Here is a 56,605-nt window from a genome sequence, read left to right on the forward strand (position 1 = left end):
TTGCTCTGGCACCGCAGCGCGAATCTCACCCCGCAACCGGTGGTCTGGCGCGAGGCGTTGGCAGCGGTGGCCAAGCTTAACCAGGCAGGCGAGGGCAGTGCCTGGCGGCTGCCCACCATCAACGAACTGGAATCGCTGGTGGATTGTGCCGCCCACAGCCCGGCCTTGCCGGCCGGGCATCCCTTCGCCGACGTGCTGGACATTTACTGGTCGTCCAGCACCAGCCTGTTCGAACCCGATTGGGCCTGGGCCCTGTACCTGGAAAAAGGCGCGACGGGCGTCGGACAAAAGCGGTTCGCCGAATTTTCGGTATGGGCCGTGGCAACGGTCGATTGAATGATGCCCATGCCAAGGACGAAAAACGGCGGGTGACTACCCACCCAAGCCACCACCCGGAAAGTATCCAAGGCGTTGCCGATCTTCTTCAGTACAAGCGTCATTCAGACACAGAAATTTTGTTCCATTGTCTTCAAGTGATGCGAGATTCGTATCGGGTTCGTCGAAGCACTCAGCGTCTGTAAAGATGAAGTGAAACGCATCGGCGACCTGCAGTTCCAGCATTCCTTCATTGCTTTCTCCATAAACATGCCAACGGTCCGCCGTCCCTCCAGGAATTGCGGGAGCGAACTTGCCAGTCCTGTCATCCTTCCAGGCGACGATCACGGGCTTCTTCAGTATCTCGTCGGCTTTCCCCACAGCCGTTAGGCGCGCCTGCGTAAAGTTCATAGGGGTATCTTGATCAGGTAATTTGATGGTCTGCATTTTTAGGCCTCTATAGATAAAGTAAATTTATGTTGCATGGCATTCACATGCTTTCACCCAACGCTCGTCACAAATACATTAGTACGCTGAAACTCCGACGAGTTCTGTGCGGCAGCATACGTGGCTATCGGGGTATGCCGTCAAGCGGAGTCCGCTGCCTTATGGATACGTACAAGGTCCCGCCGCTGGCGAACCTGCCGGCACGCCTGACGCGCTGCTGCTCTTTGCCAGCGCGCGCTTGGCGGCTGGCGCCGGCATTAGCGGCCGTACCTGCAACGGCATCGCGTGGAAGAGGTTCCCGGGCTTTGCGGATATCGTCTTAGAAGGCCTGTTGATTGGGAGAAATGGTGTGAACGTCGGGGTCGAAATCCAGTGTGCAGATCCAGTCGGCGCCTTGGCCGCAGGCGTTCGCCAGTGCCCCGCAAAGGCACTTGGGTTCCGGTGGCACCTGTTCGATAGGGGTTCCGGCTTTTCCATCGCGCATCGCTTCGACGTGATCGGGGGCGCCGACGGCGGCTGTGTTTATGCGCATCGTCAAACACTGTGCCTTCCTGGGCGCTGTGGGCCCCTCGCAAACAGCCGGTACCCTCCCGCCAGTGCAACGCCGAATACGAGATGGGTTATCAGGGTCACCCAGTCGCGAACCCCTGCGAACCAGGGGAACAGCAGCGTTAATCCATACAGATTGACTACGTATATGGCCAGACCGTATAGCGCGCCGGCAAACAGAGCCGACCCGTTGCGCAGACGACTGGCCAAGGGCGCCGCGATCAGGGCATAAACGACGGACAGAAGAAAGTGGATCAGCGTGGCGACCAGCAGGATATTCCATTGCGGCGTCGACGGCGGGGGGAGGACATCAATACCCATGACCAGTGCGGCGGTCAGGCGTGCATCGCGGAAAAGGGTTTCGGGGAGCGGCATTCCCGCCAGCCACCACAGGGCAATCTGTGCCAGTGTGGCAACCACACCGGCGCCGAGGCCGGCAACAAGTGCCATCACCGGATCAATACGTTCGTGCGCTGTTCTTGGCGGGACGGTTTCCGCCGTCATGCTTCTGCCATCAAGTCGATGCTTTCCTGGCTCAGCAGCGGCGCGTCGAGCAGGCCCGCGAGGCCTTCCGCGCCCTGCCGCATGAGGATCCCGTGGTTACGGATAAACATCGAGCGGGCAAACGGGGCGATCATATTCATCCACCACCGGGTGCTGCGGACATGCCACGCGTAATGGACGATGCTGACCGTGCCCTCGTTGCTGAAATGCCAGCAGCCGACCCCTTCGAGGTCGCCCTGGACGGCGCCTTCCATGGCCACCTGCTTTTCGATGCGGGTGGCGCGCACATCGAACACCATCCGGTAAGGCAATCGCCCCTGCCAGACATAGCGCAGGACGCTGTCGATCCCATCGGCATCACCGACCGCAACCTGCTCCACTTTCTGTATGCCCGGCCACCAGTCCGGCCAGTGCGGGGAATTGTGGATGGCTGCGTACACCGCCTCCAGCGGCGCTTCGATGCGCCAAATTGTCAGCAAGCGATATTCCGCCACGGTGTCTCCAAAGAAGGACTAAAGTGAATCAGCAGCCGCCGCCGCGAAGCAAACTGGTGATGAGGGCCGCCGCAGGCCATGGCGCAAGTTTGCCCAAGTTCAGTGTGCGCTGTCGTACAGACGCGTGTTTCCCCTTGAGTAAGCTTGCAAGCAAGGACATGCCAATGACACCTTGCCGGCATTCCCGGAAAGACACGCTGATCCTGACTTTGGCCGGAGGTTTGTCGCTGCCTGCCCGAGTTTGAGTAAACAAATTGAATAGGAGAATGATCATGAACGATGCAACTCAGGATTTTGAACGCCCCGGCTACGAAACCCGGCCCATTCCGGACTTCCCCCATGCCCCCTTCGACTGGTCCCGCGAGCAGGCCGAGGAAGTCGCCAAAACGGAAGGCCTGACGCTGACTGAAACGCGCTGGGAGGTCGTGCGTGCGTTGCAAGGGCTGTGTGCGCACCATGCGGAACCTGCCCTGAACGCGCGCGACCTGCACGATGCGCTCGATGAGCATTTCCATGGCGAAGGCGGCATCAAGTATCTCTACGAACTGTTCCCCGAGGGCCCCCTGGCCCAAGGCTGCCGGCTCGCCGGCCTGAAACCGCCGGCAGGCGCTCAGGACAAGGGCATGGGCAGCGCGGTCTAAGCACTCAGCATCCGGCAACAGGCGTCTCCGCCGCGCAAACCCTCCGTGGGCCTGCGCGGCGCGGTCACGTATTGCTCAGCGGTCCCGCGCCGGTCCGGCCGATCATCGCCAGAAACTCGCGCCGGGTCGAGCCATCCGAGCGGAAGACGCCCAGCATGCGGCTGGTCACCATGGCCGCGCCCGGCTTGTGCACGCCGCGCGTGGTCATGCACTGATGGGCCCCCTCGATCACCACCGCGACCCCTTTTGGCTGCAGCACGTCGTTCAGCGTATCGGCAATCTGCACCGTCATTCTTTCCTGGATCTGCAGGCGTTTGGCATAGATGTCGACCAGGCGCGCAAGCTTGGAAATGCCCACCACCCGGCGGTCGGGCAGGTAGGCGACGTGCGCCTTGCCGATGATGGGCACCATGTGGTGCTCGCAATGGCTTTCGAAGCGGATGTCGGTCATGACGATCATCTCGTCGTAGCCATCCACCTCGGAAAACGTGCGCGACAGGGTCTGCACCGGATCCTCGAGGTAGCCGGCGAAGAATTCCTCGTAGGCCCGCACCACGCGCGCCGGGGTGTCGAGCAGACCCTCGCGGGTCGGGTCGTCGCCTGCCCAGCGGATCAGGGTGCGTACCGCGTTTTCGGCATCGCTGCGGTCGGGGCGGGGCGACGGTTCGGATGATTGGGCGGGCGTGTCATGCGGTTCGGAAGCCATGCGGACGATCCTTTCGTATTCAAAAAAGAGGGTGTGAACGCGGCGGCGAGCCGAGCCCCCTTGAAGCCCATGTCGTCGTTGACGGACAGCCAACCATCCCGAACATGGACGTTCCTTTAATTTGTAGACTGTTCCTCGCCAGTCATCCTGTCTGTACGACAACGCACACCTATCAATAAGCGGACGCCTGGCACTGGCGTACAGACGGTTGTCGTCCTATGGTCTAGTTTTACAAGAAGGACATGGCGATGACTGCCGAAATAGGCGCTGGTCGCCGTTTAGCCTGGCAATGGGCCGCTTCCGCATGGGAGCAGCTGGTATCTGGTTGGAAGAAGGGTGCGGGCGCGCCGAGAGATGCGGCTTTGACGCGTTGCGAGCATGTGCTTGAACGCTGTGCCGCTACAACTCACTTTTGGGAGACATGACATGTCAATAGGAACAATTCTGCTGATCATTGTGGTTCTGCTTCTGATCGGCGCGATTCCTGCCTGGCCCCACAGCCGGGGATGGGGCTACGGCCCCAGCGGAGGTCTCGGGCTGGTGTTGCTGATCCTGCTTATTCTGTTTTTATTGGGCAAGATTTAGCGCGCGCATTAGCCGTGTTGGCACGAAAAGGCTGCAAGCACGGATCGCCTACCCCCAGGTGAAGCTGAAAATCAGCTCAGCTTGGGTTACCGATTGCGATCCCGATCCCGTCGCTGATCTTGATCCCGCCCCCGATCCCGCTGATCACGCCGTTGATCCTGATCTTGCCGCTGGTAGCGCTCCTGATAGTGCTCCCGCACGACGGGATCACGCGGCTGGTAACGGTAACGCTCCTGTTGAAGCTGACGCTGCTGCTCCACCTGCCGGGGATACTGACCCCTTGAATACTGCCGCTGGTAGGTGGGCAGCGGAGCAGGGGCGGGGGCGGCACGGCGGTCCCATTTATCCCAGCCGCTTCGATGCTGTTCCCAGTCACGGCCCCAGTGATTGCCCCAGCGTGGCGGCGCATCCGGCCGCCACCCACGGAAATAGGAAGGTGGCTGGCGGTAGTAGCGCACCGGAACACGCAGAACGTACACCGGGACGGCATATGGCTCCACAAACCACCACGGTCCGTTGTACCAGGAGCTGGCGTACCAGTTGTCACCCTGGAAAACCCAGTACATGCCGTCATAAAAGAAGTAGTTCGCCTGCATGCGTGGCGCGTAGTAGACCGGGTAGCCAGGCACGACAACGAGCTGCGGGTAGGCCGGCAGGTTGATCCCGATGCTGACGTGCGGCACCCCGATGCCGATGCTCACCTGAGCGGCAGAAGCCGCCAGTGGGGACATCAGCACCCCCAGCACAAAGATTACGTTGCGAATTTTCAGCATTATAACGTATCCCCGTTTACACAAAATTCAGGACATCCTCAGCCATAGCCATGGAAATGCGACACAAACGCTTGCTTTTCACATCGACTGTTCTTGCTCAGGCCTTTCATTGTGTATAGCACAGCAGGCGATCAGCTCCGCATGGGTTACCTGTTGTGATCCCGATCCCGCCGCTGATCTTGATCCCGATTGTGATCTCGATCCCGCGCTTGATCCCGTCTTTGCTCGTGGGTGGCGTCACTGCCTTGCGTTCTTTCATCCCGGTCCTGCAATCGGGGTGTCTGCTGCCTACGCGGATCCAATCCCGGCTGCGGCGGCCGGCTGCTATCTCGAACGTTCATGCCGCCCTCTCGTGGCGAGGCAGGGCCAGACCGCTGAACGTTTTCGCCGCCTCTTTGCGGTGACTGCGAGCGCGGGGCGCTTGGCCCCTCCTGCTGGCGTGGCGCAGGGCGCTGGATATCCTGCTGCCTGGAACTGCGATCTTCAGGCGCGCCCTGTCTACCCTGCTGGACCGGAGCGCTTTGCACGGCCCGCTCCTGGTAGCGCTCCTGATAGTGCTCCTGATAGTGCTTCCGCACGACGGGATCACGCGGCTGGTAACGGTAACGCTGTTGTTGAAGCTCACGCTGCTCCTCAACATGCCGGGGATAGCGATCCCCTGAATACTGCCGCTGGTAGGCGGGCAGCGGGGCAGGTGCAGGGACGGCGCGGCGGTCCCATTTGTCCCAGCCGCTTCGATGCTGTTCCCAGTCACGGCCCCAGTGATTGCTCCAGCGTGGCGGCGTATCCGGTCGCCACCCGCGGAAATAGGAAGGCGGCTGGCGGTAGTAGCGCACCGGAACACGCAGAACGTACACCGGGACGGCATACGGCTCCACAAACCACCAGGGTCCGTTGTACCAGGAACTCGCGTACCAGTTGTCACCCTGGAAAACCCAGTACATGCCGTCATAAAAGAAGTAGTTCGCCTGCATCCGTGGCGCGTAGTAGACCGGGTAGCCAGGCACGTGGACGAGTTGCGGGTAGGCCGGCAGGTTGATCCCGATGCTCACCTGAACAGCAGCAGACGCCATCGGGGACATCAGCATTCCCAGCACAATGAGTGCGTTGCGAATTTTCAGCATTTTGTGAACTCCAGTTCTAAGCAAAGCTGCTGTCATGATTGACAGCGGAATGCGACATCCATTCCATTTTTCACATACAGGCCGCCCTTAGCCCAGGTCCACCTCGACGTGGTGCTCCCGGCGGTCGTCGACCAGCGGAATGCGTGTGTCTGGACGTTCGGCGCCGTCCACCGTCACGCGGGTGACCTGCCCCGGTTGTTCGCCAATGCGCCTGACGGTGATGTGGTAGACCGTCTCGCGATAGCGGTAGTGGATTTTGTAGGAATCCCAATCGGCCGGGACACATGGCGCAATGCGCAGATGGTCCACTTCCAGTTGCAGGCCGAGCAAGGTTTCCACGGACAGCTGGTACATCCAGCCCGCCGCGCCGGTGTACCAGGTCCAGCCGCCGCGGCCGGTGTGCGGCGACACGCCATAGATGTCCGCGCACATGACGTAGGGCTCGACCTTGTAGCGCTCGATCGCCTCCGGCGTGCTGCCGTGATGGATGGGATTGAGCATGGCGAAAAATTCCCATGCGCGTTCGGTGTCGCCCATCATGGCAAACGCCATCGTGGTCCAGATCGCGGCATGGGTATATTGGCCGCCGTTCTCGCGCACGCCGGGGATGTAGCCCTTGATGTAGCCGGGCTCCAGGTCTGACTTGTCGAAGGGCGGGTCGAGCAGCTGGATGATCTGCTTGTCGCGTCGCACCAGGCGCTGGTCGACCGCCGTCATCGCCTGGCGGGCCCGCACCGGATCGCCGCCGTTGGAGATGACCGCCCAGCTCTGGCTGATCGAATCGATCTGGCATTCGTCGTTGGTGGACGAGCCCAGCGGGGTGCCATCGTCGAAATAGGCGCGCCGGTACCAGGCACCGTCCCAGGCCTGGGCCTCGATGTTGCTGCGCAGCAGCGATGCCTGAGCGCTGCACACGTCGGCAAAGGCCGCGTCGTCCCGGCCACGCGCCAGGCCGGCAAACAACTCAAGGTTCTCGACCAGGAACCACGCCAGCCAGACGCTCTCGCCCTTGCCATCCTTGCCGACCAGATTCATGCCGTCGTTCCAGTCGCCGCAGCCCATCAGCGGCAAATGATGGGCGCCAAAACGCAGGCCGTGCTTGAGGGCGCGCACGCAGTGCTCGTAGAGGCTGGCCGCTTCGGACGAGCGTTGCGGCTGGTCGTAGTAGGCCTCCTCTTCCGCATACAGCTCGCGCCCTTCCAGAAAATGGATGGTCTCGTCGAGCACGCCCGTGTCGCCGGTTGTCCGCACATAACGACAGGCCGCATAGGGCAGCCACAGATAGTCGTCGGAGAAATGGGTGCGCACGCCTTGTCCATGGGGCGGGTGCCACCAGTGCTGCACGTCGCCCTTGATGAACTGGCGCTCGGCGCAGCGGATCAACTGCTCGCGGGCGAGCCACGGCGTCGCATGGATCAGCGCCATGGTGTCCTGCAATTGATCGCGGAAGCCGTAGGCGCCGCCGGACTGGTAATAGCCGCTGCGGCCCCACAGCCTGCACGATATCGTTTGATAAACCAGCCAGCCGTTGGCCAGCACGTTGAGCGCAGGGTCGGGCGTGTCCACATTCACCGCGCCGAGGGTGCGGTTCCAGTGTTCCCACACCGTTTCCAGCGCCTGCCGCGCGCCTGCGCGTCCGCCGAATCGCTGGATGAAATGCCGCGCCTCGCCGGCGTCTCGGGCCGCGCCGAAGACGAACACGATCTCGCGTTCCTGCCCTGCGGCCAGTTCGATCCGGCTCTGGATCGCGGCGCACGGATCGAGGCCGGCGCCGGTCCTGCCCGACAGGCGCTTGCGGCGCATCGCCGCCGGGCTGGCCAGCGAGCCGTTGCGGCCGATGAACTCGGTGCGGTTTCCGCTCACCGACCGCTCGCGCTCGCTGACCTGGGCAAATACCACCCGATTGGCGCATTCGCGACCGTAGGCATTGCGGGCAAACAGCGCGCCGGTGTGCGGATCCGTTTCGGTGACGATGTGCATCAGATTGGCATGTCGCCACTCGCCGAGCACCAGCTCCCAATACCCGGTCAAGGACAGGCTGCGCGCGCGCTTCGAGTCATTGCGCAGCTTGACCACCACGAACTTCACCGGTGCGTCCATGGCGACGTAAGTGAACAGTTCTGAGGCGATGCCGGCTTCGTAATGCTCGAACACGCTGTAGCCAAACCCGTGCCGGCACACGTAGCCGGATTTTCCGCGGGCGGGCAACGGCGTCGGCGACCAGAACGCACCCGTTTCCTCGTCACGGAGGTAGAGCGCCTCGCCGCTGCTGTCGCAGAGCGGGTCGTTGTGCCACGTGGTCAGCCTGAACTCGTGCGCGTTTTCCGCCCAGGTATAGGCGCTGCCACTCTCGCTGACGACCGTGCCGATGTGCGGGCTGGCAATCACGTTGGCCCACGGCGCCGGCGTGGTCTGACCCGGTTCGAGGGTGACGACGTATTCGTGGCCGTCGGGCGTGAAGCCGCCGAGGCCGTTGCTGAAAATGCGCTCGCGCGCCGCCAGCGGATAAACCGGTTCGGTGGCCCCTTGCTGTACGGGCTCCAGCAGATCTGATGCACGCTCCGCCGACACGCGGCGTTCCACCTGCTCGATCAAGGTCTCGGCGGTATCGCTGAAGACGATGCGGGCGACCGTCTGCAGCAGAACGCGTTCGTCCTCGGAAAGCTCTTCGGCACGTCGCACGAAGACCCCGCCCGGTTTGTCGAGCACCTGCGCTTCGGGCCCTGCGTTGATCAGCCCCATGATCAGGTCTTGCAGCACCGCCCGGTAGCCCGAGAAATCCTCGTTCACGATCACCAGGTCGGCAATCAGACCCTTCATTCGCCAATAGGCATGCGCTTGCAGCACCTGCTTGACCCGGTCGATGCGGTTGAGGTCGCCGATGTGCAGCAGGACGATCGGCAGATCGCCCGAGATAGCAAAGCGCCACAGTCCGGACTGTCCCAGCTGGTTGCGGGCAATGACGCCGGGCGCGGCGCGGCGCAGGGCATTGCCGTAGATCACGGAGTTGGCCAGGCGACCATAGATCTGGGCATCGGCTTCGGTGACGTTGAGGTGGCGCAGCACCTCCTGGCTCTGGAACCAGGCCATCTCGAACGCGCGCTCGACGAAGTGGCGGTCGCAATATTTTTCAACCAGGGCCAATGCGGCCTCGCGCGTGTCCGCGACGCCGGAGATGATCTGCACGGTCGCCGATTCGTCGGGTGACAGGGTCAGGGTGCGGCGGATCGCCACGATGGGGTCGAGCACCGAGCCCTCGGTGTTCGACAAGGCAGGCGGGCTGTCGCCGCTGTCGAGCACCAGCGGGTTGGCCGCCGTGCGACCGCGTCCGATGAAGCGGGCGCGGTCGGTCTCAAAGGACGGTTCGTCAGCCGTGGCTCCCGGTGCTGCCAGTAGGTGAAACATCCAGGGCACCTGCTCACCCGGCGTGCGGGGACGCCGGGTACAGAGGATCGCCTGGCGCTCGGGCAGGATTTCGGTCTGCACGAACAGGTTGCTGAAGGAGCGGTGCGCCAGGTCAGCATTCAACGGCGCCAGCACCACTTCCGCGTAGCTCGTCACCTCGATGCGACGGCGCCGCGACGACTGGTTGGTGAGCGTGACCAGACGGATCTCGACGTCGTCTTCGGGGGACACGCTGATCTCGGTGTGCGCTTCGATCGCCTGATCGCGCCGCCGGTATTCGGCGCGCGCCTGCACGAAAATCGCCTCGTAGTGATCGGCACGGCGCAGGGTCGGTTGATGCGCAGTCGACCAATACTTTCCGTTGTCGCGGTCACGCAGGTAGATGAAGGTGCCCCAGCCATCGGCGGTGGCGTCTTCGCGCCAGCGGGTGACGGCGAGATCGCGCCAGCGGCTGTAACTGCCGCCGGCATGGGTCGCCATGACGTGGTAGCGACCGTTCGACAACAGGTGAACTTCAGGGATCGGCGTGTTCGGGTTGGTAAACACGCGCATGATCGTGCCGACGTCCGCGCTGGGGGGGCGGGCGGCGGCGCTCACTTCGGCGGCATGCGGGTGCAGGGTGGCGCCCTTCTTCGGCACCCGCTCCTGCAGCAACAATTCCGTCGCCCGCGCGAGCGGGTCGGACATGAAGCGGCGCTGCATCGGCTGGTCGAGCAAGACATGCGCAAAGGCCAGCAGGCTCATGCCCTGGTGATGCGCCATGAACGACCGCACGACGGCGTGAGGCTTGCCCCGCGGCACCCGCGAGGGCGTGTAATCGATTGCCTCGTAGAAGCCGTAGGCGCCCAGAAATCCATGATCGGCCAGCGTTTGCAGGTTGCGACATGCTTCCCGTGGCATCACCGTCAGCGCCAGTGCGCTGGCGTAGGGCGCGATTACCAGGTCGTCCCCCAGCCCGCGCTTGAAGCCGAGACCAGGCACACCGAACGCCCGGTATTGGTAGACCTGGTGCATGTCGGTGGCGTTGTAGCAGGACTCGGAAATCCCCCACGGCACCGCGCGTTGCCGGCCGTATTCGATCTGGCGCGACACCGCGGCCTTGCAGGTCTGCTCCAGCAGGGTGTTCGCGTAGCTCGGCATGATCAGCTGCGGCATCAGGTACTCGAACATCGAGCCGCTCCACGAAATCAGACTGACGTCGCTGCCATGACTGGTCAGCAGGCGACCGAGTGAGAACCAGTGCTTCTGTGGCACCTGTCCCTGCGCGATGAGCAGAAAACTAGCCAGGCGTGCTTCCGATGCCAGCAGGTCGTAGCAGGTCGGATCGCGGCGCCGTTCGCCGACGTCGTAGCCGATGGCCAGCAGACCGCACGCTGTGTCGTAGAGAAATTCAAAATCCATCGCTGCCAGTTCGCGGCAACGATTGATCAGATCATCGATGAGGTCGAGCCGCTCCACCGCGCCCTGATGTCGGGACACTGCTGCCGCGGATTCGCTGCCAAGTGCACCCGCGCCGGCCAGTTCCGCCAGTGTCGGGTTGGGGCTGAAGTGCCGCGGCTCGGGCACCAGGAATTCAATCTCATCCCGAAGGGCGCGGGATTGCTGGTCGAATGCCTGCGCCCAGTAAACCAGTTCGCCATCGATATCTGCCGGCAGCCATGCAGCCAGCTCTCCGCCGATGCGGTGAATCTCGTCCAGCGCGCCGCTGGCGGCAGCCAGCGTCTGCGGCGGGCCATCCAGCGTGAGTGCGCGCAGGGTGTCCTGCAGAAACTTGATCTGCTTCGCAAGATCCGGGGCGGGTGCGGCGGGCAGCTGTTCGGCCAGCACCTGCAGAGTGTCCTGCAGCCCCTGGAGCGCGCTGGGTGCCAGCACCGGCTGATGCTTCAGCTCGGCCAGCCCTGCCTGCAGGGTGAGCAGACTGCCGGCCAGGTTGCCGCTGTCCACCGACGAGACGTATTGCGGGTGCAGCGGTTGCAGCGTGCGCGTGTCGTACCAGTTGTAAAGGTGGCCGCGGTAGCGTTCCAGCTTTTCCATCGAGGCCAGAGTGTTGCCGATGCGCTGCAGGCCTTCCCCGGCCGTGATGTAACCGAAATCGACCGCAGCCAGATCGGCCAGCAGCGACATGCCGATGTTGGTGGGCGAGGTGCGCGAGGCGATGGCCGGCGCCGGGTATTCCTGGAAATTGTCGGGCGGCAGCCAGTTGTCGTCCGGACCGACGAAGTCCGCGAAGTAGCGCCAGGTACGCCGGGCCGATGCCCGCAGGAACGCCTCCTGATCACCGCTCAAGCCCGGGGTGGGGGCGGCCAGCGGCTGGCTGATCCACCAGCCGACGACGGGCGACAGCAGCCACAGCAGCAGGATGGGGGCAGCAACGAGCCACGCCGCCGGCTGGCTTGCCATGGCCAATGCCACGCCCAGTGCCACAGCAAGAACCGGCGCGATCCACATCTCCCTGAAAAATTCGGCCAGCGTGCGGCTTGCGTTGCGGCGTGCGTAGGCGGGCAGTTGCCACAGCAGCAGGCCGCGTCGCGTGAACAGCATGCGCACCCCCGAGCGCAGGATCGCGCCCAGGCAAATCAGCGCGTCGTAGGGCAAAAAGGCCAGGGTCAGCACGGCGAGCGCGATCGGGCGGCCGGCGGATTTGCTGGTCAGGCTCAGGTGTACCAGCCAATCGCGTTCTTCAGGTTTGCGGATGAGCTCGATCACGGTGGACAGCAGGGTGGGCAGCAGCACCACCGCCACTACCACCAAGGTCCAGACCCACACGGGTTCCGGGCCCTGCAGCCAGCTCCCGGCCAGCAAGACAAGCAGCGTCGGCGCTACCAGGCTGCGTCGCAGGTTGTCGAAAAGCTTCCACAGTGACAGGGCCGAGAGTGGGTTCGCTTGACGCTTCGCCTTCGCGCCATTCGGGCCAGGCGGCCCCGGCACGCGCGGCAGCAGCCAGCCGGCCAGCTGCCAGTCGCCACGTATCCAGCGGTGGCGCCGGCTGGCCTCGATGGCATAACTGGCCGGATGCTCTTCGATGAGGTCGACATCGGTCACCAGGGCCGACCGTGCATAGCCGCTTTCCAGCAAGTCGTGACTGAGGATGAGATTTTCCGGAAAGCGCCCGTCGACAGCCTGGCGAAACGCGTCTACGTCGTAGATGCCCTTGCCGATGAACGAGCCTTCGCCGAACACATCCTGGTAGACATCCGACACCTCGCGTGTGTAGGGGTCTAGCCCTGGGTCACCCGCAAACAGTTTGGTGAAGCGTGACTGGCCGGCACTGGTCAGGCTGATCGAGGCGCGCGGCTGCAGGATCGCGTAGCCTTCGACGATGCGGCCCTTGGCGGCATCGTAGACCGGCCGATTGAGCGGGTGGGCGAGATTGCCGACCAGGGTGCGTGCCGCATCACGCGGCAGTTGGGTGTCGGTATCCAGGGTGATGACGTACTGGATCGAGCCGAGGATGGACGGGTCGCCGACGATGTCCGAAAAGGCCGTTTGCGCCCCGCCCCTGAGCCGGGCATTGAACTGCTCCAGCTTGCCGCGCTTGCGCTCGTATCCCATCCACACCCGCTCGAACGGATTCCACACCCGCGGCCGGTGGAACAGATAGAAGATGCACGGACGATCCTCGCGGTAGGTCTCGTTGAGCGCCTCGACCGCGACGCGCGCGTGGGCGAGCAGGGCTGCGTCGTCCGGCAGCGTCTGCTCGGGCGCGTCGCGAAAATCGGTCAGCAGGGCAAAGAACAGATTGGGGTCGCGATTGCCGAGATAGCGAATTTCCATCGCTTCGAGCAGATCGTCAATGTCCTGCGGCCTTGCCAGCAGGGTGGGGACGATCACCATGGTGCGATGGCTGTCTGGGATTCCTTTGGAAAAGTCCAGTCGTGGCAACGCGCGCGGCGGCAGGGCGAGCGTGACCAGCAGGTTCACCAGCGAGATGGCCAGCGCCGAGGCGCCGATGACGAGGGGAAGCACAAACAACCAGACCCGCCAGTCACCCGAATCGAACCCGCCGAAAACGCGCAGAACGGCCCATGTCGCAAGGAGCGTGAGCAGCAGGATGGGGCCGAGATACAGAGGCAGGCGGAGATGCCGGCTCACCCGGCTGACCCGGGACTTCCACGACGGCCGGTAGCCGACCGCACGCTCCAGGTGTTGTCGTCCCCGATCGATCAAGTAGTAGCCGACATGCGCGCTGCGGTCGTGAATCCCCCGCTGCGCGGCAGTCGCCTGTGCAAGCGCGATGGCTTCGCGTGCCACCGCCATTTCGCTCGTCGCGCTGCGGCGCGCCACGTCCTCGATGACATGACGGTAGCGGTCGCGGGTGGCGAAATCCTGGCTGGCGTACATCGCCCTTGGGTCTTCGCGCAGGGTCTGTTCGACAACGCTGAGCGACTCGACGTACTGCGTCCAGTCCATGGTGCCGATGAAGCGCAGGCTGCCGATGCTGTTGGCGATGGAGATCTGGTTGGCCGCGGCTGTGCGGCCGGCTGCCTCCGATAACGCGGTTGCGGTCACCCCCTGTTCGAGCAGCTTTTGCTCGACCCAGGTTTGCACGAAGGCCATGGCGGGCCCCTGCGCCTGGAGCCGGTCGTAAAATTCCTCCACAAACGGGGCGGTCAGCGGCACATCGGCATGGGCAAACTCGGCCAGCAACTGGATCAGCTGTTTCGGTTCGCTTTCGGCCGTGGCGAGCATGCGGTCCGCCCAGATGATGGCCACATCGCGCTCCTCGCGCCGCTGGGCGATACGCACCCCGACGCGGCGCAGGTTCTCCAGCAGCGCCAGTTGCAGCATGATCGGGAAAGCCCACAATTCGCCCAGCTTCAACGGTTCGACGGTCTGGTAGGCGGCGATGAACGGGGTGGCGTTGTCGCTGTCGACGCGACCGTCCATGTGGGAGATCAATTCCAGCGCCAGGTCGTAGATGCGAGGGAAGCCGGCTGACATGCCATCGGCCAGTCGTGGCAACTGCCGGCTGTAGCCGCGCGGCAGATGCCGACGCGCCAGTGTGATCTGCTGCTCGATCAGGTAGAAATTGTCGAGCAGCCAGGCCTCTGCCGGCACAATCCGTTGTCCTTGCGTGGCGGCGGCGGTGACGACGTCATACGCCGCCAGCAGAACCCGCGCATTGTCCGCCAGCCGTGGCAGCAGGCTGTCCGGCCCCGGACGCGGATCGACTCGATGCTGGCCCGCCAGCATGACCGCGTGACGCTTCAATTGCTCGATGCTGAACAACTCCGAGCGCAGCAACTCGGTATCCCGGTCGTGACGCAGCGCATTCCGTGTGCGCGAAGAAAATCCGAACTCTTTGATGGCTATGTCATGCTCCTTGTTCGAACTTTTGATGGTCAACGCAGCCTTGGCCTTGTGAACGGTATTTGCCGAAAACGCATCCCACTGCTTGCGGACCCTCAGCCTTTATCGGCTGATTGGTCACAATTATTTGTATGCTGTTTTGGCAGGAATTGAGGTCATCAAGGTGAAAATGAACAGTGGAACGATCGGGCGGTCGTGTGCTGCACTTAGGCATAGAGCCGCCCTTGGCCAGCACCTAGCAGCATAGAACAATTCCCGGGCCGTTACAGGCGTCGACCTTGTATGCGGTATGACACGCAGCAAGATCACCACGAGCGTGATGTGCCAGAAAGAGGTGAATGAGTCCGGCCGGGGTGTACTGAGCCCAACTTTATGGAGAACCGCCTTCGCCGTCTGTTTGTTGACGCACATGGCGGGCATTCGGTTGCTGCGCATCCACCCACTTGATCATGTCCCTGCACTACTTCATGCAGGATGCGTATCGGCCGAAGCTGAGAAGCTGAATAACACACTGGTTGGAGGTGGTTATTGGACGGTAGCCGCAATGTCCTGGCCAGACCGCACATCGGGCAGCAGGCGGCTCAATTCCTTCTTGACCACGGCGTAGCATTCGCACGCGTGGGTCTCCAGCCCGGCCCGGTCAAGCACTGCAATGTGGCCGCGGCGGTAACTGATCAAGCCGGCGCGCTGCAATTTCCCGGCTGCCTCCGTGATACCTTCGCGGCGCACGCCGAGCATGCTGGCGACCAATTCCTGGGTCATGACCAACTCATTCGACGGCAATCGATCGAGCGTCAGCAACAGCCAGCGGCACAGCTGCTGCTCGATTGAATGGTGCCGATTGCAGGCCGCGGCCTGCATCATTTGCGTGATCAGCGCCTGGGTGTAGCGCAGCAACAAGCGCTGCATCAAGCCGGCGCGATTGAATTCCTGCAACAGCTTGCTGCGCTCCAGCCGGTAGGCATGGCCCGCGGTCTGCACCACGGCCGAGCTGGGGGTGGTATTGCCGCCCGTGAACAGCGCAATACCGACTACGCCTTCATTGCCCACCCCCACGGATTCGGCCGATGCGCCAGACGCCATGACATAGTGCAGCGACACGATGGCGGTGGTGGGGAAATAGGCGTGCTGCAACTGTCCGCCGGGTTCGTAGAGGACTTCTCCGAGCGCCAGCGGAACCCGTTCCAGAAGCGCAGCCAAGGGCTCGAATTCTGCCGGGGTCAGTGCGGCGAGAAGTTGGTTCTGATTCGGACTATGGGGTGATGGCATAGGTAATCGTCGAGATAGTGTGTTCTATTTCTTGGCGGTGAGTTTCACGCCGACTCCGCGGTAGCCGATGAAGCGGGAGGACTGGTTGAACATCGGCTCCCCGCTCACCCGAAACGTTTGTTGCGAGCCATCGGCATTGACGCGGCTGAAGGCGAAATCCAGGAAGGGCTGCCGTGCGGCGATCTTGGCCTGCAGCAGTTTCCGCTCCGCCTCGTTCCAGCCTGCGGCCTGACCGCCGCCCGGTTCTCCCGCCGGGGCGTCGACCTGGATGCCGAGCATCTCCAGGACCGGGCCGGAAACCCGGGTGAAGTTCATGTTCTCGTCCTGCTCCCAGTACCAATCGGAGGCCAGTTCGGTCAGGCTGCGATAGCGGGCTTCGCTTTCGCGCAGTTCGGCGGTCCGTTCCTGCACCGTCTGTTCCAGCACCTTGCTGTAATGCTCGAGTTTTTTGTACAGCAGCCGCACTTCCAGCATGTTGTGGATGCGCGTCTTGGCTTCGACCAGATCGAACGGCTTGCTGATGAAGTCCTTGGCACCGGCTTGCAAGGCGCGCAGCTTGTGGTCTGGTTGGGCGGTGATCACGAGGACCGGCAGGTAGTCGTCCGCAGCGTTTTCCTTGAGGCCTTCCATCACCTGGAATCCATCCATGCCGGGCATCTGCAGGTCGAGCAGGATCAGGTCGTTGCGGTTCTTGCGATGCAGCGTGCAGACCTCGTACGGATCCGTCGTTGACGTAAGGTTTCGATAACCGGCTTCACGCAGCATTTGCTCCAGCAGTTGCACGTTGGCTTCCTGATCGTCCACGATCAAGATGTTGGCATTAAGAATATCGGTGCTACTTACCATAAAATTTGCTTCCTTCATTTGCATCGAGGCCTGTCCATCGGGGCAGCTTGGGTCAATGCCATCGCCAACAGGTCGGTGTGCGCGGCGATGCGGTAGTCGTTTTTGCCTGCACGCTTGGCTTCATACAAGGCGAGATCCGCGCTCTTCATCAGCGTCTCCACGTCCTTGCCATGCAGGGGATAAATGCCGACGCCGATGCTGGCGGTGATGTTCACGTCGCGGCCTTGAATGAGATAGGGCTGTGATACGGCCTGGATCACTTTCGACGCCAGCGTGGCCACACCGTCGGCATGATTCAGTTCCCACAATCCGATCACGAATTCGTCGCCCCCCACGCGCGCCACCGTGTCCTCCTGGCGCACCGCCGCCACCAAGCGATCGGCGACCAGGCTCAGCAGCGTGTCGCCCGCATCGTGGCCCAGGGTATCGTTGATCTGCTTGAATCCGTCCAGATCCAGGAACATGACCGCCATCGTGCTTGTGTTCCTGCCCGCGTGGGCGATGGCCAACGAAAGCCTGTCCATCAAAAGCCGCCTGTTCGGCAGCCCGGTCAGCGCGTCATGCAGCGCCTGGGATTCCAGCGCACGGCTGTACTGCTCGAGCTGCCTGTACAGCAAGCGCACTTCCAGCATGTTGTGAATGCGCGTCTTGACTTCGATCAGGTCAAACGGTTTGGCCACGAAGTCCTTCGCACCGGAGGCCAGCGCCCGCAGCTTGTGGCCCGGTTGGGCCGTAATCACGAGTACGGGAAGGTAGCCATCGGTTTCGATTTCCTTCAGGCTTTCCATTATCTGGAATCCATCCATGCCGGGCATCTGCAGATCGAGCAGAATCAGGTCGTATCGGTTGTCGCGATGCAGCGCGCAGACGGCATGCGGATCCATCGTCGACGCAATGCACCGATAGCCGACTTCACGCAGCATTTGCTCCAGCAGCAGCACATTGGTTGCCTGATCGTCCACGATCAGAATACTGGCATTGAGAATATCGGCGGGACTAATCATCACAGGGATCTCGGGTTATTTGCGCCGTCTAATCCTGTTTCCGCAAGTTCCAGCGCCAAGAACAGCGCATCCATGAACTCGTTGACTTTGATCGGCTTGGTGAGATAGTGGAAGAATCCTGCCTCCAGGCCTTTCGTGATGTCCTGTGGCATGGCATTGGCACTGATGGCAATCACCGGGATGTGCGCCGTTACCGGATCTTCACGCAGGATTTTCAGCGCTTGGATACCGCTGATGCCAGGCAGATTGATGTCCATCAGGATCACCTCCGGCTGATGGATGCGCGCCAGCGCGATGCCGCGCAAGCCATCCCCCGCACTCAACAAGCGCATATCGGGACGACGCTCGATGAGTTGCTCGACCAACTGCATGTTTGCCCGGTTGTCTTCTACATACAGTAGGGTGCGCAGCACTGCGCCACGCTGAACACGTGCTTGAGCCAGCGCATGCGGCTCGTCTGCTGTACCGGCGGCAAGTTGTGGTGCGATCGCCGAGTTCAGCTCGATCCAGAACACACTGCCCACCCCGACGGTGCTTTCCGCGCCGATTTCGCCCCCCATCAATTCGACCAGCCGCTTGCTCACCACCAGGCCGATGCCGGTGCCTTCCTCGGCGCTGTCCTCTTGTCCGAGACGATTGAACGGCTGGAACAGTTGTGCGAGTTTTTCTGGGGGCAATCCTTCGCCGGTATCCTGAATACTGATACGTATGCGCTCCCCTGTGCACGCGCTGCACGTCACTTCGACCGTTCCCCCCGCGCGGTTGTATTTGATCGCGTTGGAAAGCAGATTGATGAGAACCTGCTTCACCCGGGTCCGATCCGCATTGACAAAGTAAGGGGTATCTAACTGAGGAAAGCTCATGCGGATGCCATTTTTTTGCGCCTGCGGTTCGATCATGGATTGGCAATCGAGCAGCACTTCGGATAGCAACATGGGTTCCAGCGACAGCGACAGCTTGCCGGACTCGATCAACGCGAGATCGAGGATTTCGTTAATCAACTCCAGCAGATACCATCCCGCCTGGAGAATCTGGTCGATGCTAGCCTTTTGGGTGGGCGTTGGCAGCGGCAAACCCGACTCCATTAATTGGGCGAAACCGAGGATTGCATTGAGCGAGGAGCGCAACTCATGGCTCATGCTGGAAAGGAAATCCGATTTCGCGAGGTTGGCTTTTTCCGCCGCGGACTTGGCGCTCTCCAGCTCGACGTTTGTCTGCTGCAACTCCTCTCCCTGGGTTTGCATCTCCACCGTCATTTTTTGCGACTGTTGCAGCAGTGCTTCGGTGCGCGAGTTGGCCTCGATGGTATTGAGTACGATGCCGATGTTCTCGGTGAGCTGTTCCAGGAAGGCGAGATGGATGGGGCTGAAATGCTCGAAGGACGCCAACTCGATGACGGCTTTAGTCATCCCTTCGAACATCACCGGCAGCACCACGACGTTCATGGGCGTAGCTTCCCCAAGGCCGGAGTTGATCTGCACATAGTCGCTCGGCACGTTGGTAAGCAGGATGCGCTTCTTCTGCAGAGCGCACTCGCCGACCAGGCTTTCTCCCAGACGGAATTGCTTCGGCAGATTCCCGCGCTCCTTGTAGGCATAGCTCGCCTGGAGGCCAAGACGAGCGTCGTCCTTTTCCCCTTCCATGCTGTAAAACACGCCGTGCTGGGCCTTCACCAGCGGTGCCAACTCGGACAGGATGAGCTTGCACAACGTCAGTATTTCGCGCTGGCCCTGCAACAGGCGCGTGAATCGTGCCAGGTTGGTCTTGAGCCAGTCCTGTTCGGTGTTCTTGTCGGTGGTGTCCTTGAGGCTGCGGATCATTGCATTGATGTTGTCGGTCAAGTCATTCCAGATGCCGGCCACGCCCACTACTTGCGCCTGGCCGCCGAGTTTGCCCTCGGTGCCTACTTCGCGTGCCACCCGCGTCACCTCCCCGGCAAATGCGCCGAGCTGGACGACCATGGTGTTGACGGTGTTCTTCAACGCCAACATCTCGCCCTTCGCATCCACCGTGATCTTCTTCGACATATCGCCGTTGACGACTGCAGTCGAGATCACCGCAATATTGCGCACCTGGTTGGTCAGGTTGGCGGCCATCAGGTTGACGTTGACGGTGAGGTCATTCCAGATGCCGGCCACGCCCACTACCTGCGCCTGACCGCCGAGCTTGCCCTCGGTACCTACCTCGCGCGCCACCCGCGTCACCTCCCCGGCGAACGCGCCGAGTTGGTCCACCATGGTGTTGACGGTGTTCTTCAACGCCAACAGCTCGCCCTTCGCATCCACCGTGATCTTCTGCGACAGATCGCCGCTGACGACTGCAGCCGTGATCATCGCAATATTGCGCACCTGGTTGGTCAGGTTGGCGGCCATCAGGTTGACGTTGACGGTGAGGTCATTCCAGATGCCGGCCACGCCCACTACCTGCGCCTGGCCGCCGAGCTTGCCCTCGGTGCCCACTTCGCGCGCCACCCGCGTCACCTCCCCGGCGAACGCGCCGAGCTGGTCCACCATGGTGTTGACGATTTTGGCGGTGCGCATAAATTCGCCCTGAATCGGCTTGCCGTCCACTTCCACGTCCATCTTCTGGATCATATCCCCCTTGGCCACCGCACCGATCACGCGCGCCATTTCCGTGCTGGGCCAGACGAGATCCGAAATCAGCGTATTGACCGACTCGATCTGGCGCGCCCATGCGCCGCCGACAGATCCCAACGGAATGCGCGTCGCCAGCTGCCCTTCCTTGCCCACCACCTTGCTGATGTGGTTGATGCCGAGGGATGTTTTGTCGTTCAGCGCAATGATGTCGTTGAGCGTGTCGGCGATCTTGCCGTCGATGCCGATCCAGTCCAGCGGCATGCGCGCCGAAAAGTCCCCTGTTTTAACCGCCGTCAAGACGCTCAATAACAGTTTGGGGTCAAGTTTTCCCCGCGATGCTTGTCCTTCGGTTACCACTTTCATTTTTGGTCCTCTCTTGTGGATCGCAAGGATTCTGTCGCATTAAGTGCCGTGCACAGGAAGAGCTTGTTCATCACTTTAGCGGTCGCGTAGCCCAGCATGCGCTCCGCGACGACATTGAAGATTTGAATCACGCCCTTCGCGTCAGTGGCGATACTCGAGAAATTGGCGCTGTTGAAAATTGCGCTCTGCAGAGCCCCTGCCTTGAGCTCGGTGCCGATCAGCAGATAGCCGATAATCGCATCTTGATCGTTGCGTAGTGCCGTGACCGACACCACTGCCGGAAAGCGGCTGCCATCCTTGCGGATGTAGGTCAGTTCATAGATATCCTCGATGCCGCGTGAGGCCTTGAACACCAATGCCTCGAAGCCCGGCGTAATCGGGGTTCCGAGCTCGATGCTCAACGACTTGGCACGGGCGATCACTTCCTGCGGATCGGAAATATCGGCAGGCGTGATCTTGTTCATCACTTCGGCGGCGGTGTAGCCCAACATACGCTCGGCGCCGACGTTGAAAATCTGGATGACGCCCTTCGCGTCGGTGGCGATACTCGAAAAATTGGCGCTGTTGAAAATCGCGCTCTGCAACGCCCCCGTTTTGAGCAAGGCCTTCTGGCGCCGCACTTCAGCGATGTCCTTCGCCTTGCCGGCAGGGGTGGGGCCGTTTCCTGTTTTTGACATGGTTGATTTCCGTGAGAAGCGTGCAACGACCCGGAGGAGGGTTGCGCTTGCCGGGCCGGCAACAGAGCGTTGCGGCCTCCACCGTCGGAAAAAAACGTCACCTCAGCCGAGGCGAAGTGTGGATCATCACGGTCTTTCCGAAGGATGTCTGTGTACCGGTGGCACACAAGCCTGTTGATAGTACTCGGCTTTGCCCCCTCGGGGGGGGCGGATCAAGTAAATGCCTGATGGGATCGAAACCTGCCGTTCCACCGGCGTTGCGTCGGATGCCAAGCTGCGAAGTGTCCATCCCGGGGAAGCCGTCCGCCCTGGGTCCGCATCCGGCATCTGGATTTCACCGCCACCGCTTCACCCGTCAGCCCGACACCCCGAGCGCTGCGCAAAGCTTGCCCACCAGGCCCTTCAACGCGATGACCTCTTCCTCCAGCCTTGCCACGTTGGCTTTAAGCGCGGCGATCTCGCCCACGCTGATGTCGGCCGCGGGTTCGTTCGCCGAGGGCGCTGTGGACAGGGTTTCCTCGATGGCTGGCGTACCGCTGAGCAGGTGGGCCCAGCGCTTCTCGCGCGAGCCGGGCTGGCGGGGGAGTTCGACCACTATGGCGCCTTCGGGCCGTTCGGTCAGTTCCTGCAGAAAGCCTTCCACCGCGGAGATGTCGGCGAACCGGTGCAGGCGCTCGCTGTTGGTGCGCAGTTCACCCGCGGTCTGCGGGCCGCGCAGCATGAGCGCGGTGAGCAGGGCGATGGACTGCGAAGGCAGACGCAGGGCCCGTTCCATGTTGTGGGCATAGCGGGTGACGCGGCCACCGCTGGTTTCGATGATCAGGGCCGGGCCCTTGAGGCTGTCGATGGCGGACAGCACGTCGGCCTCGCTTGCTTCGATGATGGGATGGCGGCTGGTCTTCTGGTTGCAGCCGGCCACCAGGGCGTTGAGAGACAGCGGGTAGGTGTCGGGCACGGTGTGCTGCTTCTCGCTGAGCACGCCGAGGACGCGGGTTTCGAGCAGGGACAGGACGGGCAGGCGAGGGGCGGTCATGGCGGTGCTTCGTTGTGCGAATGGGCGGGCCTTGGGTTCTTATTTGAGCAGAAACAGCAGCTTTTCATCTCCCACTTCGATTACATCGTTGGGCGTCAGTGGCCGGGGTTCCTTCCCGATGGATTTGCCGTTCACGCGCGCGGGTTTTTTCCCCTCGACATGGGTGATGAAATAACCGTGCGGACGGGAATTGATCACCGCAAGTTGTTTTCCGGGTGTGCCAACGATATGGAGTACCTGCGACAATTCGATTTCCGCGCCGGGCTGAGCGCCCTTGACTTCCCGGATCAGACCCAGGCGCGCGCCTTTCTTGAAGCGCCGCTCCTGTTTTGCCGTCGCCAGCGCATAGGCGCCAACCGGTTGAGATGGCATGCCGCCTTCCAGCGCGGAGGCGTGAATGATCATCGTCCTGTCGAAACTCGGGCCATCGATGGCTTTATGGTTGCGGTAACGGATCTGCACATTGGCAATTTCGATGACATCATCATTTTGCAGGATATGCCGGGCGATGGGCCTGCCATTCACCAGGGTGCCATTGGTGCTGTCCAGGTCTTCCAGGATGTCGTCGTTGCCGACTGAGGTAATGCGGGCGTGAGATCTGCTGACTCCCATGATGGCAAGGCACAGGTCACTGTCGGTTCGGCTGCCGATCGTGAAGCTGGCTTCGTTGAGAAAGCAGTTTTCGATGACTTCACCATTCTGACTGACGATCAATTTTGCCATGCGGGTTTAACGTCCGAATAACCAGGCGAAGAAACCCTTGCGCTTCGCGGCTGGTGTGGCATGCGGCCCGGCTTTTGCCAGGATGACGGAGATATTGTCTTCGCCGCCATTGTCGTTGGCAATCATCACCAGTTGGCTGGCGGCGAGCGGCAAATTGGCCTGGAGCAAATTGAGCACCCGTTCGATATCAGCGTTATCCACCATGTCGTTCAGACCATCCGAGCAGGCCAGGTAGATATCGCCCGGCAGGACGTCATCCTCGACAAGGGAAACCGCCACCTCGGCCTGCAGGCCCAGCCCGCGCGTCACAAGGTGGCGGTTGTGCGAAGTTGCCGCGGCCTCGGCGCTGAGTATTCCCTGGTCGATTTGCTCCTGCAATAAGGAATGGTCATGCGTCATCAATTCCAGGTGGTTAGCACGCAGTCGATAGACGCGGGAATCGCCGACATGCGCAATCGTGACGTGATTATTCCGAAACAGCAGGAGCGCCACGGTTGACCCCATGGCTTGATCTTGAGTGCTGTTGGTGCGCTGTGCGCGTTGTTGGCCTTCCAGAAAAATCGCACGATTGGCTCTTTTAACACTGGTTTGCACCAATTCGGCAACATCGCTGCTGGCGTCTGGCCTGCCCTGCAAGCCACGGGTCAGTCCCTCCACGATGATGTGGGTGGTCAGGCTGCTGGCTACGTCGCCGGATTGGTAGCCGCCCATCCCATCCGCCAGCACCAGCAGGCCCAGTTCGCTGACTGTGGCAATACTGTCTTCGTTCAGGCCTCGCAGTAATCCGGGGTCGGATCTGGCGGCGATTTCGAGCGATAGGGGCGGTGAGGAGGAGGCGTGTGGCAAAACGATAGTCTCTTGGTGTTTGTTATAATTTACCTTACGAGAATTCTCTCACCTGGAATCACCCCAAAGCAAGTCACCCGTCCCCGCCCGCATGGTCAGTCAAACACAATTCGGTCGTTATGAAGTGGTCTCGGCGCTTGGGCAGGGCGCGATGGGCGCGGTTTACAAAGCGGTTGACCCGCTGATTGAGCGCACCGTCGCCATCAAGACGATCAACCTCGATCTGTCAAAAGAAGAGCGTGCCGATTTCGAAGCGCGCTTTTACCGCGAGGCCAAGTCTGCAGGACGACTGAGCCATTCCAATATCGTCACCATTTATGACGTCGGCGAGACTGACGATGTCGCCTATATCGCGATGGAATACCTGGAGGGCGAGTCGCTGCGCGAGATGCTCGATTCCGGTGTGGTTTTTCCGCCAGACCTGATCGGCAGGGTCGCGGCGCAAATTGCGAGCGCACTGAATTACGCGCATGAAAACCACGTGGTGCATCGTGATATCAAGCCTGCCAACATCATGATCACGCCGAACCGTGACGTCAAAATCATGGATTTCGGCATTGCCCAGATTCCTACCGGTTCGCGCACGCAGGCCGGCACCGTGCTGGGCTCGCCCAAGTACATGGCGCCGGAGCAGGTGGCGGGCCAAGCCACGGATGGCAGAACAGATATTTTCGCGCTGGGGGTGGTGTTGTACGAAATGCTGACGGGGGTCACGCCATTTAATGGCGATAACCTCAGCGCCATTATGTACAAGATCCTGCATGAAGACCCCGCGCCGCCCAGTACGGTCAACCTCGGGGTGCCGCCGGTGTTCGACCGGATCATCAGCCGGGCCCTGGCAAAACGGCCTGAAGACCGATACCAGACCGCCAGGGAATTTGCCCGCGATCTGGGGCATGAAGCCTTTATCCCCCAAGGGGCGCGCCAGCCTGCCGCCAGCAAGCAGCCGGGGGAACCCGTGCAGGCAAGCAGGGCAACGACGGCGCAGCAAGACGCGACGCTCTACTTGCCGCCACACAAAGCCAGCGGCGTGTTTGCAATGCCGCCTGCGGACAGCGGGCGGGGCATTCAAGCAAAAATCGCCTCTTTTCTGGGCAATGCACAACTGCGCCGCACGCGCTTCCTGCTGGCAATCCCGGTGTTGCTCGTTGCCGCGTTTGTGATGGTTTTGCAGGGGCTCCCGCCAAAGCGCGTCGAGCTCCCTGCCCCGGTTGCGCCAAGGCTTGAAACCGAGCGCGTCAACACGCCCCTCCCGACGGCTGCCCCCGCCAGCGAGATTGCAGTCCCCCTGGCGAAACCAAAGGCCGCGCCCGCAGTGGCCGCATCGGCAATTCCCCAAGCGCCTGCAGCGGTGGCGCAGGCGAAAGCCACTGTGAGGCTGGCAATTTCGCCCTGGGGCGAGGTGTTTGTCGATGGCAGGCGCGTCGGCGTATCGCCCCCACTTACCCTGTTGCAACTTGAGCCGGGCAAGCACGAGGTGGAAATACGCAATCAGGCGTTCGTACCCTATCGTGTTATCGTGAATCCGGAACCCGGCCGGTCGCACAAGATCAGGCACAAATTCAAGTAAGGACATGACGATGATGCGGATAGGTGCGCTGCTTTGCGCCACCCTGCTGATGACGGCCTGCGCTGCGCCCATCATGCGGGATAGCGGTCTGGATAAGTTCGCCCCCCGCAAGGCGGAACAGGACTTGTCGGCGGGTATTCGGGCTTACGAAGACGGTGATTACAGAAGCTCCGCTCGGTTTTTGCAGAACGCGTTTTCAGCAGGGCTATTCCTGAATTCAGATAAAGTGGCGGCGCACAAGTATCTGGCTTTCATCCATTGCGCCCAGGCGCGGGAAAAGTCATGCCGCAATGAGTTTCGCAAGGCGCTGGAGCTCGATCCTGAATTTGAATTGACCCCTGCAGAATCGGGCCATCCCTCGTGGGGGCCGGTCTTTAAATCCCTCAAATCGGAGATGGCGAAAAAGCCATAGGAGTCGTCAGGACGGGTTCGGGTTCGGCGTACGATTTTACCCCGGACTGCTGATGGTGACGGCCAACACACAGCCAATGCATGCCGGGAATCATCCGGCGCCGTTTATCGCGCCCTTTTGTATTGGGTGGCTTTTCGGTAGGCTTCGCGCTAATCCCACGAAAAAGCCCCCCATGCATTTCACCCCCGACACCTTCCGCGCCTGGCCGACCAAGCGAATTACCCTGCTCGGCATGTCCGGCGTCGGCAAGACGCACCTCTCGGGCATGCTGCGCGGCCACGACTGGTTCCACTTTTCCGGCGACTACCGCATCGGCACGCGCTATCTGGACGAGCCGATTCTCGATCTGATCAAGCAGCAGGCGATGCAGGTGCCTTTCCTGCGCGAGCTGCTGCGGCGCGACTGGATCGACATCAAGAACAACATCAAGATCCACGACCTCGGGCCGGTGCTCACCTTCGTCGGCAAGCTCGGCGGGCCGGCGTGGGGCGGGTTGCCGCTGGACGCGTTCTCGCGCCGTCAGGCCGCGTATCGCGACGGCGAGATCGCCGCCATGCGTGACGTGCCGAGTTTCATCCGCAAGGGTCAGGACATCTACGGCTACCCGCACTTCGTCAACGACGTTGGCGGCAGTCTGTGCGAGCTGGACGAGCCCGGTGTGGTCGAATTGCTGGCCGAGCACACGCTGATCCTCTATATCCAGACCACCACGCGCGAGGAAGAAAACACGCTGATCAAACGTGCGCAGTCCGACCCCAAGCCGCTGTATTTCCGCCCAGCCTTCCTTGCCGAGCACCTGCCCTTGTATCTCAGGGAAAAAGGCCTCGAATACGTGGCCCAGGTCGAGCCAGACGATTTCGCCCGCTGGGTATTCCCGCACCTGTTCCATTCGCGCATTCCGCGCTACGAGGCGATTGCCGAGCCGCACGGCTACACCGTGACCTCGCAGGAAGTGGCGCAGGTGCGCGACGAGCGCGATTTTCTGGCACTCGTCGAGGCTGCGGTGGCAAGGAAGGGGTCAGGGGTCAGGGGTCAGGGGTCAGGGGAAGCGAATGCCACTGGTTGCGCATAACGCCCTCCCTACCTTCGACCGCCTGCGCCGCGACGGCATCACGGTGCTGTCGACCGAGCGCGCGGCCAATCAGGAAATCCGCGAGTTGCACGTCGGCCTCTTGAACATGATGCCGGACGCGGCGCTGGAGGCGACCGAGCGGCAGTTCTACCGGCTGGTCGGCGAATCCAACCCGATCGCGCAGTTCTACATGCATCCGTTCACCCTGCCGACGCTGCCGCGCAACGAAACGGCGCGTGCGCACATCGCGCAGTATTACGAAAGCTTCGAGGATATTCGCGAGAAGGGGCTGGATGCCCTCATCATCACCGGCGCCAACGTCAGCCACCCCAACCTGGCCGATGAAGCGTTCTGGCAGCCGCTGATCAAGGTGATCGACTGGGCCTGGGACAACGTCACCTCGACGCTGTGCTCGTGCCTGGCCACCCATGCGGTGATGCAGTTCCGCCACGGCCAGACGCGGGTGAAGCAGCCGCAGAAAATCTGGGGCGTGTTCGAACACCGCGTCACCGACGGCCGCCATCCGCTGGTGGCCGACGTCAACACCCGCTTCGATGTGCCGCACTCGCGCTGGAACGACGTTTCGCATGCGCAGTTCGCGGCGGCCGGACTCAAAGTACTGGTCGAAAGCGCGGAAGCCGGCGTGCATCTGGCAGTGAGCCACGACGGCCTGCGCACCGTGTTCTTCCAGGGCCATCCCGAATACGACACGGTGTCGCTGCTGAAGGAATACAAGCGCGACCTGCTGCTGGCCGCCGCTGGCAACCTATCCAATTGGCCGCCGTTTCCGGCGCGCTATTTCGACCGCCAGGCGCAGGCGCTGCTGGCCGAATTCGCCCGCCGCACGCGGGCGGGCGAGACGCTGGCCTTCCCCGAGGCGCACCTGCTGCCGCTGATCGACAATACCTGGCACGACACCGCCGAGGCGGTGATCGGCAACTGGATCGGCTGCGTCTATCAGGTCACCCATCGCGAGCGCGGCCTGCCCTTCATGCCCGGCATCGACCCCAATAATCCATTGGGTCTGGCGTGACAGAAGCGCGCGCGCACTTTGACGAGGCGCTGGGCGCGCTGGTCGTCAGCGGCATCTGGCATGCCGATGCCGCGTCCGCGCTGCCGAAACTGGCCGGCAAGACCGTGCGCATCCTCGACGGCGCCGGCGTCACCCAACTCGATACCAACGGCGCGTGGCTGCTGCTCGCCGCCGCCCGTCCGCAGGCCGGCGACCCGATGCCTGAGCTGCGCGGCTTCCAGCCGCAGCATCTGGCAATGTTCAAGCTGGTGGCGCCGCACAGCGCGGCCACCGCCGCAGAACCCGAACCGCGCAGCGAAGGCGTGCTGGAGTTCACCGGGCGCGGCAGCATCGCAGCGTGGGGCCATCTGGTCGGCCTGCTCGACTTCGTCGGCCGCCTGTCCATCGAACTGTTGACGCTGATGGGCAACCCGGGCCGCTGGCGCTGGCGTGAATTCGGCGCCCAGGTGGGCACGGTGTTCGTCGGCGCGATCCCCATCGTGGTCGGCATGCTGTTCCTGCTCGGCGTGGTGTTCGCCTACCTGCTGGGGGATCAGGCGCAGCAATACGGCGCCAACATCTTCGTTGTCGACGGCCTGCTGCTGGCGATCCTGCGCGAGGTCTCGCCGATCATCGTCGCCGTCCTGGTGGCCGGGCGCACCGGTGCCGCCATTACCGCGCAGATCGGCACCATGAAGGTGACCGAGGAAATCGATGCCATCACCACGCTCGGCCTGTCGCCGCTGGCGGTGCTGGTGATTCCGCGCATCCTGGCCCTGCTGCTCGCCCTGCCGCTGCTGGTCTTCATCGGCGACATCGCCGGGATGGCCGGCGGCATGCTGGTGACCCAGCAGCAGCTGGATATTTCGTATTTCATGTTCATGGACCGGGTGGCTGACGTGCTGGATCTGAAAACCCTGCTGGTTGGGCTGGGCAAGGCGCCGGTGTTCGCCATCTTTATCGCACTGATTGCCTGCCGCATGGGGCTTTCGGTCACCCGCGACGCGCGCAGTGTCGGTGCCCACACCACCTCCACCGTGGTGCAGAGCCTGGTCGCCATCATCATCCTCAATGCCATTTTTGCCATCATGTTCGTGAAGCTGGGAATCTGATGACAGAAGCCGTCATCGACGTTCGCGACCTCGTCACCACGCTGGGCGGGAACAGCATTCATCGTGATTTGAATCTTTCCGTTGCGCGCGGCGAAGTGGTCGCCTTGATCGGCGGCAGCGGCTCCGGCAAGTCGGTGCTGCTGCGCGAAATCATCGGCCTGTTGAAGCCGCAGGCCGGCCGCATCGAGCTTTTCGGGCAGTCGGTTCTGGACAGCACCCCCGAGCAGATGAACCTGCTGCGTCAACGCTTTGGCGTGCTGTTCCAGGATGGCGCGCTATTTTCCTCGATGAATGTGGAGGACAACGTCGCCACCCCTTTGTTCGAGCATACCGACCTGCCCCACGCCACCTGCCGCCGACTGGCGCGGCTGAAGCTCGCGCTGGCTGGGCTGCCGCCGGACGCCGCCAAAAAGCGCCCGAGCGAGCTGTCAGGCGGCATGCGCAAGCGGGTGGCACTGGCGCGCGCGCTGGCGCTGGACCCCGAACTGCTGTTTCTGGACGAGCCGACCTCCGGCCTCGACCCGACTTCGGCGCGCGCCTTCGATGCGCTGATCCGGCTGTTGGCAGACAGTCTCGGCCTCACTGTATTCCTCGTCACCCATGACTTGGATACACTGTTTTCAATTATTGACCGCATCATCGTGCTGTCGGACGGCCGTGTGCTGGGCAGCGGCACGGTGGCCGAACTGAAAACCATCGACGACCCGTGGCTGCGCGATTACTTCGCCGCACGGGTGTCGAAAGGAGAACCCCCGCATGGAAACTGAAGGCCGATACACCCTGGTGGGCATCCTGGTGCTGGCGGTGATTGCGCTGTTGACTGTGGCCGTCGTATGGCTGACGGGCGCGGCCGACCGCATCGCCTATCAGAACTACACCCTCTATTTCAAGCAGCAGTCGCTCGACGGGCTGGCGGTCGGCAGCCCGGTGAAGATTCGCGGGATCAAGGTCGGCGTGGTCGACAGCTATCGTTTCGCCAAGGACAAGGATGAAGCCGTCAGCGTCACCGCCCGCATCGACGAGGGCGTGCCGGTGCACGTCGGCGCCGAGGCCTACATCAAGCGCAACCTGGTGACCGGTATTGCGTCGGTTGAGATCAACAACGGCCCGAGCGACGCACCTTTGCTTGACGTCGTGCCCCAGGGCGAACGCTATCCGGTGATCGCCGAGGGCAGTTCCGACATCGACAAGGTCGCCACTGCGGTGTCCCGGATGGCGGAAAACGGCGCGCAGGTGCTGGAACGCATGAACACCCTGCTGTCGGACGAAAACCAGCTTGCCATCAGCCAGACGCTGGCCAACCTCAACGATCTGTCCGGCCATCTGGCCGCCAACAAGCAGAGCCTCGACGCCGTGGTGCAGGGCATCCGCGATGCCTCCGACGAATTTCGCTTTGCCGGCGCCAGCATCAGCCAGGCCGCCACCCGTGCCGAGGGCAGCATTGTCAGCGTCAGCCAGAACGCCGATGCCACGCTGAAGGAGGCCACCGTCGCGATGGAAAAACTGCAGGGCGAAGCCAGCCTGATTTCCGGGCAAATCCAGCAACTCACCGAAACCAGCACGCTGGAGTTGACCAACATCAGCCGCGACGTGCGCACCAGCGCCGAAACCCTCAACACCGCCGGACAGCGCCTGTCCAACCCGCGCGAAATCCTGTTCGGCCCCGGCCAGCAGCGGCTCGGCCCCGGAGAAAAATTGCCATGAAATCCGCCCTAATCCTTGCCGCGCTGAGCTTGGTGCTGACCGGCTGCGTCAATTTTGGCGAAAAGACCAAAATCCCCGCCGTGGTGTATTACGTGCTGAACGACCCCGTGTCCGCGACCGATCCCGCCCCGCCGCGCGCCGACGCCCTAAAGGACTCCGATCCACTACGCGCTAAAGTCCCGCAAGGCGGGATGGAATCGTATGCCCCACAAGGGGACTCCGACTTTCTACGGGCTAAAGCCCGTGAAAGATCGTATGCCCTAAAGGACTCCGATCCACTACGCGCTAAAGCGCGTGTGGAATCGTATGCCCCGACCCTGCTGGTACTCGACACCACCACGGGCAGCTTTTATGACACCGACCAGATCGTCTTCAGTCGCAGCGCCGGCACCCGTGGCCAATACCAGTTCGCGCGCTGGACCGAGCGCCCCGGCAAGCGCTTCGCCGACCTCATGCGCACCCGCCTCGACCGCCAGGGCGCCTGGAATGTCAGTGCCGCCGGCGGCTATGTGCGCGGTGACATGCTGCTGGACACCGAGCTGGTCGAGTTCTATCACGACGCCGCCAGCGAGCCGGGCCAGATGCGCCTGGTGCTGCGCGCCGAACTGGTCGATCTGAAGCAGCGCGCCCTGCTGGGGCGCCGCGTCTTCGAACAGCAGGTGCCGTTGACGACCTATGATGCGGCCGGTGCCGCGCAGGCGGCCAACCTGGCAGTCAGCCGCGCGCTCGACGCGCTGAGCGCCTGGCTCGCCACGCTGCAATAAGCGCCTACAATCTAGACAGCATCGCCCACAACAAAAGGAGAGAGACCATGAAGCGCCTGCTTGCCGCCCTGTGCCTGTGTTCCGTCACCGCTGTTGCCCACGCTGAAATCGCGCAGAAATTCGGCCCGTACGAAGTCCACTATAACGCCCTCACCACCGACGAACTGCTGCCCGAAGTCGCGCGCGCCTACAAGATCGAGCGCAGCAAGACGCGTGGAATGGTCACGATGTCGGTACTGAAACAGAACGAGGTGGGCGTGCTCTCGCCGGTGCCGGCCAAGCTCACCGTCTATGTCACCAATCTCAATCAGCAACTGGCCAATGTGGAGATGCGCGAGATCAAGGAAGGCACCGCGATTTACTACCTGGGCGAATTCCGGGTCACGCCCCCCGACACGCTGAAATTCACCGCCACCGTTGAAGTGGCCGGCGAACCCAGGCACGAGTTGGTGTTCAACCAGAAGTTCTACCGATAAGCCGTCAGCGCCGCATCAGCCGCTGTCCATGCCGGGCATGCGTCCTGTTTCAGGCGTTGGCGAACGTCGAATAAGCCAGCATGAGCAGGCCCCATACCCCAAACCCCGCCACCATCAGTCCTGCCGCGCGGCGCACCCACAACCGCTGCATGAAGGGCTGAATCTGCCGGGCGAACAGGCCCATGCCCAATAAATTCGGCAGGGTGCCGAGCCCGAATGCCAGCATCAGTGCGGCGCCGGAGGTGGCACTGCCGGCTGCCAGCGCCGACACCAGCACTGAATACACCAGCCCGCACGGCAGCCAGCCCCACGCCATCCCCGCCAGCACCGCCTGCGGCAGCGACTTCACCGGCAGCAGTTTCTGGAACAGCGGCCTCACCACGCGCCACACCGCGCCGCCGGCGCGCTCGAACACCCGCACCCATTGATTGAATCCGGCCAGATACAGGCCGAGCAGGATCATCACGACTTGCGCCAGCACATACAACAGCAGCTGTACCGGCATGACCCCGGCCAGCTTGAACGTGGCGCCGAGCGCCCCCGCCAGCGCGCCGAACAGCACATACGACGACACTCGCCCCAGGTTGTAGGCCAGATGCATGCGGAACGGCGGGTGCGTGCCGTCGGCGCGGAACGAAAACGCCGCGACGATGCCGCCGCACATGCCGACGCAGTGCACCCCGCCGAGCAGGCCGGCGAGGAGGGCGGCGAGCAGGGAAAATTCGATCATTTAAATCTTTCACCACAGAGACACAGAGACACAGAGAACCCCTTAAACCCACTCCCCGACCAGGCTCGTCTCCTATGCATTTCTCTGTGTCTCTGTGTCTCTGTGGTGAGATGTTTGTGATCGACCCACCAGCCAAACCAACAACAGCACCGGCACCCCGATCAGCGCGGTGCCGGTGAAGAAGTTCGCCCAGCCGAACGCATCGACAAACTCCCCGGAAAAGCCCGCGATGAACTTGGGCAGGAGCAGCATCACCGAGGTGAACAGCGCGTACTGGGTGGCCGAATACGCCTGGTTGACCAGGCTGGAGAGGTAGGCGACGAAGGCGGAGGACGCGATGCCGGCCGAGAGGTTGTCCGCCGAAATCGTGAACACCAGCGCGCCGACATCGTGGCCGCGACCGGCCAGCCACACGAACAGCAGGTTGGTTGCCGCGGACAGCACCGCGCCGAGGAACAGCGTGCGCATCACGCCCATGCGCATGACCAGCAGGCCGCCCAGCCCGGCGCCGACGATGGTCATGATCACGCCGTAGACCTTGGACACGGTCGCCACTTCGTCCTTGGTGAAGCCCATTTCCTGATAGAAGGGATTGCTCATCACCCCCATCACCACGTCGGAGATGCGGTAGACGGCGATCAGCGCCAGCATCAGCACGGCCTGCCATTTGTAGCGCTGGATGAAGTCGATGAAGGGCGCCAGCACCGCGCTGTAGACCCACGCCGTGGCGGTCAGCAGCCAGCCGTGCAATCCGGCTGCGGCGAACCGTTCCCGCGTGTGCGCCTCGCGCTCGGTGGTGACGGTGGAGATTTTCTTTTCCGGCTCGCGGATGACTAGCGTGGTGAGCATGCCGACGACCATCAGCGCCGCCATTACCGTGTACGCCACCTGCCAGGGACGGAAGTCGTAGGTCGCTTCGGAGGGGTCGACGCTCGCCGCGATCCATAGTACGCCCGCGCCCGCCGTGATCATTGCGATGCGATAGCCCGCCTGATAGGTCGCCGCCATCGCCCCCTGCTTTTCCATCTCGACCGCTTCAATCCGGTAGGCATCGAGCGCGATATCCTGCGTCGCCGAGGCGAACGCCACCGCCAGTGCAAAGAACACCATATGCGTCAGGTTCAGCGCCGGGTCGGTGTTGGCCATGCCGAGCAGCGCGGCGGCAATGCAGACCTGCGACAACAGCAGCCACGCCCGCCGCTTGCCCAGTCGCGCCGTCAGAAACGGCAGCGGCAGCCGGTCCACCAGCGGCGACCACAGAAACTTGAAGCCATACGCCAGCCCTACCCAGGAGAGATGCCCGATCGTCGCGCGCGCAATGCCCGCTTCGGAGAGCCAGAACGACAGTGTGCCCAGTACCAGCAGCAAGGGCAGCCCGGCGGAAAAGCCGAGGAACAGCATGCCGACGACGCGCGGGTGGGTGTAGACCTTGAGGGCGTTGAGCCAGGGGTGAGACATGGTGAGTGGAGAGCCGTGAGTGGAGAGCGGAGAGCGGTTATCAGCCGCGAGGCGTGGTGTGCGTGCGTAGCCAGGCGGCGAGCGTGGCTTCGTCCCATTCGCTGGCGGCGACGGCTAATACGGCGAGGGTGGCCTCAGCCTGGGTGGCGATCAGCCGCTGCCCATTCGAGTAGAGAAACAAGCCCAAGGCGAGGAAAGCGGCGCGTTTGTTGCCATCCACAAAGGGATGATTCTTTGCGAGGCCGACGCAATAAGACGCAGCCAGTTCGCACACATCCGGCTCGCCGTACGCTGCCAGATTGAGTGGCCGCGCCAGCGCTGAATCGAGCAGGCCCTCATCGCGCAAGCCCGATAAGCCACCGTGTTCGGCCAGGCTCTCGTCGTGCAGCAACAGCAGGACGCGTTTGTCGAACCATCTCCAGTCGCGTGCCACTTACTTGGCCAGTTCGTGAAAGGTGTCCCGGAAATCACGCATGAAGGCGCGACCCGCTTCGATCTGTTCTTCCAGACTGGGGTCATACGGAGTCATGGCCACGCCGTCCGGCGTTTCGGTCACAAATACCGTGTCGCCTTTTTCCAGTTTCAGACGCGCCAGTACTTCCTTGGGCAGGATCAGGCCGACCGAATTGCCGATTTGGGTGAGTTTCAGGGCATGCATGGCAGACTCCTGTTGGTTATAACGGTTGTTATATTAGGCCGCGATGCGGCATTTGCCAAGGGGCAGACCGAGCACCTGAGTCGTGCTGTGCTAGCCTGCTGCAATATCCCGCCTAAAACATCCCAATGAGCAGCCAACCCAAGCCCCCAGCGAACACCGCCCAGCCAATGTGGCGAGTGGCATTGGCTGATGACCTCGCCTGGCGCACGCCGCAGATCGAAGCGTTGAAACAGTCCATCGCCGCCGCCGACCGGGGCGAATTCGCCAGCGCCGACGAAGTCGAGCAGTTTTTCAATGACAGGGCATCTGAATAGTGACGGAAAAACCACCAAATCAGCTTCATGCGTTATCTGGGCTGAAAGCCCAGCTTGATGGCTTGGTTGAAGCAGCACGCCCAATTGTTGACCAGATTCGGGCACAGTTCGAACAGCTCGCCCCGCTTCTTTTGACAGTGGCAGAAGCATTCAAGACGCTTCCTGATCGTACCAAGGAGGCATTGCTGAAACTGGGTTCTCACGGTTGGTACTTGGATCCGGAATTGCCAGCGGATGCCATTTTCCGGTTGGCAGAAATTTTTGATACAAAAACGAAGGAAGAAGCTGATCGGGTTTTGTGCGGTTGGGTTGATTCACATGTCAGCAACATTGAGGCGCAACTCGCAGATGCTTACCCGAGCCGGCAGGCGATATTACGAGAGGCATTCTCAGCACATCAACAGAAAATGTATGCTGTATCAACCCCAGTATTTCTGGCGCAGGCTGATGGTATCTGCCAAGAAATGCATGGCGTGGGACTATATAAAAAGCACCGAGATGGCGACCTTGTTTTAAAGAGAAAAATACAGCCTCTCGAAATTGGGCACTTTGAAGAGGCGATGTTGGCACCCCTGATTACAGTCCTTCCGGTTATTGCCAAGGCCAACGAGCGAACCTTGTACGGCAACCAGCTAAATCGACATGCGATTCTTCATGGCGAGAGCTTGGACTACGGCACCTTTGAAAACAGCTGCCGAGCTATTTCACTTTTGTCTTATTCTGGGTGGGCGCTCCGTGCATTAATCCCGGGTAAGTAAAGGGCGCGCGAATGCGGTGCTCGTGCTGGCGCTATTGTGCCCTACGATTTTTTTGCGCTGCGTTCCAGATTCAGCGCCAGCAGACGCTTGAGAATCTCCTCATTGGGCATCTCCGGCGTGTAGCCGGTCCAGCCGTAGGCGGCGGCCACCGCCGCGTCGAGTTCGCGGTGGGCGTTGTCCAGCCAGGCCGGGCGGGCGTTGTAGAGATTGGTCAGAGTGCGCTTTTTCAGCTCGGCTTCATGGCCGGGCTTGGCGACGGGGCGCAGCGGGAAGCCGGCCTGTTCCTCCTCCTTTGTTCTCACCCAGTCCACCCACTCCGGCGGGTTGAGCCAGGTTTCGCGCAGGGCGTTGAGCTGCGCAGCAGTGGTGGCGATGCTTTGCGCCCCCTCTCCCTTGAGGGGAGAGGGCTGGGGTGAGGGTGAAGCGGTAACGCGCGGCCCTTCGACGCGGCTCAGAGCAGGCGTCAGGCCGGTGGGGAAGGGGAAGGTTTCGAAGCAGGATTTGGCGTTGTAGGTGGGACGCCCACCTTCATTGCCGTCGCCGTGCATGCTCGCCTGCGCCAGTGACCAGACTTCGTGGATGCGGCTGGAAAGTATGCCGAAGGCGATGTTCGAGTCGGAAGCGATTACATATAGCCTGGAATCTGGAGAAACTGTGGCATCACACCAGACGAAGTAACGATATTTCGCTACGCGGGGTGTGACGATATAGCGAGATAGTCCAGAAATGCCCGAGCGCATGTCAGCGCCATTCCGTCCAAATCGCCACCAGTTCTTTTTCCGGTTCGCATCATTGTTCTTTGCCCGTTCTGGCTTGACGTAGACAAGGGCGTGGGCAAACGGTGTTTCAAACAAGGACGCTTCGTTTTCGGTCGTAGAAACACCAAAGTCGATGACCCATGTATCTGAAGGCCTGCCTGCTATGTCTTGGCCATTTTTCCAAGGCTTAACGACTTTGGCATTAGCGTGTCCATTGGGGTTAGGCAACTTAAGCCACTGTCTGGCTGTCTCTCCTGGAACATCAAACGCCCCATTTTTCTCTGCGCCCTTGAACGCAACACTGCTGTTTTCCGCAAGTGGTTTTGCTTGAGTCAAATCCAGCCCGCCGCCTGCAGTCAGGTCGGCGTGAATGGTCGAAACAGGTTTGCCGTCGAGCGAGGATTCCTTGCCATCGCCAAAACACACCAGTGAGACACGCACGGCCGCGCCGTTGTTGATCCAGGGTTCGTCGCTCCAAGCTTCGAAGATGGGTGCGGTGGCGACGATGCGCTCCAGCACCTTGCGGTTGCTGCCTGCACGTATCGCTTGCGTGGCGACGAGGCCGACACGCTGCGCCTTGCCCGCTTCGACCTGCGCGCGGGCTTTTTCAAACCAGTAGGTGACGAGGTCGGCGCCGCCGGGCACGCGATCCTTGTATACGCGGTTGAGCGCATTGAAATATTCGCTGCCGAGTTCACCGCGCTTTTTGCTGCCGCCGAGAAAGGGCGGGTTGCCGACGATGGCGTCGGCGTCGGGCCATTCGGGTTCGGAAATCCCCCTCAATCCCCCTTTTTCAAAGGGGGAGGTTTCTTGCGCTACGTTGTCCATTCCCCCCTTTGTCAAAGGGGGGCTAGGGGGGATTTGCAGGACGGCGTCGCGGTTCTCGATGTGGTCGAGCGGCTGCAGGATCGGGTTGCGTCGCAGCGCGTAGCCGTGCGTCAGCATCCACTGGATTTCGCCGATCCACACGGTGACGCGGGCGAGTTCGGCGGCGTAGGGGTTGAGTTCGATGCCAAGCACGTTGGCGGGGCTGGTTTCAATGGTGAGTTCGCGTTGCAGCCCCAGGGCTTCGGCTTCGAGGTTGGCGCGGTGCTCGATGTCTTTGAGCGTCTTCAGCGCGAGATAGAGGAAGTTGCCGCTTCCGCAGGCGGGGTCGAGCACGCGGAAGCGTTTCAGGCGTTCGAGAAAGGCATTGAACAAGCTCTGGCCTTCGGTGCGTGCTTCATTGGGCCGAAATTCGCCTTTCTTTCGCCCTTTTTCGTAACCAAATTGCGGCGCGAGGCGGGCCAGTTTCGCACGGGTGTCGTTCCACTCGCCGATCAGCGGCTGCTCGATCACCGGGCAGATCAGTTTGAGAATGGTGGCGGGGTCGGTGTAGTGCGCGCCGAGCTGGCTGCGCATGTCGGGGTTGAGGCCGCGCTCGAATAGGGTGCCGAGGATGGCCGGTTCGATTTCGCCCCAGCCCATGCGCGCGGCGTCGAGCAGTTGCACCACGTCTTCTGTGGTCAGCGGCGGCACTTCGATCAGTTCGAACAGTCCGCCGTTGAAATACGGGATGGTCTCCAGCGCGAAGTCGCCGCCTTTACGCATGGCGGTGAACAGTTCGGTGAGGCGGGACTGGGCCTTGGCTCCGTCAGGATTGGATTTATTTAGAACCGTCTCGAACAGCTTTTCCGGCAGCAGGCGGGCGTCTTCGGCAAACATGCAGAACACGCACTGGATCAGGAAGTGAGCGGTTTCTAGCGGAGCGTGGTTGCGCGCATTCAGCCGTTCGGCCAGCTTGCCCATCTTGCGCGCGGCTTCTTCGGTGACGGCGTAGGTGGTGGTGCGGGGTTTGAAGCGCTCGGGCGCATTGAACAGCCAGTGCAGCTTTTGCAGGTTTTCAGGCTGGCCGATGTCTTCCAGCAGGATGCTGTGGACTTCGCTCGGCGTGCCGGTGAAGTGGGTGTGGATTTCAATGCGCTTGCGGTCGGACACCAGCAGCAGCGGCGGGTTGTCGAGTGCCAGCGCGTACACCATCAACTGCTTGAGCGCCGCACCGAGATCCTTGTCCGGCGCCTTGTATTCCCAGGCGAAGCAGCCGCGTTTCCATACGTCCGCCCAGCCCTGGCTGGCGCTGCTCTTTTTGATCAGCCCGCGTTCGTATTGGTATTCGCCTTCGATGCGCGGTGGCTCCACTTCCAGCAGGGCGCACAGGTCTTCGAAATGCGCCTGCGCCCCTGCGCGTTCGGTCAGCGGGTTGTCGCGCCACTTGGCGATGAAGGCTTGTGGGGTCATGCGGGATGAAGGTGATGCAGGATCAGGGGCAGTGTGCTGGCGCAGGTCACGGTCACGCGCCCTTTTTCTTTTGGGCGGCATCGCCCAGCAAACCGCCCGCATCGCGCGCGTCCAGTTCCAGCTTGGGCGTGGCGGTCTTGAGTCATTTTTCCACGTCCTTGATGGGCTGGGCGGCAGGGATGTTTTCGGGACGTTCGCCACCAATGCGCTCGATGGCGGCGCGGACTTCCTGGCCAACCTGCTCGTGGGCGCGGATGGCCTGCTGTTGATCGCGGATGCCTTCGCGCGCGAGCTTGTCGCGGGTCTGGGTCATGCGGAACTGGTTGGCGGCAAGTTCAGTGGCGTTCATGCGATCCATCAGCTGTTCTTTGGCCGGGACGCCCTTCCTCGCCTTGATGTGTTCATTGCCCAGGCCGCCGTACAGACCTTTGTAACCGGCATCGTGAAAAATGCCGAACATGCGGTTCTGCACGCCGGCCTGCTGGGCGGCGCCGGAGAGCGCCTTGAATTCTTCGGAAGTCTGTTTGCGTAGTTCCAGGCGCTCTATATCGGCGGCAAGCTGCTCAGACAGCTCCTGGCGCCGGGTTTGGATGGCGAAGTATTTCTGGGCCTGGGCGATTTCCGGCTTGCGCGGGTCGCCGTTCTGGGCGATGAGGTAGCAGGCGAAGCGGGAGAGGTGATAATCATCCACTTCCCGTTGGCTTCCGGAGCCGAGTTCGACCATTTTGCCGGCGCCGGCAAAATGGTAGGCAGGATCATTGCCTGACTGCTCGCATGATGTTTGGGCGCGTTTGACGGCATCTTCGAACCGCCGCCACTGGCTGTAACCCAACAGAGGCTGTAACTCACGGGCACTCCAGAATTCGGCGTCGTGGTCATTGACCTGCCTGTGATCCTCGAAGGATTTTCCGCCAATGCTGGGCAGTTCTTTTTTTGCCATGCCTTGCCTCCCTTTCTCCCCCCGTTGGATTGTCTTGGTTGTTTCCAGCGCAAGCGGGGTTATGGACCGTAATCGTAATCGACAATCAGCGGCGCATGGTCGGAAAAGCGCTGGTCCTTGTAGACGCTGGCGGCGCGGGCTTTAGCGGCGATGCCGGGGGTGGCGATCTGATAGTCGATGCGCCAGCCGACGTTTTTGGCATACGCCTGACCGCGGTTGCTCCACCAGGTGTAGGCCTCGCCGGTGTGCTCGGGGTAGAGGCTGCGGTAGACGTCGACCCAGCCGAGTTCGTCGAACAGACGGGTCATCCAGGCGCGTTCTTCGGGCAGGAAGCCGGAGTTTTTCTGGTTGGATTTCCAGTTCTTGAGGTCGACTTCGCGGTGGGCGATGTTCCAGTCGCCGCAGATGACGATTTCGCGGCCGCTTTTGATCAGGGCTTCGAGGCGGGGGAAGAAGGCGTCGAGGAAGCGGTACTTGGCCTGCTGGCGTTCGTCGCTGCTTGAGCCGGAGGGCTGGTAGAGCGAGATGACGGCGAGGTTGCCGTAGTCGGCTTCGATGTAGCGGCCCTCGGCGTCGAATTCGGGGGCGCCGAGGCCTTCGATGATTTGCTGCGGTTGCGTGCGGGTGTACACGCCGACGCCGCTGTAGCCTTTTTTCTCGGCGTAGTGGAAGGCGCCGGTGAGGCCATCGCATTGAATGAATTGGGGCTTGAGGTCGGCGGCCTGCGCCTTGAGTTCCTGCACGCAGACGACGTCGGCGCCCTGGGTGGGCAGCCAGTCGAAGAAACCCTTGGTGGCGGCGGAACGGATGCCGTTGAGGTTGGCCGATATAATTCGCATCTGGATTGATTCAAGAAATTAGAGAAATGTCCGATTACAAAGCCGAGTTTGTGGAATTCGCCATTGCGTCGCAGGTGCTGTGTTTTGGCGAATTCAAGACCAAGGCGGGGCGCATGAGTCCCTACTTTTTCAATGCGGGACTGTTCAACGACGGCGACAAACTGCGTCGGCTGGGCGAATTTTACGCGAAAGCCATCGTCGACTCTGGGCTGTCGTTCGACGTGCTGTTCGGCCCGGCCTACAAGGGCATTCCGCTGGCGGCGAGCATTGCGATTGCGCTGGCGGGCATGGGTCGCAACGTGCCGTTTGCGTACAACCGCAAGGAAGCCAAGGATCACGGCGAGGGCGGCACGGTGGTCGGCGCGAAACTGCAGGGCCGCGTGCTGATCGTCGACGATGTGATTTCGGCGGGCACCTCGGTGCGCGAGTCGGTGGACCTGATCCGCCACGCGGGTGCCAAACCGGCCGGGGTGGTGATTGCATTGGACCGCATGGAACGTGGCAGCGGCGACAAGTCGGCGGTGCAGGAAGTACGCGAGCAATACGACATTCCGGTGGTGGCGGTGGTCACGCTGGACAATCTGGTGGAGTTTCTGGAACGTAATGCAGACAGACAACAAGAATTACAGGCTGTGGCAGGCTACCGTGCGAGGTATGGCGTTTAGCGTACTGGCAGTCGCTTTACTGCTGAGCGCGGGCGCCGCGCATGCCCAGATGTACCGCTGGGTGGACGGCAACGGCCGCGTGCATTACAGCGATACCCCTCCGGTGACCTATCAGAAAAGCGGCGGCGCCGAGTTGAGCAAGCAGGGCAACGTCATCCGGCGCACGCAATCCGAGGCCGAACGCCGTGCCGAAGCCGAGCGCCAGGCTGAGCAGAAGCGGATCCAGGCGGAACAGAACAAGCAGGCGCAGCTCGATCGCGCGCTGACCCAGACCTACACCAGCGAAGCAGAAATCGACCTGGCGCGCGACCGCGCGCTGGAGCATCACCGGTTGGCGATCAGGGGGGCTGAAATCCGTGGCAAGGCGGTGGAATCGAATCTGGCCGAGTTGAAGGCGCGCATCGCCAATATCGAAAAGGCGGGCCGCCCGGTTTCGCCCAACCTGAAGGAACAACTGGATCAGGCCACCCGGGAGAGTCTGGATCTGAAGCGCACCATCCTCAACAATGAAGAGGCGATGGTGCTGGTGGGCGGGAAATACGCGGCCGATAAAGTTCGCTTCCGCGAGTTGACGGGCAAATAAATAGTGAAGTGGTCCGGTGTCTCCCGGGGAAAGCATTTGAACCACAGCGGCACAGAGACACAGAGAAAATCAAGAAACAATAAGTGATCCGTTTCCCGACGTTCCCCGTCGGGTGATGCTCCCAAGTGAAATAACGCTTTGTTTTAGGCGCTTTCATCGTTATTTGTTGGTGTTGGCCAGCGCTGTGGGCGGGGTGCCCTCGCCCCGAATTACGCACCGTCGCAACCTCCACGGCATCGGCCCGGGGGCGGGCCTCCTACAACAGTACACCCCTGTAGGAGCGGCTTCAGCCGCGATGCGGGCGGTAGCCCGCAAAGGTGGCACGGCGAAGCCTTGGCGAGCATTTGCCCTTTGCGCCTTGCGGCGCATCGCGGCTGAAGCCGCCCCTACGGCGGCGCCTGCGGGATGCCGAAGGGTAGGGGCTTCATCAGAGGAGGCAAGACATGACCTCAACAACCAACAGTGACATAGCCTTGTTTTATCTCTGTGCCTCTGTGCCTCTGTGCCTCTGTGCCTCTGTGCCTCTGTGCCTCTGTGGTGAGGCTTTTGGTTTTTGGATTACTGCAGCTTGGCTTTCAGTCGTTCGTTGACCTGCGCCGGGTTGGCGCGGCCCTTGCTGGCCTTCATCACCTGACCCACCAGCGCGTTGAAGGCCTTGTCCTTGCCGGAGCGGAATTCATCGACCGACTTCGGGTTGGCGGCGAGCACCTCGTCGATGATCTTTTCCAGTTCGCCGGAATCGGACATCTGCTTCAGGCCGCGCGCCTCGATGATGGCGTCGACTTCGCCGGCACCTTCCCACAATCCATCGAACACCTGCTTGGCGAGCTTGCCGGACAGCGTGCCATCCTGGATGCGCGCGATCAGCGCGCCCAAATGGGCGGCGGAGACGGGGCTTTGCGCGATGTCGAGCTCGGCCTTGTTGAGCGCGGCCGAGAGTTCGCCCATCACCCAGTTGGCGGCGAGCTTGCCCTGGCCACAGGCTTTCGCGGCGGTTTCAAAGTAGTCGGCAAGCGCGCGCGAACCCGTCAAAACAGCCGCATCGTAGGCCGACACGCCGTAATCATTCTGGAAGCGCGCCTGCATCGCGACGGGCAACTCGGGCAGCGTGGCGCGCACGGCTTCGATCCAGTCCTCGTCGAGCTTGACTGGCAAGAGGTCGGGGTCGGGGAAGTAGCGGTAGTCGTGCGCCTCTTCCTTGCTGCGCATCATGCGCGTCTCGCCGCGGTCGGCGTCGAACAGCACGGTGGCCTGCTCGATGCGGCCGCCGTCTTCCAGCGTCTCGATCTGCCAGCGGACTTCGTAGTCGATCGCCTGCTGCAGGAAGCGGAAGGAGTTGAGGTTCTTGATTTCGCGGCGGGTGCCGAGTTCGGCCTGCCCGAGCGGGCGCACCGAGACGTTGGCGTCGACGCGGAAGCTGCCTTCCTGCATGTTGCCGTCGCAGATGCCGATCCAGGTCACCAGCGTGTGCAGCGCGCGGGCGTAGGCCACGGCCTCGGCGGAGGAGCGCATCTCGGGTTCGGAGACGATTTCCAGCAACGGGGTGCCGGCGCGGTTGAGATCGATCCCGGTCATGCCCTGAAAATCCTCGTGAAGCGACTTGCCGGCGTCCTCTTCCATGTGGGCGCGGGTGAGGTGGATGGTTCTTTCCGTATCGCCCACCACGATTTTCAGTGCGCCGCCCTCGACGATGGGGCGGGCCAGCTGGCTGATCTGGTAGCCTTTGGGGAGGTCGGGGTAGAAGTAGCTTTTGCGGTCGAACACGTTGACGCGGTTCAAGGTGGCGCCGATCGCGAGACCAAATTTGATCGCGCATTCCACTGCGCCGCGATTCAGCACCGGCAGCACGCCGGGCAGCGCGATGTCGACCGCGCTTGCCTGGGTGTTGGGCGCGGCGCCGAAGGCGGTGCTGCTACCGGAAAATATCTTCGAACGGGTGGCGAGCTGGGTATGGACTTCCAGCCCGATGACGGTTTCCCACTGCATGATTCAAGGCCCTTTCACCACAGAGACACAGAGACACAGAGACACAGAGAAAAACAGAGAGGGTTCTCTGTGTCCCAAGGGATACCGTCCCTGCGGGACATATCTCTGTGCCTCTGTGGTTAGCGGTTTTACAAATTAGTTGGCATACGGCTGTGCCAGTCGGTGGCGCGCTGGTACTGATGGGCGACGTTGAGCATTTTCGCCTCGGAAAAATAATTGCCGACCAGCTGCAGGCCGATCGGCAGGCCTTGGGCGTCGAAGCCGCACGGCAGTGACATGCCGGGCAGCCCCGCGAGATTGGCGGGAATGGTGTAGAGGTCGTTCAGATACATCTCGACCGGGTCGCCGGATTTTTCACCCAGTTTGAACGCGGTGCCGGGCGCGGTGGGACCGAGGATGACGTCGCAGGTCTTGAAGGCGGCGTTGAAATCGTCGGCAATCAGGCGGCGGATTTTCTGCGCCTGCAGGTAATAGGCGTCGTAATAGCCGTGCGAGAGCACATAGGCGCCGATCAGGATGCGGCGCTTCACCTCCGCGCCGAAGCCCTGCGCGCGGGTCTTGCTATACATGTCATCGAGGTTGCCGTATTCCGGCGCGCGGTAGCCGTAGCGCACGCCGTCGAAGCGGGACAGGTTGCTGGAGGCTTCGGCCGGCGCCAGCACGTAGTAGACCGGGATCGCGAGCCGCGAATTGGCGAGCGAGATGTCCACCGTGGTGGCGCCGAGCTTTTTCAGTTCGGTAACGGCGGCTTCCACTGCGGCAGCTACTTCGCTGTTGAGGCCTGCGGCGAAGAATTCGCGCGGCAGGCCGACGCGCAGGCCGGCCAGCGGCTTGTCCAGATCGCGCGCGTAATCCTCTTTTTCGCGGTCGAGGCTGGTCGAGTCGTTGGGATCGAAGCCGGTCATCACGTTGAGCAGCAAGGCGCAGTCTTCGGCCGAGGGCGCCATCGGCCCGGCCTGGTCGAGGCTGGAGGCGAAGGCGATCATGCCGAAGCGCGACACCAGGCCGTAGGTGGGCTTGAGGCCGGTGATGCCGCACAGCGCGGCGGGCTGGCGGATCGAGCCGCCGGTGTCGGTGCCGGTGGCCGCTGGGGCCATGCGTGCGGCCACACATGCCGCAGCGCCGCCCGACGAGCCGCCGGGCACATAGGCGGTGTTCCAGGGATTTTTCACCGCGCCGAAATAACTGGTCTCGTTGGAGGACCCCATGGCGAACTCGTCCATGTTGGTCTTGCCCAGGCTGGGCATGCCAGCGGCCTTGAAGCGCTGGATCACGTGGGCGTCATACGGCGCGATGAAGTTGTGCAGCATCTTCGAGCCGCAGGTGGTGAGCCAGCCGTCGGTACAGAAAATGTCCTTGTGCGCGATCGGCACGCCGGTGAGCGGTCCGGCCTGGCCGGCGGCGATGAGGGCGTCGGCGGCGGCGGCCTCGGCCAGCGTCTTTTCAGCATCCACCGTGATGAAGGCGTTGATCGACGGATTCAGCGCGGCGATGCGGTCGAGGTACGCTTGTGCGAGTTCGCGGCTGGAAATTTGTTTGGCGGCCAGTTGCGCGGCGAGCGCGGAGAGGGAGGTTTCGGGCATAGCGTTATTGATTCGGTACGACGAAGTTGGAAGCGATACGGAATTCAGGCAGCTTGCGCACCGCGGGTAACCCGCTGTGTGCTGAATCAACAACCATTAAAAACAGTTGGTAATTGAGGCGGCTCCAGGATTTTTGAAACATTTTCATGTGGCCTCAATTATTCGATGACTTTGGGCACAAGATAGAGGCCGTTCTCGACCGCCGGGGCGATGGCCTGGAAGGCGGCATGGCGGTCGGTTTCGGTCACCACGTCGTCGCGCAGGCGCTGATAGACCTCCTGCGCGTGGGCCATCGGGCTGACGCCGCGGGTGTCGACCGCCTGCATGGCGGCGATCAGGTCGAAAATGCTGTTGAGCTGGGCCTGCGTGGCCTGCGCCTCGGCATCGCTGGTTTCGATGCGCGCAAGGCGGGCGATGCGCTTGACGTCGTCCGGGGTGAGGGACATGGAAGTACCTGATGACTTACGGGAACGAAGCGCGTTAGGGTATCATAGCCCCCTTGTTTTTTCTGCCCTTTCGCCCGCCTGACGCGGGTGTTGCCGCCACCATGTTCAAGTTCCTGACCAGCTACTTTTCAACCGATCTTGCGATCGACCTTGGCACCGCCAACACGCTGATTTATGTGCGCGGCCGCGGCATCGTTCTGGACGAGCCCTCGGTGGTGTCGATCCGCACCGATGCGGTGGGGGGCAAGCGTACGGTGCAGGCGGTGGGTGTGGAAGCCAAGCAGATGCTGGGGCGCACCCCGGGTAACCTGCAGGCGATCCGGCCGATGAAGGACGGCGTGATTGCCGACTTCACCGTCACCGAGCAGATGCTCAAGTATTTCATCAAGAAGGTGCACGACACCCGCATGCTGCGTCCCAGCCCGCGCATCATCATCTGCGTGCCGTGCGGCTCGACCCAGGTGGAGCGGCGTGCGATTCGCGAATCGGCAATCGGCGCCGGCGCACGCCAGGTCTACCTGATCGAGGAGCCGATGGCGGCGGCGATCGGCGCCGGCCTGCCGGTCGCCGAAGCCACCGGTTCGATGGTGGTCGACATCGGCGGCGGCACCACCGAGGTCGGCGTGATCTCGCTGGGCGGCGTGGTCTATGCCAACTCGGTGCGCGTCGGCGGCGACCGCATGGACGAGGCCATCATCAACTATATCCGCCGCAACTACGGCATGTTGATCGGCGAGGCGACTGCCGAGCAGATCAAGAAGAAAATGGGCTCGGCCTTTCCGGGTGCCGAAGTGCTGGAAATGGAAGTCAAGGGCCGCAGCCTGGCCGAAGGCGTGCCGCGCAGTTTCAACGTGTCGTCCAACGAAATCCTCGAAGCGCTGACCGACCCGCTGAACGCCATCGTCAGCGCGGTGAGGATGGCGCTGGAACAGACGCCGCCGGAACTCGGTGCCGACATCGCCGAACGGGGTATGGTGCTGACCGGCGGCGGCGCGCTGATGCGCGATCTCGACCGCCTGCTGATGGAGGAAACGGGCCTGCCGGTGGTTGTCGCCGACGACCCGCTGACCTGCGTGGTGCGCGGTTGCGGGCGCGCCCTGGAAGACATGGACAAACTGGCGTCGGTGTTTACCAACGAGTGAACGTAGCTTCCGGGACTGCGGACAGGAGTAGCTGATGGCGATGCCAGGCCAACTCATGTTCGCCCGCCGGCTGGGGCCGACGGCACGTCTGTTGATCTGGCTCCTGGTCGGCGTGTCCTGTGTGGTGGCCGATGTCCGTTATCACGCACTCGAAGGCTTGCGCAGCGGGTTTTCGCTGTTGCTGCAGCCCGCGCGCGCGGCCATGCGCGCGCCCACCGACATCGCCGCCGAACTCGGCGGTTTCTTTGTCCGCCACCGTCTCCTGCAAAAAGAACGCGACACGTTGCTGATTGAGCGCGCGCAGCTGATGGTCAGCGTGAACGCCGCACAAGAGCTGGCGCGTGAAAATACCGAATTGCGGACCCTGTTGCAGCTGCAATCCCGCCCCGGCCAGCAGGTGGTGCATGCTGCCCTGCTGTATCAGGGGCACGACTGGTTTGCCCAGCGCATCACCCTTGACCAGGGCGGCAACGCAGAGCTGCGCAGCGGCCTGCCGGTGGTCGATGCCAGCGGCCTGATGGGGCAGGTGAGCCGGGTGTATCCGGGGTCGAGCGAAGTTACGCTGGTGAGCAGCCCGCAGCAGCTGACGCCGGTGATGGTCGAGCGCACCGGCCAGCGCGGGCTGGCCGCCGGCAGCGGACAGGGCCAGATGGAACTGCGCTACATGCCGGCGCAAACCGACATCCGGGCGGGCGACCGTTTGCTGACATCGGGCATAGACCGGGTGTATCCGGCCGGCATTCCGGTGGCGCGCGTCAGCCGGGTTTCCCGTTCGCAATCCAGCCCCTATCTGCGGGTGGAAAGCCTGCCGCTGGCGGGTCTTGATCGTTCGCGCGCCGTGCTGGTGTTGATCGCCGAACCACAGGTGGCCACGCCATGAATGTGGCGACTGAAACGGGCAACTGGCGCCGCATCCTCGGCAGCCTGACCCTGGCAGTGCTGCTGGAGCAGTTGCCGTGGTCGGGCTGGGCACTGGCCCTGCGGCCGGATTTCGTGCTGGTCGGCGTGCTGTTCTGGACCCTGCATCAGCCCGCACGCATCAGTTTCGGTGCGGCGTTTTTCCTCGGCCTGCTGGCCGATTTCCAGGACGGTGCGGTGTTTGGCCAGCATGCCATCGCCTATGTGATCGGCGTGTACCTGGTGCTGTTTCTGCGCCTGCGACTGCTGCAGTTCGATCCGTTTCGCCAGGCCGCGCAGCTGTTCCCCATTTTGCTGACGGTACAGCTGGTGGTGCTGCTGGTTGGCTGGCTGGCGGTCAATCCACCAGCGGGGCTGGCCATGCTGCTGCCGGTGTTGAGCAGCACTGCGCTGTGGTATCTGATTGCCCTGTTCGTGCGGCTGTGGCATGGCAAGGGCATGCAGGACCGGGCCTGATTCTGAATGAATTTCGTCACGCAACTGAAGAACCTGGATCGTGAGCTGGCCCATTTTCACGGCCGGCTGAAGGTGGGCGCGGCCTTCGTCGCGCTGCTGGCGACCGCGCTGCTGGCGCGCGGGTATTATCTGCAGATCGTGCAGCACGAGCACTACATCCAGCGCGCCGAAAGCAACCGCATTTCGCGGGTGCCCACCGCGCCCAACCGCGGGCTGATCCTCGACCGCAATGAGCGCATCCTGGCGGAAAATTATTCGGCCTATACGCTGGAGCTGACGCGGACCGACAATCTGGAAGCCACGCTGGCCGAGATAGGCACGCTGATCGAGATCACGCCGGGGCAGTTGCGGCGTTTTCGCCGCTTATTGAGCGAATCGCACGAGTTCGAAACCGTGCCGCTAAAAAGCAAGCTGACCGATGAAGAAGTAGCGATCATCGCCGCCAACCGCTATCGCCTGCCGGGGATGGAAGTGAAGGCGCGGCTGTTTCGCAACTATCAGGCCGGGCCCGGCATGGCGCATGTGCTGGGGTTCATCGGCCGCATCAACGATCGCGACCTGAAACAGCTGCGCGACGACGGCCGCGAACAAAACTATAAGGGCAGCGCCCACATCGGCAAGACCGGGCTGGAGCAGAGTTATGAAACCCTGCTGCACGGCCGCACCGGGTTCGACCAGATGGAGACCGATGCCAGCGGCCGCGCGGTGCGCATGTTGTCGCGGATTCCGCCGGTGCCGGGCAAGGATTTGCGCCTGCATCTCGACGCGGAGCTGCAGGCGGTCGCTGAACATGCGTTCGGCGATTACCTCGGCGGGTTGGTGGCGCTTGACCCCAACACCGGCGGGGTGCTGGCGCTGGTCTCCAAGCCCGGATTCGATCCCAACCTGTTCGTCGACGGCATTGATCCGGAAACCTGGAAGTCGCTCAACGAGTCGCCGGACCGGCCGATGGTGAACCGCGTCCTGCGCGGAATCTATCCGCCGGGATCGACGATCAAGCCGTTCATGGCGCTGGCCGGCCTCGAACTGGGGCTGCGCAAACCGTCGGACAGCATCAACGACCCCGGTTTTTACAGCCTGCCCAACAGCAGCCATCAGTACCGCGACTGGAAACGCGGCGGGCATGGTGTCGTCGATCTGCGCCGATCCATTTCCCAGTCGTGCGATGTCTACTATTACCGGCTGGCGGTGGACATGGGTATCGATCGCATGCACGATTACCTGGCGCAGTTCGGCCTGGGTGAGAAAACCGGGATCGACCTGGACGGCGAGTCATCCGGACTGCTGCCCTCGCGCGACTGGAAACAGCGCCGCTTCAAGCAGACCTGGTATCCCGGCGAGACGGTGATTGCCGGTATTGGTCAGGGCTATCACTTGACCACCCCGCTGCAACTGGCGGTGGCGGCGGCCATGCTGGCCAATGGCGGCATGCGGGTCGAGCCGCGCCTGGTGCAGGCGGTGCGCGACCCGCTTTCCCACGCCTGGCAGCCGCAGCCGGGTGGCGCGCGCGTCCAGATGGCGATTGCTCCGGACCACCTCGCTGTGGTGCGCGAGGGCTTGATGGACGTAATGCGTCCGGGCGGTACCGCGGCCAGATCAGCGGCCGGTGCCCCTTATACCATCGCCGGAAAGACCGGCACCGCGCAAGTGGTTGGCATCAAGCAGGGCGCAAGCTACGACGCCAGCCAGCTGGCGCGGAAGCATCGCGACCATGCGTTGTTCATTGCCTATGCGCCGGCCGAGAATCCCACCATCGCGGTGGCGGTGATGGTGGAAAACGGCGCCTCGGGCAGCGGCGTCGCGGCACCGATCGCGCGCGCGGTATTCGATTATTACCTGACCGGGAAGCATCCCGGCAATATGAAACTGGAGGCCGACAATGCCGCGGACTAGCCACTGGATCGTGCGCAGGCTGAGCCATCTCGACGGCATTCTGCTGATCCTGGTGCTCGTGTTGCTGGGCATTAGCCTGGCGGTGGTGGCGAGCGCTTCGGGGCAGAGCCCGGCGCGCATCAGCGGCCACCTGATCAACATCGGACTGGCGCTGGGGGTGATGGGGGTGATGGCCAATGTGCCGCCGCATCTGTTGTCCAGGGTGGGGCCGCCCTTGTTTGTTGCGGGCGTGGTGCTGCTGATTGGGGTGGCGCTGTTCGGCGAGGTCCGCAACGGCTCGCGGCGCTGGCTGAATTTGGGCTTCATGGCGTTTCAGCCGTCGGAACTGCTGAAGCTGGCACTGCCCATGACGCTGGCCTGGTATTTCCAGCGCAACGAGGCGGTGTTGCGCGCAAAGCACTTCCTGGTTGGCGGCGTGTTGCTGCTGGTGCCGTTTCTGCTGATCCTGCGCCAGCCCGATCTGGGCACCGCAATGATGCTCGGTGCTTCGGGTTTCTATCTGCTGTTCTTCGCCGGCCTGCCGTGGAAAGTCATTCTCGGCGGCGGCGCCCTGGGGGCAGCCGGCCTGCCGGTAGTGTGGAGCTTGATGCACGACTACCAGCAGCGCCGCGTGCTGACCCTGTTCGACCCCTCGTCCGACCCGCTGGGCGCCGGCTACCATATCATTCAGTCCACCATCGCGATCGGCTCGGGCGGGCTGTTCGGCAAGGGCTGGATGCAGGGCACGCAGAGCCAGCTCGACTTCATTCCGGAGCAGACAACCGACTTTGTATTTGCCGTGTTCGGCGAGGAATTCGGCTACGTCGGCGTAATTCTGTTAATCGGGCTGTATCTGGCCATTGTCGCCCGTGGCCTCGTCATCGCGGCGCGGGCGCCGACGCTGTTCGGCCGGCTGATGGCGGCCACGCTGAGCCTCAATCTGTTCACCTATGCGTTCGTCAATATGGGCATGGTGTCGGGCATTCTGCCGGTAGTCGGCGTGCCGTTGCCGCTGATGAGCTATGGCGGCACCTCGATGATCACGCTGCTGCTGGGCATGGGCATCCTGATGAGTGTGGCAACGCATCGCCAGCTTAATAAATCGTGACGCGATAAAATGCAGTCATGAAAACGATCCTGATTCTGGGCATGGCCGCCGCCCTGGCGCTTGCCGGCTGCGGCAGCAGCCCATCCACTCCCACCAAGCCTGCGCCCGCCACGACGGCTAAAGGCGGCGGCTACTACCTCGACGACGGTCCCGAGGCCAACCCACCGGCAAACCTGGATGCCGTTGCCGACGCGGTGCCGCGCGACGAGCCGCTGCACCGCTTTGCCAACCGACCCTACGTCGCGCTCGGCAAACCCTATACGCCGAAAACCGAGCGCCTCGCGCATCGTGAAGAAGGCCTGGCCTCGTGGTACGGCAAACGCTTCCATGGCAAAAAAACCGCGTCGGGCGAGGTCTACGACATGTATGCCATGACCGCCGCGCATCCTACCCTGCCGCTTCCAAGTTACGCACGGGTCACTGCGCTCGACAGCGGAAAATCCGTGGTGGTGCGCATCAATGACCGCGGCCCGTTCCACGGCGAGCGTGTCATCGACCTGTCGTATATCGCGGCCCACAAGCTGGGTTATCTGCAGCGTGGCAGTACGCGGGTGCGGGTGGAAAGTCTCGACCCCACCGCCTATGACACGCGGGGCGAGGCGTTGATTGAAGGGGTTTATCTGCAGGTGGGCGCGTTTTCACGCGCCGACAATGCGCAGCAACTGCTCGCCCGCCTGACGCACGCACTCGAACTCGACCCCAGCAGTAGCCGCGTGGTGCTCAACGACAAGCTGCACCGCGTGCAGCTCGGGCCCTATCCAAGCGACGACGCCGCGCATGCGGCTCGCGCGCGGGTGCGGGAACGTCTCGACCTGGATGCAGTCTTAGTCAGACGCGATTGATTAACTGGTAAAAAGCAGTTAACCACAGAGACACAGAGACACAGAGACACAGAGAAAACAATAGGCTGCAGGAAGTCTTGCCATCCCCTACCGGCGAATGAAAAGTATAGGGGATTCTATAAATGCCCGTTTTGTCATTGCGAGCGAAGCGCGGCAATCCAGCGCATTGATTAAGCGGGTATTTCTTGATCGCCGCGTCGCTACGCTCCTCGCGATGACAATTGATAGAAGTGCCCTATAGGAGTTTCCCCTTGTTTTTCAACTCTGTGTCTCTGTGCCTCTGTGGTGTACGAACTAAGATTTTTTAAGATTTAAGGGCAATGCATGAAGATTTTATGGTTGGGGCTGGCGCTCCTGTTTTCCGCATCGGCCTGGGCGGCGCCTGCCGGCATCATGGCGCGCGCCTGGGTGGTGATCGACCAGACCAGTGGACGTGAACTGGCCGCGTATCAGGCCGATTTGCCGCTGGCGCCGGCTTCGCTGACCCAGCTGATGACGGCTTACGTGCTGTTGGGCGACATCCGCAAGAACAAGCTGAGTCTGGGCGAGACGCTGACCGTGCCGGAAGCCGCCACCGAGACTGATGGTGCGCGCGTGTTTCTCAAGACGGGCGATCAGGTGAGCGTCGACACCCTGTTGCAGGCGATGCTGGTGCAGTCGGCCAGCGACGCCACGCTCACGCTGGTGACGGCGACCGACGGCAGCGAGGCGGCGTTTGTCGGACGCATGAACCGCGAAGCCAAGCGGCTTGGCATGACCAAAAGCCGTTTCATGAACGCCACCGGATTGACTGAACCGGGGCACGAATCGAGCGCCCGCGACCTCGCCCTGCTGTCGCGTGCGCTATTGCGCGATTTTCCCGAGCGGCAGGATTTTTTCGCGCAAAAGGAACTGGCCGTCAAGGGCGTCACGTATTACAACGGCAATCGTCTGCTGTGGCGCGACAGCACGGTGAATGGCCTCAAGGTCGGGCGCACCGCCCAGGCCGGCTACTGCATGGCGGCATCGGCCCAACGGGGCGACCAGCAACGCATCGCGGTGGTGCTCGGCGGGCGAAACGACGCGCAGCGCACCCAGGACGCGCTGCGCTTGCTGAATTACGGTTTCGAGAATTTCGACAGCGTGCGGCTTTACCGCGCGCAGCAGCCGGTCAAGGTGGCGCCCCTCTACCGCGGCGCGCGTGCGACGGTGGGCATGGGGTTTGCACAGGATTTCCATTTGCTGGTGCCGCGCGGCAGTGCGTCGCGCGTCAAGGCCGAAGTCATCACCCAGCAGCCGATCGTGGCGCCGGTGCGCCGCGGTCAGCGCATAGGCGCGCTGCGGCTCACGCTCGACGGCAAGCCGATCGGCGACTATCCGCTGGTCGCGCTGCACGACGTCGCCGTGGCCGGCATCTTCGGCCGCGGCTGGGATTCGATCCGGCTTTTCTTCGGCCGGTGAGCGTTTATCTCAACGGACAGTTTCTGCCGCTTGCCGAAGCGAAGGTTTCGGTGCTTGACCGCGGCTTCATCTTCGGCGACGGGGTGTATGAGCTGGTGCCGGTGTACTCGAAAAAGCCGTTCCGGCTCGACGAACACCTGCGCCGCCTGCAGGGCAGCCTCGACGGCATCCGCCTCGCCAATCCGCATGCGACAGACGAGTGGCGCGAACTAATCCTGCGATTGATCGACCTGCAGGACTTCGCCGACCAGTCGCTCTACCTCCAGGTGACCCGAGGCGTCGCGTCGCGCGACCATGCGTTTCCAAAAGGGGTGCCGCCCACGGTCTTCATGTTCGCGCAGCCACTGGTGACGGCCACCCCCGCGCAAAAGGCCGCCGGCGTGTGCGCGGTCAGCGCCGTCGACAACCGCTGGTTGCGCTGCAACATCAAGGCTATCTCGCTCCTGGCCAACATCCTGCTGCGCCAGCAGGCGGTCGACGTCGACTGCGCCGAGACCGTGATGCTGCGCGACGGCTTTTTGACCGAGGGCGCGGCGAGCAATATCTTCGTGGTGAAGGATGGCGTGCTGCGGGCGCCGCCGCCGTCGAACCTGATGCTGACCGGTGTCACCTACGACGTGGTGCTGGAGCTTGCCGCGGCGAATGGCATTCCGCACGAGGTGCGGGCGATTACCGAGGCCGAGGTGCGTGTCGCCGACGAGCTGTGGATGACCTCGTCGACCAAGGAAATCATGGCCATCGTGAAACTCGACGGTGCGCCGGTCGGCGCCGGCGTGCCGGGGCCGCTGGCGCAGCGGATGGATGGCCTGTATCAAACCTTCAAGCAGCAGGTGATGCGCGCATGAGGTGCTTATGAGTGAAGAAGAGACCCTACTGGTATTTCCGACCGACTTCCCGATCAAGATCATGGGCGAGCGGCGCGATGACTTCGCGCAGACCATGGTTGAACTGGTGCAGCGTCACGCCCCCGACTTTGTGGCCGAGACCGTCGAAATGCGGGCATCCAGCGGCGGCAACTACCTGTCGGTGACCTGCGTGGTGCGCGCCACCTCGAAGGCGCAGCTCGATGCGCTGTATCGTGAGATCACCGCGCATCCGTGGGTGAAGATGGCGTTGTGACCGGAGAGCTGAGAGTAGAGAGCGGAGAGCCGAGAGCGGCGGGCGGGGAGCGGGCGCTGATCCGGGAGTTGGGGCGGGTTGAGTACGAGCCGACCTGGCGGGCGATGCAGGATTTCACTGCGCGGCGCACGCCCGACACGCTGGACGAAATCTGGCTGCTTGAACATCCGCCGGTCTACACCCAGGGGCAGGCCGGTAAGGCGGAGCACCTGATCGCTGCCACCGACATTCCCGTCGTGCCGATCGACCGCGGTGGGCAGATCACTTATCACGGGCCGGGGCAGGTGGTGGCCTATGTGCTGGTCGATCTGCGGCGCCGCGGCTATGGCGTCCGCGAACTGGTCAGCCGCATGGAGCAGGCGGTGATCGACCTGCTGGCGGCACAGGGTGTGATCGCTGCGCGGCGTGCCGGGGCGCCCGGCGTCTATGTCGACGGCGCCAAGATTGCCGCGCTCGGCCTGCGCGTCAGGCACGGCTGCACCTATCACGGGCTGGCGTTCAACGTCGACATGGACCTGGCGCCGTTCGCCGCCATCAATCCCTGCGGCTACGCGGGGATGGCGGTGACGCAATGCCGCGATCTCGGCGTGCAGCTGTCCCCGCCGCAGGCCGGGCAGATACTCGCCCGCACCTTGCTGGATGCGATTTATAGTTGACTGAATTGCTCGGTTATTAGTACTCTTGCAGCTTCCAATGGAGTGATTCATGAGCACCGACACCCTGCCGTCCGACCCCAAACTCCTGATGCGCTCGATTATCCAGCGCATCGCCACCGGCCCCGACCTGTCCAAGGACATCAGCCGCATCGAGGCGCATCTGGGCACCAAGGCCATCATTGACAACGTCATCGACCCGATACAGATCGGCATTTACTTCATTGCCCTGCGCATGAAGCGCGAGACGATGGACGAAAACCGCGGCGCGCTCGATGCGGTGCTGGAAACCACGCAGCGCGTCACGGCCGAGGTCGACGAAGTGGTCGACATCGGCGATCCCTACGACGGCTACACCCGCTGCCTGCCGGCCGCGCCTTTCCTCGGCCCGCTGCTGGCCGAGCTCGGCGTGCACGTGGTCTGCCACGGCCTCGACAAGGTCGGCCCTAAATTCGGCGTCACCGCCCGCCACGTGCTGGAAGCCGCAGGCGTACCGGTCGACCTGTCGCCCAGCGACGCCGCCGCGCGTCTGGCCGACCCGGCGATCGGCTGGACCTATGTCGACCAGGCGAAATCCAACCCCGGCATGCATAAGCTGATCCCGCTGCGCACGCAGATGATCAAGCGCCAGGTGCTGACCACGGTGGAAGTGCTGTCCAAGCCCATCGCCGGCAAAAAACTCACCCATTTCGTCACCGGCTATGTGCACAAGCCGTATCCGCCGGTA

At 62.4% G+C, this 56,605-nt stretch carries 53 protein-coding genes (1 of these 53 cut by a window edge); 27 read left to right on the plus strand and 26 right to left on the minus strand.

The features are described from left to right. Window positions 1-336 (plus strand): DUF1566 domain-containing protein (locus ABW22_RS05950; protein ID WP_157648565.1); only part of this gene is annotated, 336 nt, incomplete at its 5' end. Between the two features lie 36 nt (window positions 337-372). Here the strand turns inward: ABW22_RS05950 and ABW22_RS05955 are convergent. The 3 genes from ABW22_RS05955 to ABW22_RS05970 form a co-directional block, all read right to left on the minus strand. Further along, on the minus strand, window positions 373-762 hold the full coding sequence (locus ABW22_RS05955; protein ID WP_059753179.1) for an AF1514 family protein: 390 nt from the start codon (window positions 760-762) through the stop codon (window positions 373-375). A gap of 534 nt (window positions 763-1,296) precedes the next feature. Further along, window positions 1,297-1,815 carry a sodium:proline symporter gene (locus tag ABW22_RS05965; RefSeq protein ID WP_237763248.1) on the minus strand — a complete coding sequence of 173 codons (519 nt, stop codon included), beginning with the start codon at window positions 1,813-1,815 and terminating at the stop codon, window positions 1,297-1,299. Next, window positions 1,812-2,309, minus strand: coding sequence for an SRPBCC family protein (locus ABW22_RS05970; protein WP_059753186.1), 498 nt, complete (start codon window positions 2,307-2,309; stop codon window positions 1,812-1,814). The genes ABW22_RS05965 and ABW22_RS05970 overlap by 4 nt, the downstream gene beginning before the upstream one ends. A 272-nt stretch (window positions 2,310-2,581) precedes the next feature. Between ABW22_RS05970 and ABW22_RS05980 the strand changes: the two genes are divergently transcribed. Then, complete coding sequence (locus tag ABW22_RS05980) at window positions 2,582-2,950, plus strand: TusE/DsrC/DsvC family sulfur relay protein (protein WP_059753700.1); 369 nt, start codon at window positions 2,582-2,584, stop codon at window positions 2,948-2,950. A gap of 64 nt (window positions 2,951-3,014) precedes the next feature. On the opposite strand, the gene folE is transcribed toward ABW22_RS05980, so the two are convergent. Next, window positions 3,015-3,656, minus strand: coding sequence for a GTP cyclohydrolase I FolE (gene folE, locus ABW22_RS05985; RefSeq protein WP_059753191.1), 642 nt, complete (start codon window positions 3,654-3,656; stop codon window positions 3,015-3,017). Between the two features lie 426 nt (window positions 3,657-4,082). On the opposite strand from folE, the gene ABW22_RS05990 reads away from it, so the two are divergent. Next, the gene (locus tag ABW22_RS05990) at window positions 4,083-4,241 is read left to right on the plus strand and encodes a DUF3309 family protein (protein WP_082708604.1); all 159 of its coding nucleotides are present in this window, start codon (window positions 4,083-4,085) and stop codon (window positions 4,239-4,241) included. An 86-nt stretch (window positions 4,242-4,327) separates the two neighbouring features. Here the strand turns inward: ABW22_RS05990 and ABW22_RS05995 are convergent, their stop codons facing one another. The 11 genes from ABW22_RS05995 to ABW22_RS06045 form a co-directional block, all read right to left on the minus strand. Then, window positions 4,328-5,014, minus strand: coding sequence for a hypothetical protein (locus ABW22_RS05995; RefSeq protein WP_082708576.1), 687 nt, complete (start codon window positions 5,012-5,014; stop codon window positions 4,328-4,330). 146 nt (window positions 5,015-5,160) lie between these two features. Continuing rightward, window positions 5,161-6,138 carry a hypothetical protein gene (locus ABW22_RS06000; protein WP_059753197.1) on the minus strand — a complete coding sequence of 326 codons (978 nt, stop codon included), beginning with the start codon at window positions 6,136-6,138 and terminating at the stop codon, window positions 5,161-5,163. Window positions 6,139-6,225: 87 nt separating this feature from the next. After that, window positions 6,226-14,736 (minus strand): GH36-type glycosyl hydrolase domain-containing protein, encoded by an 8,511-nt coding sequence (locus tag ABW22_RS06005; RefSeq protein ID WP_419184919.1) that lies wholly within the window; start codon window positions 14,734-14,736, stop codon window positions 6,226-6,228. Window positions 14,737-15,378: 642 nt separating this feature from the next. After that, window positions 15,379-16,122: a Crp/Fnr family transcriptional regulator gene (locus ABW22_RS06010; RefSeq protein ID WP_059753200.1), complete on the minus strand. Its 744-nt coding sequence runs from the start codon at window positions 16,120-16,122 to the stop codon at window positions 15,379-15,381. 24 nt (window positions 16,123-16,146) lie between these two features. Next, window positions 16,147-16,968, minus strand: a complete 822-nt coding sequence (locus tag ABW22_RS06015) for a response regulator (protein WP_059753204.1) — start codon at window positions 16,966-16,968, stop codon at window positions 16,147-16,149. 14 nt (window positions 16,969-16,982) lie between these two features. Then, on the minus strand, window positions 16,983-17,972 hold the full coding sequence (locus ABW22_RS06020; protein WP_059753207.1) for a diguanylate cyclase domain-containing protein: 990 nt from the start codon (window positions 17,970-17,972) through the stop codon (window positions 16,983-16,985). Next, window positions 17,972-20,932 carry an ATP-binding protein gene (locus ABW22_RS17615; protein WP_162264473.1) on the minus strand — a complete coding sequence of 987 codons (2,961 nt, stop codon included), beginning with the start codon at window positions 20,930-20,932 and terminating at the stop codon, window positions 17,972-17,974. Before ABW22_RS17615 ends, ABW22_RS06020 begins: the two co-directional genes overlap by 1 nt. Next, the gene (locus ABW22_RS06030) at window positions 20,929-21,609 is read right to left on the minus strand and encodes a PAS domain-containing protein (protein ID WP_237763250.1); all 681 of its coding nucleotides are present in this window, start codon (window positions 21,607-21,609) and stop codon (window positions 20,929-20,931) included. The genes ABW22_RS17615 and ABW22_RS06030 overlap by 4 nt, the downstream gene beginning before the upstream one ends. Window positions 21,610-21,964: 355 nt before the next feature. After that, entirely contained in the window at window positions 21,965-22,642 is a 678-nt protein-coding gene (locus tag ABW22_RS06035; protein ID WP_059753209.1) for a YceH family protein, read from the minus strand. Between the two features lie 39 nt (window positions 22,643-22,681). Beyond that, complete coding sequence (locus tag ABW22_RS06040; RefSeq protein WP_059753212.1) at window positions 22,682-23,365, minus strand: FHA domain-containing protein; 684 nt, start codon at window positions 23,363-23,365, stop codon at window positions 22,682-22,684. A gap of 6 nt (window positions 23,366-23,371) precedes the next feature. Continuing rightward, entirely contained in the window at window positions 23,372-24,211 is an 840-nt protein-coding gene (locus tag ABW22_RS06045; protein ID WP_059753215.1) for a PP2C family protein-serine/threonine phosphatase, read from the minus strand. Between the two features lie 91 nt (window positions 24,212-24,302). Between ABW22_RS06045 and ABW22_RS06050 the strand changes: the two genes are divergently transcribed. From ABW22_RS06050 to ABW22_RS06090, 9 genes are all read left to right on the plus strand, one after another. Then, a complete protein-coding gene (locus ABW22_RS06050; protein ID WP_082708578.1) occupies window positions 24,303-25,781 on the plus strand; it encodes a serine/threonine-protein kinase in 1,479 nt (492 codons plus the stop codon). 4 nt (window positions 25,782-25,785) lie between these two features. Continuing rightward, window positions 25,786-26,193 carry a TssQ family T6SS-associated lipoprotein gene (locus tag ABW22_RS06055; RefSeq protein ID WP_059753220.1) on the plus strand — a complete coding sequence of 136 codons (408 nt, stop codon included), beginning with the start codon at window positions 25,786-25,788 and terminating at the stop codon, window positions 26,191-26,193. A 172-nt stretch (window positions 26,194-26,365) separates the two neighbouring features. Further along, window positions 26,366-27,265 (plus strand): hypothetical protein, encoded by a 900-nt coding sequence (locus tag ABW22_RS06060; RefSeq protein WP_059753223.1) that lies wholly within the window; start codon window positions 26,366-26,368, stop codon window positions 27,263-27,265. Next, window positions 27,246-28,298: a homoserine O-succinyltransferase MetA gene (metA, locus tag ABW22_RS06065; protein WP_059753225.1), complete on the plus strand. Its 1,053-nt coding sequence runs from the start codon at window positions 27,246-27,248 to the stop codon at window positions 28,296-28,298. The genes ABW22_RS06060 and metA overlap by 20 nt, the downstream gene beginning before the upstream one ends. After that, window positions 28,295-29,389 (plus strand): MlaE family ABC transporter permease, encoded by a 1,095-nt coding sequence (locus tag ABW22_RS06070; protein WP_059753230.1) that lies wholly within the window; start codon window positions 28,295-28,297, stop codon window positions 29,387-29,389. The genes metA and ABW22_RS06070 overlap by 4 nt, the downstream gene beginning before the upstream one ends. Further along, window positions 29,389-30,156, plus strand: coding sequence for an ABC transporter ATP-binding protein (locus ABW22_RS06075; protein ID WP_059753235.1), 768 nt, complete (start codon window positions 29,389-29,391; stop codon window positions 30,154-30,156). Before ABW22_RS06070 ends, ABW22_RS06075 begins: the two co-directional genes overlap by 1 nt. Further along, window positions 30,146-31,093, plus strand: a complete 948-nt coding sequence (locus ABW22_RS06080) for an MlaD family protein (RefSeq protein ID WP_059753238.1) — start codon at window positions 30,146-30,148, stop codon at window positions 31,091-31,093. The genes ABW22_RS06075 and ABW22_RS06080 overlap by 11 nt, the downstream gene beginning before the upstream one ends. Next, window positions 31,090-31,857 carry an ABC-type transport auxiliary lipoprotein family protein gene (locus tag ABW22_RS06085; RefSeq protein ID WP_059753243.1) on the plus strand — a complete coding sequence of 256 codons (768 nt, stop codon included), beginning with the start codon at window positions 31,090-31,092 and terminating at the stop codon, window positions 31,855-31,857. Before ABW22_RS06080 ends, ABW22_RS06085 begins: the two co-directional genes overlap by 4 nt. A gap of 47 nt (window positions 31,858-31,904) precedes the next feature. After that, window positions 31,905-32,333: a DUF4426 domain-containing protein gene (locus tag ABW22_RS06090; RefSeq protein ID WP_059753247.1), complete on the plus strand. Its 429-nt coding sequence runs from the start codon at window positions 31,905-31,907 to the stop codon at window positions 32,331-32,333. Between the two features lie 49 nt (window positions 32,334-32,382). On the opposite strand, the gene ABW22_RS06095 is transcribed toward ABW22_RS06090, so the two are convergent. From ABW22_RS06095 to ABW22_RS06110, 4 genes are all read right to left on the minus strand, one after another. Continuing rightward, on the minus strand, window positions 32,383-33,063 hold the full coding sequence (locus tag ABW22_RS06095; RefSeq protein ID WP_059753251.1) for a sulfite exporter TauE/SafE family protein: 681 nt from the start codon (window positions 33,061-33,063) through the stop codon (window positions 32,383-32,385). Window positions 33,064-33,135: 72 nt separating this feature from the next. Beyond that, the gene (locus tag ABW22_RS06100; RefSeq protein WP_059753254.1) at window positions 33,136-34,521 is read right to left on the minus strand and encodes an AmpG family muropeptide MFS transporter; all 1,386 of its coding nucleotides are present in this window, start codon (window positions 34,519-34,521) and stop codon (window positions 33,136-33,138) included. A 40-nt stretch (window positions 34,522-34,561) separates the two neighbouring features. Continuing rightward, window positions 34,562-34,954: a type II toxin-antitoxin system death-on-curing family toxin gene (locus ABW22_RS06105; RefSeq protein WP_059753259.1), complete on the minus strand. Its 393-nt coding sequence runs from the start codon at window positions 34,952-34,954 to the stop codon at window positions 34,562-34,564. Beyond that, entirely contained in the window at window positions 34,955-35,179 is a 225-nt protein-coding gene (locus tag ABW22_RS06110) for an AbrB/MazE/SpoVT family DNA-binding domain-containing protein (protein WP_059753262.1), read from the minus strand. It lies immediately after the preceding gene. A 125-nt stretch (window positions 35,180-35,304) separates the two neighbouring features. Here ABW22_RS06110 and ABW22_RS06115 point away from each other — a divergent pair, with 125 nt between their 5' ends. Further along, window positions 35,305-35,493 carry a hypothetical protein gene (locus ABW22_RS06115; protein ID WP_059753266.1) on the plus strand — a complete coding sequence of 63 codons (189 nt, stop codon included), beginning with the start codon at window positions 35,305-35,307 and terminating at the stop codon, window positions 35,491-35,493. Continuing rightward, window positions 35,493-36,251, plus strand: a complete 759-nt coding sequence (locus tag ABW22_RS06120; protein ID WP_157648566.1) for a hypothetical protein — start codon at window positions 35,493-35,495, stop codon at window positions 36,249-36,251. Before ABW22_RS06115 ends, ABW22_RS06120 begins: the two co-directional genes overlap by 1 nt. A 41-nt stretch (window positions 36,252-36,292) precedes the next feature. Here ABW22_RS06120 and ABW22_RS06125 read toward each other — a convergent pair whose 3' ends face one another. The 3 genes from ABW22_RS06125 to ABW22_RS06135 form a co-directional block, all read right to left on the minus strand. Further along, complete coding sequence (locus tag ABW22_RS06125) at window positions 36,293-39,286, minus strand: class I SAM-dependent DNA methyltransferase (protein WP_059753277.1); 2,994 nt, start codon at window positions 39,284-39,286, stop codon at window positions 36,293-36,295. A gap of 142 nt (window positions 39,287-39,428) precedes the next feature. Beyond that, window positions 39,429-40,226: a DNA damage-inducible protein D gene (dinD, locus tag ABW22_RS06130; RefSeq protein ID WP_059753280.1), complete on the minus strand. Its 798-nt coding sequence runs from the start codon at window positions 40,224-40,226 to the stop codon at window positions 39,429-39,431. Window positions 40,227-40,285: 59 nt separating this feature from the next. Then, a complete protein-coding gene (locus ABW22_RS06135; RefSeq protein WP_059753283.1) occupies window positions 40,286-41,065 on the minus strand; it encodes an exodeoxyribonuclease III in 780 nt (259 codons plus the stop codon). A gap of 26 nt (window positions 41,066-41,091) precedes the next feature. Here ABW22_RS06135 and pyrE point away from each other — a divergent pair, with 26 nt between their 5' ends. Both pyrE and ABW22_RS06145 read left to right on the plus strand, forming a co-directional pair. Continuing rightward, complete coding sequence (gene pyrE, locus ABW22_RS06140) at window positions 41,092-41,730, plus strand: orotate phosphoribosyltransferase (RefSeq protein WP_059753287.1); 639 nt, start codon at window positions 41,092-41,094, stop codon at window positions 41,728-41,730. Next, complete coding sequence (locus ABW22_RS06145; RefSeq protein WP_059753291.1) at window positions 41,720-42,313, plus strand: DUF4124 domain-containing protein; 594 nt, start codon at window positions 41,720-41,722, stop codon at window positions 42,311-42,313. Before pyrE ends, ABW22_RS06145 begins: the two co-directional genes overlap by 11 nt. A 558-nt stretch (window positions 42,314-42,871) precedes the next feature. Here ABW22_RS06145 and gatB read toward each other — a convergent pair. The 4 genes from gatB to gatC all read right to left on the minus strand — a co-directional run bounded on the left by gatB (window position 42,872) and on the right by gatC (window position 46,328). Next, window positions 42,872-44,299 carry an Asp-tRNA(Asn)/Glu-tRNA(Gln) amidotransferase subunit GatB gene (gene gatB, locus ABW22_RS06150; protein ID WP_059753295.1) on the minus strand — a complete coding sequence of 476 codons (1,428 nt, stop codon included), beginning with the start codon at window positions 44,297-44,299 and terminating at the stop codon, window positions 42,872-42,874. Window positions 44,300-44,427: 128 nt separating this feature from the next. Then, entirely contained in the window at window positions 44,428-45,882 is a 1,455-nt protein-coding gene (gene gatA, locus ABW22_RS06155; protein WP_059753300.1) for an Asp-tRNA(Asn)/Glu-tRNA(Gln) amidotransferase subunit GatA, read from the minus strand. A 4-nt stretch (window positions 45,883-45,886) separates the two neighbouring features. Beyond that, on the minus strand, window positions 45,887-46,030 hold the full coding sequence (locus ABW22_RS17960) for a hypothetical protein (protein ID WP_157648567.1): 144 nt from the start codon (window positions 46,028-46,030) through the stop codon (window positions 45,887-45,889). 10 nt (window positions 46,031-46,040) lie between these two features. After that, a complete protein-coding gene (gene gatC, locus ABW22_RS06160) occupies window positions 46,041-46,328 on the minus strand; it encodes an Asp-tRNA(Asn)/Glu-tRNA(Gln) amidotransferase subunit GatC (RefSeq protein ID WP_059753304.1) in 288 nt (95 codons plus the stop codon). 101 nt (window positions 46,329-46,429) lie between these two features. On the opposite strand from gatC, the gene ABW22_RS06165 reads away from it, so the two are divergent. The 11 genes from ABW22_RS06165 to ABW22_RS06215 form a co-directional block, all read left to right on the plus strand. Beyond that, window positions 46,430-47,470, plus strand: coding sequence for a rod shape-determining protein (locus tag ABW22_RS06165; RefSeq protein ID WP_059753709.1), 1,041 nt, complete (start codon window positions 46,430-46,432; stop codon window positions 47,468-47,470). A gap of 34 nt (window positions 47,471-47,504) precedes the next feature. Further along, the gene (gene mreC / locus ABW22_RS06170; RefSeq protein WP_059753308.1) at window positions 47,505-48,350 is read left to right on the plus strand and encodes a rod shape-determining protein MreC; all 846 of its coding nucleotides are present in this window, start codon (window positions 47,505-47,507) and stop codon (window positions 48,348-48,350) included. Then, a complete protein-coding gene (gene mreD / locus ABW22_RS06175; RefSeq protein ID WP_059753312.1) occupies window positions 48,347-48,844 on the plus strand; it encodes a rod shape-determining protein MreD in 498 nt (165 codons plus the stop codon). Before mreC ends, mreD begins: the two co-directional genes overlap by 4 nt. A gap of 6 nt (window positions 48,845-48,850) precedes the next feature. Further along, on the plus strand, window positions 48,851-50,737 hold the full coding sequence (mrdA, locus tag ABW22_RS06180) for a penicillin-binding protein 2 (protein WP_059753315.1): 1,887 nt from the start codon (window positions 48,851-48,853) through the stop codon (window positions 50,735-50,737). After that, the gene (rodA, locus tag ABW22_RS06185; protein WP_059753318.1) at window positions 50,724-51,824 is read left to right on the plus strand and encodes a rod shape-determining protein RodA; all 1,101 of its coding nucleotides are present in this window, start codon (window positions 50,724-50,726) and stop codon (window positions 51,822-51,824) included. Before mrdA ends, rodA begins: the two co-directional genes overlap by 14 nt. A gap of 17 nt (window positions 51,825-51,841) precedes the next feature. Next, window positions 51,842-52,666, plus strand: a complete 825-nt coding sequence (locus ABW22_RS06190; RefSeq protein WP_059753323.1) for a septal ring lytic transglycosylase RlpA family protein — start codon at window positions 51,842-51,844, stop codon at window positions 52,664-52,666. A 324-nt stretch (window positions 52,667-52,990) separates the two neighbouring features. Continuing rightward, window positions 52,991-54,106 (plus strand): D-alanyl-D-alanine carboxypeptidase family protein, encoded by a 1,116-nt coding sequence (locus tag ABW22_RS06195; RefSeq protein ID WP_059753327.1) that lies wholly within the window; start codon window positions 52,991-52,993, stop codon window positions 54,104-54,106. After that, window positions 54,103-54,951, plus strand: coding sequence for a D-amino acid aminotransferase (locus ABW22_RS06200; RefSeq protein WP_059753332.1), 849 nt, complete (start codon window positions 54,103-54,105; stop codon window positions 54,949-54,951). Before ABW22_RS06195 ends, ABW22_RS06200 begins: the two co-directional genes overlap by 4 nt. A 7-nt stretch (window positions 54,952-54,958) precedes the next feature. After that, window positions 54,959-55,225 (plus strand): YbeD family protein, encoded by a 267-nt coding sequence (locus ABW22_RS06205; RefSeq protein ID WP_059753335.1) that lies wholly within the window; start codon window positions 54,959-54,961, stop codon window positions 55,223-55,225. A gap of 8 nt (window positions 55,226-55,233) precedes the next feature. Continuing rightward, complete coding sequence (lipB, locus tag ABW22_RS06210; protein ID WP_157648575.1) at window positions 55,234-55,881, plus strand: lipoyl(octanoyl) transferase LipB; 648 nt, start codon at window positions 55,234-55,236, stop codon at window positions 55,879-55,881. A gap of 49 nt (window positions 55,882-55,930) precedes the next feature. Then, on the plus strand, window positions 55,931-56,605 hold the 5' portion of the coding sequence (locus ABW22_RS06215) for an anthranilate phosphoribosyltransferase (protein ID WP_059753338.1). The gene runs 441 nt beyond the window's last position; 675 of the gene's 1,116 nt are visible here — the first part of the coding sequence; the start codon lies at window positions 55,931-55,933; the stop codon falls past the right edge of the window.

Source organism: Thiobacillus denitrificans (genome assembly GCF_001530125.1).
Lineage (GTDB): Bacteria > Pseudomonadota > Gammaproteobacteria > Burkholderiales > Thiobacillaceae > Thiobacillus > Thiobacillus denitrificans_C.

Bases quoted from the DNA above. Each gene is read 5' to 3' on its own strand.
- ABW22_RS05955 (WP_059753179.1), bottom strand. From the start codon at position 762: ATGCAGACCATCAAATTACCTGATCAAGATACCCCTATGAACTTTACG.
- ABW22_RS05965 (WP_237763248.1), bottom strand. From the start codon at position 1,815: ATGACGGCGGAAACCGTCCCGCCAAGAACAGCGCACGAACGTATTGAT.
- ABW22_RS05980 (WP_059753700.1), top strand. From the start codon at position 2,582: ATGAACGATGCAACTCAGGATTTTGAACGCCCCGGCTACGAAACCCGG.
- folE (WP_059753191.1), bottom strand. From the start codon at position 3,656: ATGGCTTCCGAACCGCATGACACGCCCGCCCAATCATCCGAACCGTCG.
- ABW22_RS05990 (WP_082708604.1), top strand. From the start codon at position 4,083: ATGTCAATAGGAACAATTCTGCTGATCATTGTGGTTCTGCTTCTGATC.
- ABW22_RS05995 (WP_082708576.1), bottom strand. From the start codon at position 5,014: ATGCTGAAAATTCGCAACGTAATCTTTGTGCTGGGGGTGCTGATGTCC.
- ABW22_RS06000 (WP_059753197.1), bottom strand. From the start codon at position 6,138: ATGCTGAAAATTCGCAACGCACTCATTGTGCTGGGAATGCTGATGTCC.
- ABW22_RS06005 (WP_419184919.1), bottom strand. From the start codon at position 14,736: ATGCTGGCGGGCCAGCATCGAGTCGATCCGCGTCCGGGGCCGGACAGC.
- ABW22_RS06010 (WP_059753200.1), bottom strand. From the start codon at position 16,122: ATGCCATCACCCCATAGTCCGAATCAGAACCAACTTCTCGCCGCACTG.
- ABW22_RS06015 (WP_059753204.1), bottom strand. From the start codon at position 16,968: ATGGTAAGTAGCACCGATATTCTTAATGCCAACATCTTGATCGTGGAC.
- ABW22_RS06020 (WP_059753207.1), bottom strand. From the start codon at position 17,972: ATGATTAGTCCCGCCGATATTCTCAATGCCAGTATTCTGATCGTGGAC.
- ABW22_RS17615 (WP_162264473.1), bottom strand. From the start codon at position 20,932: ATGAAAGTGGTAACCGAAGGACAAGCATCGCGGGGAAAACTTGACCCC.
- ABW22_RS06030 (WP_237763250.1), bottom strand. From the start codon at position 21,609: ATGTCAAAAACAGGAAACGGCCCCACCCCTGCCGGCAAGGCGAAGGAC.
- ABW22_RS06035 (WP_059753209.1), bottom strand. From the start codon at position 22,642: ATGACCGCCCCTCGCCTGCCCGTCCTGTCCCTGCTCGAAACCCGCGTC.
- ABW22_RS06040 (WP_059753212.1), bottom strand. From the start codon at position 23,365: ATGGCAAAATTGATCGTCAGTCAGAATGGTGAAGTCATCGAAAACTGC.
- ABW22_RS06050 (WP_082708578.1), top strand. From the start codon at position 24,303: ATGGTCAGTCAAACACAATTCGGTCGTTATGAAGTGGTCTCGGCGCTT.
- ABW22_RS06055 (WP_059753220.1), top strand. From the start codon at position 25,786: ATGACGATGATGCGGATAGGTGCGCTGCTTTGCGCCACCCTGCTGATG.
- ABW22_RS06060 (WP_059753223.1), top strand. From the start codon at position 26,366: ATGCATTTCACCCCCGACACCTTCCGCGCCTGGCCGACCAAGCGAATT.
- metA (WP_059753225.1), top strand. From the start codon at position 27,246: ATGCCACTGGTTGCGCATAACGCCCTCCCTACCTTCGACCGCCTGCGC.
- ABW22_RS06075 (WP_059753235.1), top strand. From the start codon at position 29,389: ATGACAGAAGCCGTCATCGACGTTCGCGACCTCGTCACCACGCTGGGC.
- ABW22_RS06080 (WP_059753238.1), top strand. From the start codon at position 30,146: ATGGAAACTGAAGGCCGATACACCCTGGTGGGCATCCTGGTGCTGGCG.
- ABW22_RS06085 (WP_059753243.1), top strand. From the start codon at position 31,090: ATGAAATCCGCCCTAATCCTTGCCGCGCTGAGCTTGGTGCTGACCGGC.
- ABW22_RS06090 (WP_059753247.1), top strand. From the start codon at position 31,905: ATGAAGCGCCTGCTTGCCGCCCTGTGCCTGTGTTCCGTCACCGCTGTT.
- ABW22_RS06095 (WP_059753251.1), bottom strand. From the start codon at position 33,063: ATGATCGAATTTTCCCTGCTCGCCGCCCTCCTCGCCGGCCTGCTCGGC.
- ABW22_RS06100 (WP_059753254.1), bottom strand. From the start codon at position 34,521: ATGTCTCACCCCTGGCTCAACGCCCTCAAGGTCTACACCCACCCGCGC.
- ABW22_RS06110 (WP_059753262.1), bottom strand. From the start codon at position 35,179: ATGCATGCCCTGAAACTCACCCAAATCGGCAATTCGGTCGGCCTGATC.
- ABW22_RS06115 (WP_059753266.1), top strand. From the start codon at position 35,305: ATGAGCAGCCAACCCAAGCCCCCAGCGAACACCGCCCAGCCAATGTGG.
- ABW22_RS06125 (WP_059753277.1), bottom strand. From the start codon at position 39,286: ATGACCCCACAAGCCTTCATCGCCAAGTGGCGCGACAACCCGCTGACC.
- dinD (WP_059753280.1), bottom strand. From the start codon at position 40,226: ATGGCAAAAAAAGAACTGCCCAGCATTGGCGGAAAATCCTTCGAGGAT.
- ABW22_RS06135 (WP_059753283.1), bottom strand. From the start codon at position 41,065: ATGCGAATTATATCGGCCAACCTCAACGGCATCCGTTCCGCCGCCACC.
- pyrE (WP_059753287.1), top strand. From the start codon at position 41,092: ATGTCCGATTACAAAGCCGAGTTTGTGGAATTCGCCATTGCGTCGCAG.
- ABW22_RS06145 (WP_059753291.1), top strand. From the start codon at position 41,720: ATGGCGTTTAGCGTACTGGCAGTCGCTTTACTGCTGAGCGCGGGCGCC.
- gatB (WP_059753295.1), bottom strand. From the start codon at position 44,299: ATGCAGTGGGAAACCGTCATCGGGCTGGAAGTCCATACCCAGCTCGCC.
- gatA (WP_059753300.1), bottom strand. From the start codon at position 45,882: ATGCCCGAAACCTCCCTCTCCGCGCTCGCCGCGCAACTGGCCGCCAAA.
- ABW22_RS17960 (WP_157648567.1), bottom strand. From the start codon at position 46,030: ATGAAAATGTTTCAAAAATCCTGGAGCCGCCTCAATTACCAACTGTTT.
- gatC (WP_059753304.1), bottom strand. From the start codon at position 46,328: ATGTCCCTCACCCCGGACGACGTCAAGCGCATCGCCCGCCTTGCGCGC.
- ABW22_RS06165 (WP_059753709.1), top strand. From the start codon at position 46,430: ATGTTCAAGTTCCTGACCAGCTACTTTTCAACCGATCTTGCGATCGAC.
- mreC (WP_059753308.1), top strand. From the start codon at position 47,505: ATGGCGATGCCAGGCCAACTCATGTTCGCCCGCCGGCTGGGGCCGACG.
- mreD (WP_059753312.1), top strand. From the start codon at position 48,347: ATGAATGTGGCGACTGAAACGGGCAACTGGCGCCGCATCCTCGGCAGC.
- mrdA (WP_059753315.1), top strand. From the start codon at position 48,851: ATGAATTTCGTCACGCAACTGAAGAACCTGGATCGTGAGCTGGCCCAT.
- rodA (WP_059753318.1), top strand. From the start codon at position 50,724: ATGCCGCGGACTAGCCACTGGATCGTGCGCAGGCTGAGCCATCTCGAC.
- ABW22_RS06190 (WP_059753323.1), top strand. From the start codon at position 51,842: ATGAAAACGATCCTGATTCTGGGCATGGCCGCCGCCCTGGCGCTTGCC.
- ABW22_RS06195 (WP_059753327.1), top strand. From the start codon at position 52,991: ATGAAGATTTTATGGTTGGGGCTGGCGCTCCTGTTTTCCGCATCGGCC.
- ABW22_RS06205 (WP_059753335.1), top strand. From the start codon at position 54,959: ATGAGTGAAGAAGAGACCCTACTGGTATTTCCGACCGACTTCCCGATC.